Genomic DNA, 54,696 nt, shown 5'->3' on the forward strand with positions numbered 1-54,696 from the left:
GGTGCCTCGCGCGGGGGCGGCAACCCGTCGTCGCGCTCGGGGTCCCGGCCGACCCCGGCCGGGCGGAACACGTCCTCCTCGCGCAACACCCGTTCCGGCAGCGGCAGCAGACCCGGGCCGCGCAACGGGAACGGCCGGCCCGCGTCGCGGAACACGGGGACCGGGCGGCGGCCCGCCAATCCGCGGCTGCTGCGGCAGCGACTGTTCGTCTTCGTCGTCGTGACGCTGCTCGTGGCCCTCGGCATCGCGGTCGTCCAGGGCTGCCAGGGTGCGGCCCGGGGACTCGGCGGTGAGAACGGCGTCGTACGGCATCAGCAGCAGGTGGAGCCGGACGTGCGGCAGCAGCGGTCCGGCGGATAGCCGGCCGGGTCGCTACAGCGGCGGACGACCCGTCGCGACCGCGTAGAAGGCGACGGCCGCCGCGGCGCCCACGTTCAGCGAGTCGACGCCGTGGGACATGGGGATGCGGACCCATTCGTCGGCGGCGACCAGGGCCTGGGTGGACAGGCCGCCGCTCTCCGCGCCGAGCATGAGGGCGACCCGGTCCATGGTGTGCGGGGCCGCCTGGTCGAGGCTGCTGGCCTTCTCGTCGGGGGTGAGGGCGAGGAGCGTGAACCCGGCCTCGCGGACCAGGTCGAGGCCCTTCGGCCAGGTGTGCAGGCGGGCGTACGGCACGGAGAAGACCGCGCCCATCGAGACCTTCACGCTGCGGCGGTAGAGGGGGTCGGCGCAGTCCGGGGAGAGCAGGACGGCGTCCATGCCGAGGGCCGCGGCCGAGCGGAAGATCGCGCCGACGTTCGTGTGGTCGTTGACCGCTTCCATGATCACGACGCGGCGCGTGGAGTGCAGGATCTCCGTCGCGGTCGGGAGCGGCTTGCGCTGCATGGAGGCGAGGGCGCCGCGGTGGACGTGGTAGCCGGTGACCCGCTCGGCCAGCTCCGGGCTGACGGCGTAGACCGGGGCCGGAAGCTCGTCGATGACGTCGCGCATGACGTCGACCCACTTGGACGACAGCAGCATCGAGCGCATCTCGTAGCCGGTTTCCTTGGCCCGTCTGATGACCTTCTCGCCCTCGGCGATGAACAGGCCCTCGGCGGGCTCGCGCCTGCGGCGCAGCTCCACGTCGGTCAGGCCGGTGTAGTCACGCAGGCGCGGGTCGTCGGGATCCTCAACGGTGATGAGATCGGCCACAGAGGTGATACTGCCTTGTCCTGAGTTCGGTGCCAACGGCTCGGCACGGGTCTGTTACCGGCGGTTACGCCGACGTTCGCGGGCCGACGGCGACGACCTCGCCGATGACGATGACCGCCGGAGGCCTGACCTCCTGCGTCCGGACCGTCTCGGCGACCGTCTCCAGGGTGGCGTCGACGCGGCGCTGGGCCGCCGTCGTGCCCTCCTGGACGAGGGCGACCGGGGTGTCGGCAGGCTTGCCGTGCGCGATCAGCGTCTCGGCGATCTTACCGATCTTGTCGACGCCCATCAGGACCACCAGCGTGCCGGTCAGCTTGGCGAGGGACGCCCAGTCGACCAGGGAGCGCTCGTCGTCGGGGGCGACATGGCCGCTGACCACGGTGAACTCATGGGCGACCCCGCGGTGGGTGACCGGGATGCCGGCCGCGCCCGGGACCGAGATGGAGCTGGAGATGCCGGGGACGACGGTGCACGCGATGCCTGCCTCGGCGAGGGCCTGGAGTTCCTCCATGCCCCGGCCGAAGACGTACGGGTCGCCGCCCTTGAGCCGGACGACCGACTTCCCCTGTCTGGCGTGCTCGATCAGCGCGTTGTTGATGGCCTCCTGGGCCATGTAGCGCCCGTACGGGATCTTCGCCGCGTCGATCACCTCGACGTGCGGCGGGAGTTCGGCGAGGAGGTCGCGCGGGCCGAGGCGGTCCGCGATGACGACGTCCGCCTCGGCGAGCAGGCGGCGGCCGCGGACGTGATCAGGTCCGGGTCGCCGGGACCGCCGCCGACGAGGGCGACGCCCGCGGTACGGGTGCGGTGATGGGGGGCGACGAGGGTGCCGTCGCGCAGGCCCTCGACCACGGCGTCCCGGACAGCGGCGGTGTGACGGGGGTCGCGGCCCTTGGCGTCCGTGGTGAGTACGGCGACGGTGACGCCCTCGCTGTGGCCCGTCGCGGGGGTCCAGGCGGTGGCCGCGTCGGCGTTGTCGGAGCGTACGCACCACACGCGGTGGCGCTCCGCCTCGGCGGAGGCGGCGGCGTTGGCGTCGGGGTCACTGGTGGCGATCAGGGCGTACCAGGCGTCGGCGAGGTCGCCGAGGGTGTAGACCCGCCGCTCCCAGGTGATCTCGCCCGCGTCCGCCATCGCCTCCACGGAGGGGGTCGCCTCGGGCGATACGAGGAGGACGTCCGCGCCCGCGGCGATCAGGGCCGGCAGGCGTCGTTGGGCGACCTGGCCGCCGCCGATGACGACCACACGGCGGCCGGTGAGGCGGAGGCCTACGGGGTAGGCGGGGTGTTCGGCCATGAGGGGCGGCTCCTCGAACGAGCGGGGTGGGCGCTGCGGCTCTGGAGCAGCCCTGACGTGCGGATTTTAGAGGTGCGTTCAGCCTACGGCGGGGGGGGGCGGATGCAGGAGCGCATGTCCCCCGACCCCGGAGGCGTTTTCTACTTCTCGGTCACGCCCGCCGAGTCGAACGTGGCCACCTCGTGCATCGCCCGCGCCGTGCTCTGGACCAGCGGGAGGGCCAGCAGGGCGCCGGTGCCCTCGCCCAGGCGCAGGTCGAGGTCGACCAGGGGGCGCAGGCCCAGCTTGTTGAGGGCGGCGACATGGCCCGGTTCGGCGCTGCGGTGGCCCGCGATGCAGGCCGCGAGGACCTCGGGCGCGATCGCGCGGGCGACCAGGGCCGCGGCTCCGGCGCTCACACCGTCCAGGATCACGGGCGTACGCAGGGACGCGCCGCCCAGCAGGAGGCCGACCATCGCCGCGTGCTCGAAGCCGCCGACGGCCGCGAGGACGCCGATGGGGTCGGCCGGGTCCGGCTGGTGGACCTCCAGGGCGCGGCGGACGACCTCGGTCTTGCGGGCGAGGGTCTCGTCGTTGATGCCGGTGCCGCGGCCGGTGACCTCGGCCGGGTCGGCGCCCGTGAAGACCGAGATGAGGGCCGCGGACGCGGTGGTGTTCGCGATGCCCATCTCACCCGTGAGAAGCGCCTTGTTGCCGGCCGCCACCAGGTCGCGGGCCGTCTCGATGCCGACCTCGATGGCCTGCTTGGCCTCCTCGCGGGACATCGCGGGGCCCGTCGTCATGTCGGACGTGCCCGCGCGGACCTTGCGCGGCAGCAGGCCGGGAGTCGCGGGGAGGTCGGCCACGACGCCGACGTCCACGACGCAGACCTCGGCGCCCACCTGGTTCGCGAAGGCGTTGCAGACCGCGCCGCCGCCCAGGAAGTTGGCCACCATCTGCGCGGTGACCTCCTGCGGCCAGGGGGTGACGCCCTGGGCGTGCACCCCGTGGTCGCCGGCGAAGATCGCGACGGCCGCGGGCTCCGGGATCGGCGGCGGGCACTGGCGGGACAGGCCGGACAACTGCGCGGAGATGATCTCCAGCATGCCGAGCGCGCCGGCCGGCTTGGTCATGCGCTTCTGCCGCTCCCAGGCCTCGCCGAGCGCCTTGGCGTCCAGCGGGCGGATGCCGGCGACGGTCTCGGCGAGCAGGTCGTGCGGGTCCTCGCCGGGCAGCGCGCGACGGCCGTACGTCTCCTCGTGGACGACCCACGACAGGGGGCGGCGCTTGGCCCAGCCGGCCTGCATCAGCTCGGGCTCGTCCGGGAACTCGTCGACGTAGCCGACGCAGAGGTAGGCGACGACGTCGAGGTGCTCGGGCAGGCCGAGGGCGCGGACCATCTCGCGCTCGTCGAAGAAGCTGACCCAGCCGACGCCGAGACCCTCGGCGCGGGCGGCGAGCCACAGGTTCTCGACGGCGAGCGCGGAGGAGTACGGCGCCATCTGGGGCTGGGTGTGCCGGCCGAGGGTGTGCCGGCCGCCGCGGGTCGGGTCGGCGGTGACGACGATGTTCACCGGGGTGTCGAGGATGGCCTCGATCTTCAGTTCCTTGAACTGCTTCGCCCGGCCCTTGGGCAGGGACTTCGCGTAGGCGTCCCGCTGCCGCATCGCCAGTTCGTGCATCGCGCGCCTGGTGTCGGCGGAGCGGATCACGACGAAGTCCCAGGGCTGCGAATGGCCGACGGAGGGCGCGGTGTGGGCTGCCTCCAGGACCCGCAGCAGCACCTCGTGCGGGATGGGGTCGCTGCGGAAGCCGTTGCGGATGTCCCGGCGCTCGCGCATGACCTTCAGGACGGCCTCGCGCTCGGCGTCGGCGTACGCGGGGGCGGCCGGGCCGGTGGACTCCCGTACCTCTTCCACGACGGCCGTGCCTTCTTCCTGGTCGGCGGCCCTGGTGTCCAGGTCCTCCGGGTTCTGTGCGACGTTCGGGTCGCTCTGCTCGAACTCACGCTCGCCCGGCGTCCCGGCCCGCGCTTCCGGGGCGGCGGAGTCCGCTTCGCGGGGGGCGGGGATGTCCGCCGACCGGGGCGGCGGGGGCGGCGCGACCGGGGTGGTCCCGGGCGCGGGTCGCGGTGGGGACCGCGGCGAAGGCGTCCGCCGTCGGTTCCGGCTGGGCCGCTTCCTCGGCCGCCGCTGCGGGGACGGGGGCGGCGGGCATGTCCGGCGCGGGCTGGGTGGGGTGGACTCCGGGCGCGGGGTACGGCTCGAACTCGGGCTCGTGCTCGTGCTCGGTGGGCAGGGCGCTTTGTACGGGCTCGGCGGGCTCGGCGGGCGATTCCACCGGCGCCGTTTCCGCGGCGGGCAGTTCCGCCGTCGGCTGCTGGGGGGCTGCCTGCTCGGGCTCCGGCTGGTCGTCCGGCTGGTGGAGGGCCATGGGTTCGGCGGCGGGGGCCTCGGGTTCCGGGGCCGGGACTCCGGCAGCCGGGAACGCCTGTGCGGGCGCGATGATCTCCGGAGCGGGAGCGGGAGCCTCCGGAGCGGGAGCGGGAGCCTCCGGGGCCGGTGCCTCGGCCGCGTCCTCCGACGCCTTGGCTGCGACCTCCGGCTGGGGGGCGGTGACCTCCGGCTGGGGGGCAGTGACCTCCGGCTGGGGGGCACTGACTTCCGGCTCGGGGGCACTGACTTCCGGCTCGGGGGCACTGGCCTCCGGCTGGGGGGCAGTGGCCTCCGGCTCGGGGGCAGTGGCCTCCGGCTCGGGGGCAGTGGCCTCCGGCTCGGGCAGCGCGGGGGCCACTTCGTGTGCGGGCGCGGGCGCCGTCGCTGCCGGAGCGGCGGGCGCCTCGGCCGTGGGCGCCTCGGCCGTGGGCGCCACCCCGTACTCGGGTGCCTGGCCCGGATCGGGAGCGGCCTGCGGGACGACCGGCGGAAGGTCAGCTTCCGGAGCGTGCACGGCTACGGCCTCGGGCGTGGGCACACCGGCGGGCTCCTGCGCCTGTACGGGGTCCGGCGCCGGGGCGGCCCCGGGAGTCTCGGCAGTGACGGGTACGGCGGCTGCCGGAGCCTCCGGGGTCTGCGCCCCCTCGGCGACGGGCGCCTCGGGGATCGCGGTCGGCGCCGGAGCCTCGGGGGCCTGGACCGCCTCCGGGGCGGGCACGTCCGCGGGCATCTCCACGGGCTCCTCGGCCGCCTCGACTGCGGGCGCCGGTACCCCTTCGGCGGCGATCGCGTCCGTGTCGGGGGCGGGCGTGGCATCGGGCGCCGCGGTCTCCCGCACGGGCTCGGGGATCTGTGCCACCGGCTCGGGGCCCGGTCCGGGCACGACACCGGCGGGTTCGGCCGGGACCGCCGGTCCCGTCGCCTCGGCGCCCTCACCGGCGTACGCGGGCTCGGCCGCCTCGGGTGCCAGGGGCGTCTGCGTGAGGATCCCCGGCTGCGGCGCACCCGTGTCCGTGTCCGGGTGGGCCATGACCGCCTGGGCCGCGCCCCTCTGCTCGGGCTGCTGCTGGGCCGCCGGAACAACCGTTTCCGCAGGGGCCGCCCCGGCAGCGACCGGCGCCTCTACGGCCGCCTGGGCGCCCCAGGGTGCCGCGCTCTGCGGAGGCATCTCGCGCAGGTGCTGGGCGTCGAGGTACTCGGTTCCGGACGTGGGCGTGCCCGGGTGCCGTACCGGCGCGCCCGCGGGACCGCGGTCGGCGAGGGAGCGGACCGGGCTCGCGGAGGTGTCGGGGATGGGCGGGCCGAGGTGCAGGGGGCGGCGCGTGCCGCGGGCGGCACCGACGGGTTCGGGAGGCGGACGGCGCTGAGGTCTACGGAACCGCTGTCGCGGCCCGCCGTCTCGTGCGGGCCGGGTTCGTGCACCGCCTCGACCACCGGCTCCGGGGCGGGCGGCGCGACTTCGTTGCCCCAGGCGCTCTGGGCGCCGGGCAGCAGCAACAGGTCTTCGTCCTCGGCGGTGGTCTCGGAGAGGTAGGTGTACGCGCCGGGCGCGGGGACGCCCTGCTGATCCACCATGCCTGTGCTCTCCGGCAGTCCCTCGCCCGGGCCCTGGCCGGTGTCGGTCATGCGTACCCCTCGCCCATCGGTTAGTGCTCCTACGACCAGCTCACCCGGAACGGCGCACCGACCGCCCCGTAGTGAAGAACGAGCGTCCGCGCCCAGCGGCACGAACGACCCGCACGAAAAAGACGACAAAGCCATTCAGTGGCATTGTCGCGGTCGTTGCCGCGTCGCGACAGCTTGATCCGCGACGCTCCGCTGTGGACTGCGCCACGTTGCGCGCCCTCAGGTTCTGCCGTACCACACCCACCCCAAAACGGATGCGTTTTCCGGACATTGACCGACGAAAAGCCGGGCGACCGGATGCGGTACGACGATCGGCCAGCCTACCGCGCGCGGTAGGACAACAGGATCACGGGGAGGGCAAACCGGGTCAGGCCGACCGGTCCGGCAGAACCCCGCTGAGCAGGAACGCCACGCTCCGTTCCGTCTCCGTCCAGACCCGGGTGTCGAGTTCGACGGACTGAACGAGGGCGCACTCGACGCGGTATCCGTGCTCGGTCAGGTCGCGGCCGACGAGTTCGGCGGCGTCGCGGGTCATGGCGTGGGTGACGATCCGCTGCGGGCGGCGGTCGGCGACCGCGGAGACCACGGCCGCTCCCCCGCCGGCGACGCGGACGACGTCCGGTTCGGGCAGGTCCTCCAAAACGTGCGGGGCGGTGCCGCGGACGATCTGGAGCTGCACGCCGAAGCGGCGCGCGGCGGCGTCGGTACGGGCGCACGCCTCCATGGCGCGGTCCACGGCGATGACGGCCGCTCCGGCCCGCGCGGCCTCGGTCGCGAAGGCGCCGCTGCCGCAGCCGATGTCCCAGACGAGGTCGCCGACCCGTGGTCCCAGACGGGCGAGTTGGGCGGCCCGGAGCAGTTCGGCCTCCCCCTCGCCCAGTCCGCCGCCGTACTCACCGGCGGGCAGGGTCCAGCCGCGTGGGCCGGTTCCCGGGTCGCGGCCGGCGATCCAGCCGCCGTCGCTCGACGGCGGCACGCCCGCGGTGCCGCCGATGACGATGACGACGTTGGGGTCGCGCCAGGCGTGGTCGGCGGCCTTCTCGGAGGTGACGACGCTGATCTGTTCGCGGTCGGTGCCGAGTTCCTCGCAGACGACGAAGGTCCGGTGGACGCCCTCCATGAGCAGGCCCAGTTCGGCGGGGCCGGCGCCGGGCGAGGTGAGGACGGCGACCTTGGTGTGGGCCCGGCACACGTTCACCGCGCGGCGCAGGGTGCGTCGGTGGGCGACGGTCACCTCGGCGTCGTCCCAGGGCATGCCGGCCCGGGCGAACGCGGCGGCCACGGAGGAGACGGCCGGGACGACCTCGACCTCCAGGCCGAACTCGGGTGCGCGCAGGGTGCGTACGACGCCGAAGAAGCCGGGGTCGCCGTCGGCGAGGACGACCGCCGAGCCGCGGTGGCCGGCGATGCGGCGGGCGGCGAGGGCGACGCTGCCGAGGCGGATGCGCTCGGCGGCGGGGGGCACCTCGGGCAGCGCCAGGTGGTGGGCGGCACCGGCCACGAGGGTGGCGGCGCCCAGGGCCGAACGGGCGGCGGCGGTCAGCGGCGAGCCGTCCCAGCCGATCACCGTGACGCGGTCGGCCATCGTCGTCAGTCTCCCGTGGGTCTACGCGGCTGGCGGGCTTGGTGAGAGTACCTGGTCGCGCGGGGCCGGGCGGGGGCGGTGCGGTGACCCCGGGGTCAGTTCCAGTCGGCGTACGACGGGTAGCCGCCGCTCTCCGTGAGGTGCTCCCCGGCGCCCTCGATGTCCTCCGGGAGCAGGCTCCACACGATGAAGTCGGTGCGCGCCTCGCTCCAGGTGCCGTCGTCGGCGCGGACGCGGGCTATGCAGGCGCCGCGCAGGACGCCCTCGCTGATACAGCCGATCTTCTGGGCGACCTGCTGCGAGGCGGTGTTGTCGGCGGCCGTGCGCAGCTCGATGCGTTCGAGTTTCTGGTCGGTGAGCAGCCACTGGGCGGTGGCGAGCGCGGCCTCGGAGGCATAGCCCTCGCCGCGGGCCCAGGGGGCGATGATGTACGACAGTTCGGTGGACCGTACGTGCCAGTTGGTCTTGCCGAGCTGGATGACGCCGACGAGCCGCTGGGTGAGGAACTCGGTGACGGCGAGGTCGAGTCCGCGTCCGGACGCGCGTTGGGCGGGGGCGTACTCGGAGATCCAGGTGCGGGCGTCGCGCGCGGTGAAGGGGTGGGGGACGGAGGTCCAGGCCGTGACCTGCTCGTCGTTCATCATCTCGGCCAGGGCGGGTACGTCGTCCTCGTCGAGGGGACGCAGCACCAACCGCTCCGTGCTGATGGAGATGCTGGGGAAGGTGCTCGTCATGCGCCGCTCCGTAACCTTCGAAACCGTCAGGGTCCGACCTGGCTGACCGTCAGGCCCGCTGAGCTGTTCAGCATGCAGCATGGAAGCACCGGGTCGCACCACGGGGTCCGCACCTGCCGAAGGCGCGGACGTGGTGCGCGCGGGGTCAGCCGGAGGTGACCGGGAGGACCGAGCCCTGGTACTTGTCCTCGATGAACTTCTTCACCTCGGCGGAGGTGAGGAGCCGTACGAGCTTGCGGACCCGCGGGTCGTCCTCGTCGCCGCGCCTGACGGCGAGGAGGTTGGCGTAGGGGTTGTCCTTCGCCGACTCCAGGAGGACGGCGTCCTTCGTGGGGCTGAGGCCCGCGTCCTGGGCGTAGTTGTTGTTGATGACCGCGGCGGCCACGTCGTCGAGCGAGCGGGGCAGCTGGGCGGGCTCCAGCTCCTTGAACTCGAGGTTCTTCGGGTTCTCGCTGATGTCCGCGGGGGACGCGTCCGCTCCGGCGTCCGCCTCGAGCGTGATGACGCCCTGGGACGCGAGGAGCTTGAGGGCGCGGCCCTCGTTGGTGGTGTCGGCGGGTACGGCGACGGTGGCTCCGTCGGCGAGGTCGCGGACGTCATCGACCTTCTTGGAGTAGACGCCCATGGGCGGCAGGTAGGCCTTGACGACCGACACCAGGTCGGTGCCCTGTGCCTTGTTGAAGTCGTCCAGGTAGGGCTGGTTCTGGTACAGGTTCGCGTCGAGCGAGCCTTCCTGGAGCGCGGTGTTCGGCAGGACGTAGTCCGTGAACTCCTTGATCTCCAGGTCGAGGCCTGCCTGCGCGGCGAGTTCGTCCTTGATGTACGTCAGGACTTCGCCGGCCGGGACAGCGGTGGCGCCGACGACGAGCGTGTCGTCGGCGCCACCGCCGTCACCGGAGCCGGAGCCCGAGCCGGAGCCCGAACCCGAGCCGCAGGCGGCGAGCACGAGGCTCAGGGCCAGGGCCGACCCGGCGACGAGGGTCTTGCGCATGCTGCTCTCCCCCGTGGGGTCGGCGCCTCAGAAGGACGCGATGACGGAGCCGGCGTACTTGTCCTCGATGAACTTCTTGACCTCGGGGGAGGTGAGGAGCTTCGCGAGCTTCTTCACGCGCGGGTCGTCCTCGTTGCCCTCCTTGACGGCGAGGAAGTTGCCGTACGGGTTGTCCGTGGCGGACTCCAGGACGAGGGCGTCCTTCGAGGGCTTGAGGTCGGCCTCGATGGCGTAGTTGCCGTTGATGACGGCGGCGTCCACGTCGTCCAGGGAGCGCGGGGTCTGCGCCGCCTCCAGCTCCTTGAACTTGAGGTTCTTCGGGTTCTCGCTGATGTCGGCCGGGGTCGCCGAGTTGCCCGCGCCCTTCTTGAGCGTGATGAGGCCGTTCGCGGCGAGCAGCTTCAGGGCGCGCGCCTCGTTGACGGTGTCGTTCGGGACGGCGACGGTCGCGCCGCTCTTGAGGTCGTCGACGCTCTTGAACTTGTGGGAGTAGAGGCCGAGCGGCTCCAGGTGGACCGTGACGACGGGCACGACGTGGGTGCCGTTCTTCTGGTTGAAGTCGTCGAGGTAGGGCTGGTTCTGGAAGTAGTTGGCGTCCACCGAGCCGTCCTCGGTCGCCGTGTTCGGCGTGACGTAGTCGGTGAACTCCTTGACCTCCAGGTCGAGGCCCGCGTCCTCGGCCAGGTTGTCCTTCACGAAGGTGAGGATCTCGGCGTGCGGGACGGGGCTGGCGGCGACGACCAGCGGTCCGCTGGTGTCGGCCGCGGCGGACCCGGAGTCCTTGTCCGAGCCGCATGCGCCGAGCCCGAGGGTGAGGGCTCCGGCGGCGAGGACGGCGGTGGTGATTTTGGCGGTGTTACGCACGAAAAGTGCCTTTCCTGAGGTGATACGTCCCCGCTGTGGGTGTGCGGGGAGAACTGAGGGGGCGGTGGGTGGGGTCCGGTTCAGCTCTTCTTCACGGCGTCGGTGGCGACCGTGCCGGGGAAGATTCCGCTCAGCGGCCGGAAGAGGAGGACCGGGCCGCCCTTGCCGGTGCGCCGGTGCAGGGAGCGGGCCGCGAGGTCACCGCCGAACTGGAGCAGGGAGATGACGACGGCCAGGATGGCGACGGTGGTCCACATCAGGCCCGTCTCGAAGCGCTGGTAGCCGTAGCGGATCGCGATGTCGCCCAGGCCGCCCGCGCCGACGGTGCCCGCCATCGCGGAGTAGCCGATCAGGGCGACGACGGTGGTGGTGGCGCCGGAGATCAGGGACGGCAGCGCCTCGGGGACGAGCACGCTGCGGACGATCTTCCAGGTGCTGCCGCCCATGGACTGCACGGCTTCCACCAGCCCGCCGTCCACCTCGCGGACGGACATCTCCACGAGGCGCGCGAAGAAGGGGATCGCCCCGATGGCCAACGGCACGATGGCGGCCTCGCGGCCGATGGTCGTTCCGGTCACCCAGCGGGTGAAGGTCATCAGCGCGACCATCAGGATGATGAACGGCATCGAGCGGGCGATGTTCACGACCTGCCCGATCACCTTGTTGGCGACGACGTTCTGCAGCAGGCCGCCCCGGTCGGTGAGGACGAGGAGGATGCCGAGCGGAAGGCCGCCGGCGACGGCGATGAGCGTGGACCAGCCGACCATGTAGAAGGTGTCCCAACACGCCTGCTCCAGCAGGGGCTGCATCTCGGACCAGGTCACTTGGCACCATCCTTCACCAGCGGGGACCGCTCGGCGGCGGCGCCCGGCACGTCGATCTGAAGACCCTGTTCGCGCAGGAAGCCGATCGGCACCACGTTGTCCTCGTAGCGGCCGGGCAGTTCGATGCGCATCCGGCGACCTGGAGGCCGCCGACGGTGTCGATGGCCGCGCCCAGGATCGAGATGTCGATGTTGTAGGTGCGCGACAACTGGGAGATGACCGGCTGGGTCGCGGCCTCGCCCTGGAAGGTGACGTCGAGGACGGTCCGGTCGTCGCCGGTCGGCTCGCCGCCCACCGGGAAGAGCGCGGCGGCCAGTTCGGAGCCGGGGGTGGCGAGCAGCTCGCTGACCGTGCCGGACTCGACGACGCGGCCCCGCTCCATCAGCGCGGCGGAGTCGCAGATCGACTTCACCACGCCCATCTCGTGGGTGATGAGCAGGACCGTCAGACCCAGCTGGCGGTTCAGGTCGCGCAGCAGCTGGAGGATCGAGCGGGTGGTCTCCGGGTCGAGCGCGCTGGTCGCCTCGTCGGAGAGCAGCACCTTGGGGTCGCCGGCGAGGGCGCGGGCGATGCCGACGCGCTGCTTCTGACCGCCGGAGAGCTGGGCGGGGTAGGCGCCCGCCTTGTCGGCGAGGCCGACGAGGTCGAGCAGTTCGAGCGCCTTGCGGGAGCGTTCCTTCCCCGACCTGCCGAGGATCTCCAGCGGCAGCTCGACGTTGTCCTGCACGGTCCGCGACGACAGCAGGTTGAAGTGCTGGAAGACCATGCCGATACGGCTGCGCGCCTCGCGGAGTTCCCGGCCCGCACGCGGGCCGCGGCCGGCGATGGCGGTGAGGTCCTGGCCGGCGACGGTGACCGTGCCGGAGGTGGGGCGTTCCAGGAGGTTGATGCAGCGGATCAGCGAGGACTTGCCGGCGCCGGACTGGCCGATGACGCCGTACACCTCGCCTTCGCGGACGTGCAGATCGACGCCGTCGAGGGCGGTGACCTCACGGCCGCGCGAGCGGTCGGCCCGATAGATCTTGGTCAGGCCCGTGGTGGTGATCACGTGGGTTTTCCGTCACTGTCGAGTGCGCGGGCGTGGGTGTGCCCGGCACGGGTGCATTCGGTCAGGACGCGACACGGTTCTCGCGGTGGCGATGGAACCGGGGGGAGAACATGTGCGCGGGCGGCGTCTCGTCACGTACTCGGGGCGTACGGACGTGCCACGGCGTCTCGCTTCGGGGCGCGAGCTCTGGGTGGTGCGGGGGCCCTCTAGAAGGCGCACATTCGACACATACAACGAGCACCGGGCGTCAGGGTCGCCTCGGTCGCAAAGGTGCGGCTGCTCGTCGTGGTCATGCGATCAGTAAAGCAGACCCACGGTCCTGACAACGCCGATCCGTCCACATGGCGGACAGCCGTGGACAGTGCGCGCACGCATACGGAAGACCGTGTTCCTCCGCCGGTGACCAGTGCGGACAAGGCTGACGGGTCTTCATCGCGGGGTGGTGCCGGGTGCACGGGCGGGGTGGGTTGTGGCCAACGCCACGGTCGTCGTCCGAGCGCCTCCCCGCGGCTCGGGCCCGGCCGCGGAGGGTCCATACGGCCGTAATAAGGTCACTGCATGCTTGATGTCCTGACGCTGGTGACCGGTGTCGCCGCACTGCTGCTGGCCGCCTGGTGCGGTTGGGCGGCCTACCGTGACCAGCCGACGAAGGACTGGCACTTCATCGGGATGGCCGTGGTCTCGGTGCTGGCGCTGGTCCAGCTGGTCGTCGGGATCGTGCACGTGGCGCGGGGCGAGGAGCCGGCGCAGGGCACGACGATCTTCGTGGCGTACCTGCTGGGCGCGTTCTCGTGCGTTCCGGCGGCGGGGTTCATGTCCCTGGGCGAGCGGACCCGGTGGGGTTCGGTGACCGTCGCGGCGGGCGGGGTCGTCCTCGCCGTCCTTCAGGTGCGGCTCCATGACATCTGGGGAGGCTGAGGTGACGGCCGTGGAGGAGAAGCCGGCGCGGCTGATCGGCGGGCCCGGCCTGCTGCTGGTCTGGTTCTACGGCGTGATGGTGGTCGGCGCGGTGTCGCGCTCGGCGTATCAGATCGCGACGGAGTTCGACCGGGCGCCGCTCGCGTACTCGCTGTCCGCGGTGGCCGGTCTGGTGTACGGCTTCATCACGTACTCGCTGGTGCGGGGCGGGGAGACGGCACGCAGGGCGGCGCAGGTGTGCTGCGCCGCCGAGCTGGCGGGTGTGCTGGTCGTGGGCACCTGGACCCTGGTGGACCGTGACGCCTTCCCGGACTCGACCGTGTGGTCGGACTACGGGATGGGGTACGTGTTCATCCCCGTGCTGCTGCCCCTGACCGCTCTCTTCTGGTTGCGGAAGGCGCGTGCGCGGCAGGCCGGCTGAGCCCGGCGTCGCTCAGGCCGTGGTGGCGAACTCGTCGGCCGGCTTCTCCAGGACGATCATCGGGACGCCGTCCGAGCCCTGGGACGTGCCCACCGTCCGGTAGCCGACGCGACGGTACAGGCGGAGGTTGCCCTCGCTGCGATGGCCGGTGAAGAGACGGAACTTGGTGGCACCGCGCTCCCCGGCCAGCGCCGACTCGGCCGCCCGCAGCAGCCTCGCGCCGATGCCGTGGCCCTGGAGGCGGGGGTGGACGCAGAGCCTGCCGATGGAGGCCGCGCCGTCCTCGGTGACCGTGCCGCGGACCGAGCCGACGACCTCCTCGCCCAGCCGCGCCACGTAGACGCAGTCGGAGGCCAGCTCCTGCCGGACGGAGTCCAGGGTCTGGACCAGGGGGGCGATGCGGTAGTTGCCGTACAGCGCCGCCTCGCCCTGGAAGCACAGGTACTGAAGCCTGAAGATCTGCTCGGCATCCTGCTCGGTCGCCACCGAGATGGTCACGCTCATGCCCATATGCGCACGCCTCCCGCTCACCTGATCGCCTGTGGTCCTACACTCCTATCCCCGCACTTCGCGGGCCGCAACCTCCGGCGGGAGCAGACGTCGCAGACATCCCAGACATCGGGAGCGTTCCGGTCCGACACTCCCCTGTGAGATACCCAACTCCCCCGCGATCTCGCGGTACGTGAGGTCCTCCGGCGACAGCAGGGCGTCCAGGAGCCGGGAGCACCGGGCGGGCAGCCGGTGGACGGCGTCGCGCAGCGCGCGGTGGCGGGCGGCGGTGAGGACGGTCTGTTCGGGACCCCGGTCGCCGTCCTCGGCCGGGTCGTCGCCGACGTACCCCCGTTCCCGCCGGGCCGTACGGCGGTTGCGGCGGGACTCGGCCCGGACGGCGCGGCGCAGCCAGCCCTGCGGGTCGACGGGCGGGTTGTCGGTGGCGAGGTGTTCCAGGAGGCGCAGCCAGACGGCCTGTTCGAGGTCGGCGGGCTCGGTTCCGGTGGCGTGCGCCTCGGCGTCGGCCTCCGCGGTGAGCAGCGGGCGCAGGGCGGCGAGCATGTCGTACGTCATGTGCGGCACGACGCGGCCGCCCGGCGGTGAGTTGCCCGGGCGGCCGGTTGTCACCCCAACGGGGTCAGGAGCCGTTGACGAAGTCCTCGCGGGCGAGGCGGCCGGTGTCCGGCTGGTCGGTGAACACGCCGTCGATGCCGGTGGCGAAGTACGCCTTGTAGGCGCCGAAGACGTCGCCGTAGGCGTCCGCGTCGGTGCCCCTGCGGAAGTTCGCGGGCAGGAAGGGGTTCTCGTTGCGCAGGGTGTACGGGTGCAGGATCAGGCCGGCCGCGTGGGCGTCCTTGACCAGGGTGGTCGGCGTGGTGAGGTTGCCGGCCGCGTCCTTGGGGACGACCAGGTCGAGGGTGGGGCCGATGCCCTGCGCGTAGCCGGCGATCTCCCGCAGCCCCTTGGCGGTGACCAGGTCGGCGACCGTGCGCGGGTCGCCGGTCTCGACGAAGTCCCAGGGGCGGGTGGTGGCACCGGAGAGCAGGACGACGAGCGGGTTCCCGACCATCTTGTTCAGGCGCTGGATGCTGGTCGGCTCGAAGGACTGGAGGATGACCGGCGCGTTCCTGCCGTCCTTGCCGTGCTTGCGGAGCAGCCTGGCGACGCGCTCCTCCAGGCTCAGGCCGAGCTTGCGGAAGTAGGTGGGGTGCTTCAGCTCGGGGTAGATCCAGACCTGCTTGCCGCGCTTGCGGGTCTGCTCGTCCTGCCACCTGAGGACTTCCTCGAAGGTGGGGATCTCCCAGCGGCCGTTGTACAGGGTGTTGTGGGGGCGGTTGGCGGGGATGCGCTCGGTCGCGCGCAGCGTCTTCAGCTCGGCGAGGGTGAAGTCCTCGGTGAACCAGCCGGTGGTGGAGACGCCGTCGAGGACCTTGGTGGTCCTGCGGCCGGCGAACTCGGGGTGGCTCGCGACGTCCGTGGTGCCGCCGATCTCCGGTTCGTGGCGGCAGACGAGATGGCCGTCCTTGGTGGGGACGAGGTCGCCGGCCTCGACGATGTCGGCGCCGAGGTCGAGGGCGAGCTGATAGGCGCCGAAGGTGTGTTCGGGCCGGTAGCCGCTGGCGCCGCGGTGGCCGATGATCGTCGGCACGGGCAGGCTCTCGATGCCCTTGCCGCCACGCCGGGCCTCGGTGGCTCTCGCCGTGCCGGAGAGGCCCAGGGTCGTTCCGGCGGCGCCGATCGCGCGGCCGCTCCGAGGAACGCCCGCCGTCCGGTTCCGCTCGCCCGGGTGTTCGAGTGCTGCGACTCCTGTGTACCCATGAGGGTCCTCCTGCCATCGGCTCGTCCCGTGCGCGCCGATCGTAGGTGCGTGGACATGACGGCCGGGAGACCTCGATCCGAACACGCGGGTGACGGTGGATGGCGTGTATCGCACGACGATATGACGGGGCGTCCGATTCGGCGGCGCGGAGCGGGGTAGCCGATCGGTACCGGCCGCGGCCGTGCCCGGCCGGCCGCGCGGAGCAGGTGCGGGACGCACGGCCCCTTCGGGTCGCGCCGGCCGCCACCACGTTCCGCCCGTGTGTCGGGCCCGCGACGGACCGGCCGTACGGGTAAACGTAGGTCAATAGTGCGTAAGACCTCGGTGAACCCGATGTGCGCCGCCCCCGGCGGCGCGAGTATCGTCCTCACCTGCACATACTCATACCGCTATCGGAGGGCCCGTTGTCCCGCTTCGCGCTCATCAAGGCAGTGCTCGGACCGGTCATGCGCCTGATGTTCCGACCCCGGGTCGAAGGCGTGGAGCACATCCCGGGCGACGGTCCGGTCATCCTGGCCGGCAACCACCTCACCTTCATCGACTCGATGATCCTTCCGCTGGTCTGCGACCGGCAGGTCTTCTTCATCGGCAAGGACGAGTACGTCACCGGCAAGGGCCTCAAGGGCCGGCTGATGGCCTGGTTCTTCATCGGTGTCGGCATGATCCCCGTCGACCGCGACGGCGGCAAGGGCGGGGTCGCCGCCCTGATGACCGGGCGCCGGATCCTGGAGGAGGGCCGGGTCTTCGGGATCTACCCCGAGGGCACGCGGTCCCCCGACGGGCGGTTGTACCGGGGCCGTACGGGCATCGCCCGTCTCACCCTGATGACCGGCGCGCCCGTGGTGCCCTTCGCGATGATCGGCACGGACAAGATCCAGCCGGGCGGCTCGGGGATGCCCCGCCCCTCGCAGGTGACGGTCCGCTTCGGTGAGGCGATGGAGTTCTCCCGGTACGAGGGGATGGACCGGGACCGGTACGTACTGCGGGCGGTGACGGATTCCGTGATGACCGAGGTCATGCGACTGTCCGGACAGGAGTACGTGGACATGTACGCGACCAAGGCGAAGGCCGCGTAGGTCTCCGGCGGGGACGGTCGGACGGCCGGGGGGCGCGCCGTGGTCGTGCCCCCCGGCCTCGTCACCCTCAGCGTGAGCTGTCCAGTTTCTGGCCCTTCAGCAGTACCCATGCCGCGCCCGCCGTAGCCAGCAGCACCACGGCGCCCGCGCCCGCCGCCAGACCCAGTCCGCTGACGAAGGCCTCTCGTGCCGACGCCAGCATCTCCTGGGCCGTGGCCGCCGGCATGGCCGAAGCCACCTCGACCGCCCCGCCCAGCGACTCGTGCGCGCCCTCGGGTGTGCCCGGCGGGGACGGGAAGTCGCGGTAGACAGCCGTCACGATCGAGCCCAGTACGGCGATGCCGAGGGCCGCGCCCAGTTCGTACGCCGTCTCCGAGACCGCGGACGCCGACCCCGCCTCCTCCTTCGGAACCGAGGACAGGATCACGTCGGCCGTCACGGTGAACGAGAAGCCGGCACCCACGCCGACGGCCAGCAGGGACGCTCCCAGCAGCGGATAGCCGGTGCTCTCGTCGATCACCGTCAGGGCGGCCAGCGCCAGGCCGATCGCCGCGAGGCCGCCCGACACCACCGCCCGGACCGAGAAACGCCGGGCCGCGTGGCCGGCGACCAGACCGGCCGCCACCGCGCCGACCGCGGCGGGCAGTTCGGCGAGACCCGCCTCGAACGGGCGCCTGCCCTGCACGAGTTGCAGGTACTGGGAGAGGAAGAAGACCAGGCCGGACAGGCCGAGGACGGTCAGCAGGTCGGCCAGGACCGCGCCGCTGAAGCCGCGGTTGCGGAACAGACGCATGTCCAGCAGGGGTACCGGCAGGGTCAGCTGACGGCGGACGAAGCCGTACAGCGCCCCCGCGCCCAGCAGGGCGGCACCCGCGGTGGCCCAGGTGAGGCCGTGGGTGGCGGCCTCCTTGACGGCGTAGACGACCGCGATCATGCCGACGAGGGAGAGCAGGACGCTGACCAGGTCCCAGGGGCCGGGGTTCGGGTTGCGGGACTCGGGCAGGGTCCGGATGCCGACGACGACGAGGACGGCCATCACCGGCAGGTTGATGAGGAAGACCGAGCCCCACCAGAAGTGTTCGAGGAGGAAGCCGCCGACGACCGGGCCGACCGCCGTGCCGGCGGAGGCCGTCGCGCCCCAGATGCCCACGGCCAGACTCCGCTCGCGCGGGTCGTGGAAGAGGTGGCGGATCAGGGCGAGGGTGGCGGGCATCAGGGTGGCGCCGGCCACGCCGAGGAGCGCGCGGGCGGCGATCATCATCTCCGGTGTCGTCGCGTAGGCGTTCAGCACGGATATCGCGCCGAAGGCGGTGGCGCCTACGAGCAGGATGCGCTTGCGGCCGATCCGGTCGCCCAGGCTGCCCATCGAGACGAGCAGACCGGCGATGACGAAGGAGTACACGTCGCCGATCCACAGGAGCTGGGTGCCGGAGGGCTTCAGGTCCTCGCTGATGAACGGGGTCGCCAGGCCGAGTACGGTCGCGTCGACGGCCACCAGCAGTACGGCGAACACGAGGACGGAGAGCGCGAGCCAGCGGCCGGGGCGCTTCACTGCCTCGTCCGGGCCCACCGGCTGCAACGTGCTGGTCATGATTCCTCTCTCCTCAGTGCGCCGCCGAGCAGCAGCTCGACGATCATGTGCGTGAAGTCGTTGCGGGCGACGCGGCCCTCCGTGACCGCCCAGGCGCCGGAGGCCAGCAGGCCGTACAGCGCCTCGGTGAGCCAGGCCGGGGTCAGGTCGATGCGGAACTCGCCGTCGGACTGGCCGCGCCGGAACAGGGCCGCGATGCGGTCGTCGATCCTGGCCCAGCCCGCGTTCTGCTCCTCGCCCTCGAACAGCTGGTTCTCGCTGTAGAGGAAGGCCAGCAGGGCGGCGGCGGGTTCGATCTCGCGGACCAGGCGGCGGACGGCCTCGCTCGCCGGGCCGTCGTCGGGGCGGGCCCGCTCCAGGGCCGCCTCGCACTCCTGGATGCCGAGCGCCTCCAGCGCGCGTACGAGCACGTCGCGTCCGGCGAACTGCCGGTGCAGGGTGGCCCTGCTGATGCCGGCGGCTTGGCGACCTCGTCCATGGTCGCGGTGGATTTCCGGGTCAGCAGGGCCGCGGCACTGCGCAGCACATGGTCACGATCGACAGCCATGAGACAACAGTAACCCATGTGAGACATCAACGTCTCATCGAGAGCGTGTTCGTCTCATACGTGGTCGTTCCGTGGTGATCTCTCAGTGCCAGGGCAGCCGGCCGCGCCGCTCCCAGTACGCGCCCGGCTCCTCCGTCAGCGCGGCGAGCCGGGCCAGCCGGTCCTCGTCGAGGTCGCGACGGCCGCGTGCAGATTGGAGGTGAGCTGGGTGACGGTCGCGGCGCCGGAGAGGACGACCCCGGCCCACGGCTGCCGCAGGATCACCGCGAGGGCGACCGCGTCACAGCCGAGCCCGGCGTCCTCGGCCACCGCCCTGAGGGCGTCCGGCGCGTGCGGCTCCGCCAGACGGCCGTTGGCCATGCCCTCCTTGACGATCACCGTGAGTCCGGCGTCGTGGGCCTCGGCGAGAGCCGGACCGGCCGAGGTCTCCAGGACGTTGTACGTCGACTGGACGGTACGGAAGAGGGGGACGCCGTCGACCTCGACGGCGAGGGCGGCGCGGATGGCGTCGGCCTGGGCGGGGCCGCTGGTGGAGAAGCCGACGGTGAGGCCCCCGGCCGTGGCCTCGGCCAGCTTCGCATGGAGTTCCTTGTCGGTGAGGGCCGGACTGTCGGGGGTCACCGAGTGGATCTGGTAGAGGTCGAGACGGTCGCCGAGCAGGGCGGCCGTCTCGGCGCGCTGCCGCTCGTACGTCGCGACGCCGTGGTCCTTGACCTCGTGCCGCTCGGCGTCCGTGGTCCAGTCGGCGGTGTAGGTGTAGCCCCACTTGCTGCCCACGACGATGTCGTCGAGGCCGGGGCGGGCCGCCAGCCAGTCGGCGAGGAACTCCTCGGAACGGCCGTAGGAACGGGCCACGTCGAAGTAACGGACGCCCTGGGCGTAGGCGGCGTCGAGGAGTTCGTGGGTGCGGGCGCGCAGCGCCTCGACGCTGCGGTCCGCTCCGAGGTCGTGGTCCCGGCCGAGGTTGATGTAGCCGGGGCGGCCGACGGCCGCGAGACCGAGTCCGAGGTGGCAGGTGGGGGTGGTCGCGGTGGCCAGTCGCGCGAAGGGCATCGCGGCTCCGTTCGGTCGGCTCGGGTACGGCTTGCGACCAACGTAACCCGCGATGACCTTCACCTCGGGGCAGGCCCGTACGGTGCTTCGGCGAGTGCGGGCACACGGCGGCGGCTCGCGCGGCGGAGCGCCCACATCGCGGAGCCGCACGCCGGTACGGAACCGCGCCCCTCGCGGGGCGCTGCCCTCAGCCCTTCTTCTTGGCGTTCGCCCACTGGTGCTGGACGGCCACGTCCGCCTTCAGCTCCGCGAGCTGGACGGCGACCGCGCTGGGCGCCGTACCGCCGCGGCCGTCACGGGAGGCGAGGGCGCCGGCGACGTTGAGGACGGAGCGCACCTCGGGGGTGAGGTGGGCGGAGATCTTCGCGAACTGGTCGTCGGTCAGTTCGTCCAGCTCCTTGCCCTCGGCCTCGGCGGCCTTCACGCACTCGCCCGCGACCTCGTGCGCCACCCGGAACGGCACACCCCGCTTGACCAGCCACTCGGCGACGTCGGTGGCGAGGGAGAAGCCGGCCGGGGCCAGTTCCTCCATGCGCTCGCGGTGGACGGTGAGGGTGGCGACCATGCCGGTGAAGGCGGGGAGCAGGACCTCCAGCTGGTCGCAGGAGTCGAAGACCGGCTCCTTGTCCTCCTGGAGGTCGCGGTTGTACGCGAGGGGCAGGGCCTTGAGGGTGGCCAGGAGACCGGTCAGGTTGCCGATCAGCCGGCCGCTCTTGCCGCGCGCCAGCTCCGCGATGTCCGGGTTCTTCTTCTGCGGCATGATCGACGAGCCCGTGGAGAACGCGTCGTGCAGCGTCACGAAGGAGAACTCCTTCGTGTTCCAGATGATGATCTCCTCGGCGATCCGGGAGAGGTTCACGCCGATCATCGCGGTGATGAAGGCGAACTCGGCGACGAAGTCACGGGAGGCCGTGCCGTCGATGGAGTTGCCGACGCTGCCGTGCTCGAAGCCGAGGTCCTCGGCGACCGCCTCGGGGTCCAGGCCGAGCGAGGAGCCCGCGAGGGCTCCCGAGCCGTACGGCGAGACGGCCGTGCGCTCGTCCCACTGACGCAGGCGCTCGGCGTCGCGGGTCAGGGGCTGTACGTGCGCGAGGACGTGGTGGGCGAACAGGATCGGCTGGGCGTGCTGGAGGTGCGTGCGGCCGGGCATCGCCACGTCCGGGTGGGCCTCCGCCAGGCCGATCAGGGCGTCCTGGAGGTCGGCGATCAGAGCGCCGATGATCCGGGCGTGGTCGCGCAGGTACATCCGGAACAGGGTGGCCACCTGGTCGTTGCGGGAGCGGCCGGCCCGGAGCTTGCCACCGAGGTCGGGACCGAGGTGCTCCAGCAGGCCCCGCTCCAGTGCGGTGTGGATGTCCTCGTCGGCGATGGTGCCCACGAGGTCGCCCGAGGCCACGTCGGCCGCCAGCCGGTCGAGGCCCCCGAGCATGCCCGTCAACTCGTCGTCGGTGAGCAGCCCCGCCTTGTGCAGCACGCGCGCGTGGGCGCGCGAACCGGCGATGTCGTAGGGCGCGAGCCGCCAGTCGAAGTGGACGGACGCGGACAGTTTCGCCAGGGCCTCGGCGGGACCGTCGGCGAAACGGCCGCCCCAGAGCCGTACGTCACCGCTGTTGCTGCTCACTCGCGTCGCTCCTCGGGAGGGTGTGGGTGCACTCAGACCATCACAGACTGACTTCTGCATGAGTATGCAGTGTTCTGCATGATTCGTCAATCGAGGCCGAGGGCGGCCCGCACGGTCGAGGTCGCGCGGATCTTTTCGCAACGCCCTTGAACAACAGCAACCGCTTTCCCGTAATTACCGCTGAACGCAGGCGCCGCGTTCGTCCCACCCACTCCTGACCCAAGTGAGGCATCCGCATGTCCAGGGCCCTTCCGAAGTACAACAAGCGTCGTGTGGCGGTCATCGGCGGCGCCGCCGCTCTGGCGCTGACCGGCGCGGTCGTCGTGACCTCCGCTCTCGCCGGGGAGACGGCCGGGAAGAACGGCACGAACGCCCGGACGCTCGCCTCCCCGGGCACGGTCAGCTGCCCGGACGTGGCCTCCCGGCTCCCCGCCATCCCCGCCACCGCCAAGGCCGAGGTCGACCGCAACCTCGCCCTGCTCAACACCCAGATCGCCGAAGCCGACAAGCGCCTCGTCGACACCGTCGGCCAGGGCGGCCCCAACTTCGTCAACAACGCGATCCTCGGCCCCCTCAAGGACAAGCGCGTCGCCACCGTCAACCGCATCGCGACCGCCATCGGCCGCACCGCCGCCAAGCCCCAGGGCCTCAAAGCCCTCGCACCCTGCACGTTGAACAAGTGACGTGACAGGCGCGGTGGCCGCCCCGAAGAACGGCGGCCGGGGCGGCCACCGCGACACCGGATCGCACAATCGCTTAGACATTCGAAAGACTTTCCCGAATAATCGTTAGACATGGGAAAGACTTATGAGCGCATCGACGGCAGACTCCGTACGTTCATCGAGGAGCAGCCCCTGTTCTTCACCGCGACCGCGCCGCTGTCCGGCGACGGCACGGTGAACCTCTCCCCCAAGGGCCTCAAGGGCTCGTTCGCCGTTCTCGACGAACGCACCGTGGCGTACCTCGACTTCGCCGGCTCCAACGCCGAGACGATCGCGCATCTGCGGGAGAACGGCCGGATCACGCTGATGTGGTGTGCGTTCCAGGGCCCGCCCAACATCGTGCGGGTGCACGGCCGTGGTGAACCCGTCTTCCGTGACGACCCCCGCTTCACGGACCTCCTCGCCACGCACTTCCCCGGCTTCGACCCGAGCCCGCACGGGCTGCGGGCGATCATCGTCGTGCACGCCGAACTCGTCCGGGACACCTGCGGATACGCGGTGCCCTTCATGACGTACGACGAGGATCGCGATCTGCACGCGAAGCGGTTCGCGCGGGAGGACGACGAGTCGCTCAGCGCGTACTTCGCGAAGAAGGAGCACATCGCGACGAGCATGGACGGACTGCCCGGACTTCCACTGCCCCTGCGCCCGATTTGACGCTCATGGGTCATGTGTAGAGGTTCAGCGGCACCGGCGGGACCCTCTCGCCGCCGCCCGCCGATCCGGCGGACCCCGAAGCGGGCGAGTTCGAGCGGCTGCCCACCAACTGGATCGCCGACTTCCGGCGCCTGTTCGCCTTCCAGGAGGCGGTGGGTACCGGAGCGGGCCGAACTCCAGGTGCCCGCAGAGCAGTTCAACCTCGCCAAGCGCATCGACACCCTGCTGGTCAACCCGCTCGCCAACCTGCCGCTCGGCTCCTTCGGCGGCGCTGGGCCCGGTGACCTGATCGGCGGACCGCGGGCGGCGGTGCCGCGCACGGTCGGCCCACCCGGCCTGCCGGTGGCGTCACCGCCGCTTAGCGTCTGACCATGAGCCCTCGTGCCCTCGCCACCGCCCTCGTCTGTGCGTCCCTGCTTCTGCTCGGGGCGGCTCCGGGCGGCGGAGGGCCGACGCCCCCACCGCCGCCCCCGCGGTCGTCCCCACCGCCGCTTCCCGCGCGGATGGCGGACACGGGCGGCGGCACCCAGCTGATCACCGCCGTGGCCCCGGACACCGGCGCCACGGCGGGCACGCTCACCTGGTGGGACCTGCGGGGCGGCCGGTGGGTGCGGGCCGGTTCCGCGCCGGCACGGTTCGGCGCGAAGGGGCTGGCCGAGGGAGCCGTACGCCGGCAGGGCACGAACACGACGCCGACCGGCCTGTACGACCTCCCGTTCGCGTTCGGCGTCCAGGCGCCGCCGCGCGGGACGACGTACGTGTACCGTCCCGTGCGCGAGGACTCCTGGTGGTGCCAGGACAACGCGTCCCGCTCCTACAACCGGTGGACCGAGCCGCGTCCGGCCGACTGCCGTGCCGCCGAGTCCGAGCACCTGCTCGCCTACCGGACCCAGTACGCGCACGCGCTGGTGATCGGGTTCAACTACCGCCACCCGGTGCGCGGCCGTGGCGCGGGGATCTTCCTGCACGTCAACGGGCGGGGGGCGACCGCCGGTTGTGTGTCGGTACCGGCGGACGCGATGCGGCGCGTCCTGGCCTGGGCCCGTCCGACGCACCGGCCGCACCTGGCGATCGGGACGGACGGCGGGCGGACGGCGATCACCCGGTACTGAAGCCGTACCGGACGGGGCCGGGCTGAACACTTGGCGGCCGCGGCCCGTATCTGTGGGTCAAGGGTCCGTACCCACGGAGGAACAGTGACCACGACGATCGCCGGCGGCCGTGCCGCCCGCCGCCAGACGATGCGCCGCATCCGTCCGCGCCGCTCCCCGGCCGTCCCGCTGCTGCTCGCCGTCTGGGCGGGCGCCGCGGGCGTGCTGTGGCTGTGGTGGAACAACACCCCGTCCATCTCGGACACCAGCGGCAAGATCCTCAACGCCGGGCGGATCACCGGTCTGCTCGCCGGATACCTGATGGCGCTCGTCGTCCTCCAGATGGCCCGGGTGCCCGCGCTGGAACGCCGGGTCGGCTCGGACCGGGTCGCCCGCTGGCACGCGATGACCGGCCGCTACACGCTCAGCCTCACCTTCGCGCACGTGTTCCTCATCATGTGGGGATACGCGCTCCAGGCCGGCAAGTCGCTCGGCGACATCGTGCAGCAGACCGTCGACTCCGTGAACCAGCTGCCCGACATGGGCAAGGCCGCCATCGGCACCGCCCTGCTGGTGGTCATCGGCCTGTCGTCGATCGGCCCGGTGCGCCGCCGGATGCCGTACGACACCTGGTACCACGTGCATCTGATGACGTACGCGGCGGTGTTCCTGACCTTCTGGCACCAGATCACCACCGGCAACGACTTCGCCGTCGAACCCGCCGCGAAGACCGCGTGGTACGCGCTGTACGGGTCGGTCACCGCGCTGGTCGTCTGGTACCGCATCCTCACCCCGATCCGGCTGAACCTGCGCCACCGCATGTATGTCGAAGCGGTCATCGAGGAGACGCCCGGCATCGTGTCGGTGCTGATCGGCGGGCGCAGGCTGCACCGGATCGGCGCGGAGGCCGGGCAGTTCTTCCGGTGGCGGTTCCTGGCGCCGGGCATGCGGTTCAGCTCCCACCCGTACTCACTGTCGGCGGCCCCCCGCCCCGAGCTGCTGCGCATCACCGTCAAGGCGATCGGCGACCACAGCTCCGCGCTGCGCGGCCTCAAGCCGGGCGTGAAGGTGTGGGCCGAGGGTCCGTACGGCGCGATGACGGCCTCCCGGCGGAGCCAGGGCAAGGTGCTGCTGGTGGCCGGCGGCGTCGGCATCACGCCGATGCGGGCGCTGTTCGAGACGCTGCCCGGCGCGGAAGGAGACATCACGCTCCTCTACCGGGCCAACAGCACGCAGGACCTGGCGCTGTGGGACGAGCTGGCGCAGATCGCCGACGAGCGCGGGGCGCGGCTGATGTACGCGGTCAACAGCCCCGACGGGGAACGCCCCGACATCTCGGCGGAGTCCCTGCAGCGCAAGCTGCCGGACATCGAGGAGCACGACGTCTTCATGTGCGGGCCGGCCGGCTTCGCCCAGAACGTGTACGAGGCACTGCGCGGCGCCGGGGTTCCCGCCCGCCGCATCCACCACGAGTCGTTCGAGATGTGAGCGACGGAAATCCACGCGTCCACGGGAAGCAACACGGGAAGCAACGGGAAACAGGAGCGATGAAGAAAAGCCACCCTCTGCGGCGCGTCGTACTCGCCGGCGCGGCCACCGTGTCCGGGATCGTGCTGCTGCTGTCGCTGAAGCCGTCGTCGGACCCGGGCTCCGCCCAGGCCGCCGGCGCGGCGGCACAGGAAGCGGCTCAGGGCGGGGCCGGAGCGGCCGTGTCCGGGGCGATCACCGGTGACGCCTCTCAGACGCAGTACGGGGCCGTCCAGGTCCGCGTGACCGTCAGCAACGGCAAGATCACCAAGGCGGAGACGGTCCAGGCCCCCAAGGGCGGCCAGAGCGACCAGATCACCGCCGACGCCGTGCCCAAACTCAACCAGGCCGCCCTCACCGCGCAGAGCGCCGACATCGACGCCGTCTCGGGCGCCACCTTCACCAGCGAGGGCTACAAGAAGTCCCTCCAGTCGGCGATCGACAAGATGAAGGCGAGCGCGGGGGCCTCGCAGGGGGCGGCCGGCGCGGCCCCGGTGTCGGGCACCTTCGACGGGGACGCCGCGCAGACGCAGTACGGCGCCGTGCAGGTGCGGATCACCGTCAGCAACAACCAGATCACCAAGGCGGAGACGGTCCAGGCCCCCAAGGGCGGCCAGAGCGACCAGATCACCGCCGACGCCGTACCCAAGCTCAACCAGGCCGTCGTCACCAAGCAGAGCCCCGACATCGACGCCGTCTCCGGGGCGACCTACACCAGCACCGGGTACAAGCAGTCCCTCCAGTCGGCGATCGACAAGGCCAACGCCAGTGCGGGGGCGCAGGGTTCGGGGGCGCAGGAGGGCTCGAAGGCCCCGGAGGCACCGAAGGCGCCCGAGGCCTCGAAGACGCCGGAGGGCTCGGGGAACGCGCAGGCGGGCGGCACCTTCACCGGGGAGGCCGTACAGACGCAGTACGGGACCGTGCAGGTCCGGATCACCGTCAGCGGCGGCAAGATCACCAAGGCGGAGACGGTCCAGGCCCCCAAGGGCGGCCAGAGCGACCAGATCACCGCCGACGCCGTGCCCAAGCTCAACCGGGCCGCCGTGGCAGCCGGCAGCGCCGACATCGACGCCGTCTCCGGCGCCACCTACACCAGTGGCGGCTACAAGGAGTCCCTCCAGTCGGCGCTGGACCAGGCCGGTGGCTGACACGGTGGCCGAATCCTCGCATGCTCCCACCGTGTTGCGGCACGCGGAGGAGGTCATGGGGACCGTCTTCTCCTTCGACGTCCGCGGCGGGGAACCCCGTGCGGTACGGGCGGCCCTCGACGAGGCGGTCGCCGGGCTGCACCGGGTGAACGAGGTGTTCAGCACCTACCGGGAGGACAGTCAGGTCTCCCGGCTCGTACGCGGAGAGCTGACCGTCGACGCGTGCGACCCCGAAGTCGCCGAGGTGCTGGAGCTGGGCGCCGAGGCGGAGCGGGCCAGCGAGGGCTGGTTCAGCATGCGCTACGAGGGCGGTCGGCTCGACCCCACCGGGATCGTCAAGGGGTGGGCGGCCGAGCGGGCGGCGCGGGTGATCGCGGCGGCGGGGGTGAGCGGGGTGAGCGTCAACGGGGGCGGGGACGTCCAGCTGCTGGGCGTGCCCGGTCCGGACCGGCCCTGGCGGATCGGGGTGTCGGACCCGCTGCGGCCCGGTGGGCTGGCGGCGGTGGTCTCGGCGGCGGGGGCGGACGAGCTGGCGGTGGCCACGTCGGGGACGGCGGAGCGGGGGGCGCACATCGTCGACCCCCGCACGGGTCGCTCCGCGGTGACCGACCTCGTCGCCGTGACCGTCGTCGCGCCCCGGCTGACATGGGCGGACTGCTGGGCGACGGCCGCGTTCGCGATGGGTTCGCGGGAGGGTCTCCGGTGGCTGGAGTCACTCCCGGACGTGGAGGCGCTGCTGATCACCGCGGGGGACGAGGTGCGGTGCACAGGGGGGTTGGCGCGGCGGCTGGGCTGAGCGTCGGCTTCAGCTGACCGGTGTCCGGGAGGCGCGAGACCCGGCGCTCCCCGGGTGCCGCCTTCGCCCACCCGTGCCGCCCCAGGCGGCACGCATGCCCGCGGGCTGGGCGGGGTGGGATGCCCGCAGACGGCGGCACCTGGGCGATGCCGGTAACTGCAGCACCCCAGGGGCGCGGGGAACTGCGCGACCAGCCCCCACGCACCCGCACCCTTGAAAGAGGCCGATCCCTCCGACCGGCGGAGCCTCACGTGTTCTGGGCGAGGCGCAGCATGTGGTCCGCCAGGGCCTGACCACCCGTCGGTTCGCGGCTGATCAGCAGGAGCGTGTCGTCGCCGGCGATCGTGCCGAGGATGTCGTGCAGTTCGGCCTGGTCGATCGCCGAGGCGAGGAACTGGGCCGCGCCCGGCGGCGTACGCAGGACCACGAGGTTCGCGGAGGCCTCGGCGGAGATCAGCAGCTCCGCCGACAGGCGCCGCATCCGCTCCTCCTTGGCCGACTCCCCCAGCGGGACCCGTGGCGTACGGAATCCGCCCTCGCTGGGCACCGCGTAGATCAGGTCGCCGTCGTTGTTGCGGATCTTCACCGCGTTCAGCTCGTCGAGATCGCGGGAGAGCGTCGCCTGGGTGACGCTCAGTCCGTCGTCGGCGAGCAGTTTCGCCAGTTGGCTCTGCGAGCGCACGGGCTGCCGGTTGAGGATGTCCACGATCCGGCGGTGGCGGGCGGTGCGGGTCTGCGGCACGGCGGGCCCGTTGCCCACCGGCTGCTCGTGGTCCTGCGCCTGGCTCATCGTCGTCTCATTCCCCGGTTCGTCCGTCCCCGTCTGCTGCCTGGAGGATGCCGGGCAGTGCCTCGAGCAGCGCGTCCACCTCGTCGTCGCCGAGGTTCAGCGGTGGCATCAGCCGTACGACGTCGGGGGCGGGCGCGTTGACCAGGAACCCGGCCTCCTGAGCCGCCTGGCGCACCTGGGGCGCGAGCGGCTCGGTGAGCACGATACCCAGGAGGAGACCCGCGCCCCGGACATAATCGATCAACGGGTGGCCGAGACCCTCGATTCCGTTCCGCAGCTTCTCGCTCTGCCGCTTGACGTTCTCCAGCAGCCCCTCGTTCTCGATGGTGTCGAGGACGGCGAGTCCGGCCGCGCAGGCGACGGGGTTGCCGCCGAACGTCGTGCCGTGCTGGCCGGGCCGGAGCAGTTCGGCGGCCCGGCCGAAGGCGACGGTCGCGCCGAGCGGCAGCCCGCCGCCGAGCTGCTTGGCGAGGGTGACCACGTCGGGCAGGACACCCTCGTGGGCCTGGTACTCGAACCAGTGCCCGGTGCGGCCGATGCCGGTCTGCACCTCGTCGAGGACGAGGAGCGCCCCGGTGGCGGCGGTGATCGCGCGGGCGGCCTTGAGGTAGCCGGCGGGCGGGACGACGACGCCGAGTTCGCCCTGGATCGGTTCGATGACGACGAGCGCGGTCTCGTCGTGACGGCGGCGGCCAGCGCCTGCGCGTCACCGAAGGGGACGTGCGTGACGTCGCCGGGCAGCGGCAGGAAGGGTTCGCGCTTGCCGGCCTGTCCGGTGAGCGCGAGGGCGCCCATCGTACGGCCGTGGAAGGCGCCCTCGGTGGCCACGACGTGGGTGCGCCCGGTCAGCCGGCCGATCTTGAACGCGGCCTCGTTGGCCTCGGCGCCGGAGTTGCAGAAGAAGACCCTGCCCTCGCGGCCGAAGTGCTGGAGGAGCCGTTCGGCGAGGGCCACCGTGGGTTCGGCCATGAAGAAGTTGGAGATGTGGCCGAGGGAGCCGATCTGCCGGGTCACGGCCTCGACGATCGCCGGATGGGCGTGGCCGAGGGCGTTGGTCGCGATGCCGCCGACGAAGTCGAGGTAGCTGTTGCCGTCGGCGTCCCACAGCCGGGTGCCCTCGCCGCGGACCAGGGGCAGCAGCGGGGTGCCGTAGTTGTTCATGAGCGCGCCCTGCCAGCGCGTGGTCAGTTCCTCGTTGCCCGTGACGGCGTTGCTGCTCATGACGACTCCCCCTCTTTCTCGTCGGGCACGACCATCGTGCCGATGCCCTCGTCGGTGAAGATCTCCAGCAGGATCGAGTGCTGGACGCGTCCGTCGATGACGCGGGCGGTGGTGACGCCGCCTCGCACGGCGTGCAGACAGCCCTCCATCTTCGGGACCATGCCGGCCGACAACTCCGGCAGCAGCTTCTCCAGTTGGGAAGCGGTGAGGCGGCTGATCACCTCGTCGGAGTTCGGCCAGTCCTCGTAGAGACCCTCGACGTCCGTGAGGACCATGAGGGTTTCGGCGCCCAGAGCAGCAGCGAGTGCCGCAGCCGCCGTATCAGCATTGACGTTGTAGACATGGTGGTCTTCCTGGCTACGGGCGATCGACGAGACGACCGGGATACGCCCGTCGGCGAGCAGTGCCTCGATCGCGCCCGTGTCGATCGCGGTGATCTCGCCCACCCGCCCGATGTCGACCAGCTCTCCGTCGATCGTGGGCCGGTGCTTTACGGCGGTGATGGTGTGCGCGTCCTCGCCGGTCAGCCCGACGGCGAGCGGGCCGTGCTGGTTGAGCAGTCCGACCAGTTCGCGCTGGACCTGCCCGGCCAGCACCATCCGTACGACGTCCATGGCGTCCTCGGTGGTGACGCGCAGGCCGGCCTTGAACTCGCTGACGATGCCGTGCTTGTCGAGGGCGGCGCTGATCTGGGGGCCGCCGCCGTGCACGACGACGGGCTTGAGGCCGGCGTGGTGCAGGAACACGACGTCCTGCGCGAAGGCGGCTTTCAGGTCCTCGTCGATCATGGCGTTGCCGCCGAACTTGATGACGACCGTCTTGCCGTTGTGCCGGGTCAGCCAGGGCAGCGCCTCGATGAGGATCTGGGCCTTGGGCAGCGCGGTGTGCTTGCGGGTGGTGCTCATGACGAGTACGCGCTGTTCTCGTGGACGTAGTCGGCGGTGAGATCGTTGGTCCAGATGGTGGCGGTCTCGGAGCCGGCCGCGAGGTCGGCGACGATGTGCACCTCGCGGTAGCGCATGTCGACCTTGTCGCGGTCCTCGCCGACGCCGCCGTCCTTGCACACCCAGACGCCGTTGATGGCGACGTTGAGCCGGTCGGGCTCGAAGGCGGCCCTGGTGGTACCGATCGCGGAGAGCACGCGGCCCCAGTTGGGGTCCTCGCCGTGGATGGCGCACTTGAGGAGGTTGTTGCGGGCGATGGAGCGGCCCACCTCGACGGCGTCGTCCTCGCTGGCGGCGTTGACGACCTCGACCTTGATGTCCTTGCTGGCGCCCTCGGCGTCGCGGATGAGCTGCTGGCCCAGGTCGTCGCAGACGGTGCGGACGGCCTCGGCGAACTCGGCGTACTCCGGGGTGACCTCGGAGGCGCCGGAGGCGAGCAGCAGCACGGTGTCGTTGGTCGACATGCAGCCGTCGGAGTCGACGCGGTCGAAGGTGACCTTGGTGGCGGCGCGCAGCGCCTTGTCGAGCGCCTCGCTGTCCAGGTCGGCGTCGGTGGTGAGGACGACCAGCATGGTGGCGAGGCCGGGGGCGAGCATGCCCGCGCCCTTCGCCATGCCGCCGACGGTCCAGCCGTTCCTCGTCACGACGGCCGTCTTGTGGACGGTGTCGGTGGTCTTGATGGCGATGGCGGCCTTCTCGCCGCCGTGCTCGCTCAGCGCCTCGGCGGCCTTCTCGACCCCGGGGAGCAGCTTGTCCATCGGCAGGAGGAGGCCGATGAGGCCGGTGGAGGCGACGGCGACCTCGCCGGCGCCCAGGCCGAGGACCTCGGCGACCTTCTCGGCGGTGGCGTGCGTGTCCTGGAAGCCCTTCGGTCCCGTGCAGGCGTTGGCGCCGCCGGAGTTGAGGATCACGGCGGAGAGCGCGCCGCCGCGGAGGACCTGCTCGGACCAGAGCACCGGCGCGGCCTTGACGCGGTTGGAGGTGAAGACGCCCGCGGCGGCGCGGCGCGGCCCGGTGTTGACCACGAGGGCCAGGTCCGGGTTGCCGTTCTCCTTGATCCCGGCGGCGATGCCCGCCGCCGTGAATCCCTTGGCTGCCGTGACGCTCACGGTGCGACTCCGATCGTGGAAAGTCCCAGTGCCTCGGGGAGCCCGAGGGCGATGTTCATGCTCTGGACGGCACCGCCCGCGGTGCCCTTGGTCAGGTTGTCGATGGCGCTGATCGCGATGATGCGGCCCACCGCCTCGTCGAAGGCGACCTGCACCTGAACGGCGTTGGAACCGTGGACGGACGCCGTGGCGGGCCACTGGCCCTCGGGCAGCAGGTGGACGAAGGGCTCGTCGGCGAAGGCCTTCTCGTAGGCGGCGCGCACGGACTCGGCGGTGACACCCGCCCTGGCTGCGGCGCTGCACGTGGCGAGGATGCCGCGGGGCATCGGCGCGAGCGTCGGCGTGAAGGAGACGGAGACCCGCTCCCCCGCCGCCGCACTGAGGTTCTGGATCATCTCGGGCGTGTGCCGGTGGCCGCCGCCGACGCCGTACGGCGACATCGACCCCATGACCTCGCTGCCGAGCAGGTGCGGCTTGGCCGCCTTGCCCGCGCCGGAGGTGCCGGAGGCGGCGACGATCACGGCCTCGGGGCCGGCCAGGCCCGCCGCGTACGCCGGGAACAGGGCCAGGGAGACGGCCGTGGGGTAGCAGCCGGGCACCGCGATGCGCTTGGACCCCTCCAGCGCGACGCGGCCGCCCGGCAGTTCGGGGAGGCCGTAGGGCCAGGTTCCGGCGTGCGGGGAGCCGTAGAAGCGCTCCCAGTCGGCGGGGTCCTCGAGCCGGAAGTCGGCGCCCATGTCGATGACGAGGACGTCCGGGCCGAGCTGTTCGGCGACGGCGGCGGACTGTCCGTGCGGGAGGGCGAGGAAGACCACGTCATGCCGACGGCCCTGTCCCGCCAGCACCTCGGGAGTGGTCTCCTGGAGCACGCGGTCGGCCAGGGGAAGGAGGTGCGGCTGGAGGCTTCCCAGCTTCTGTCCCGCGTTGGAGTTGCCGGTGAGGGCACCGATCTCGACCTCGGGGTGCGCGAGGAGCAGGCGCAGCGCCTCGCCGCCCGCGTACCCGCTCGCTCCGGCCACTGCCACACGTACCGTCATGTCCACCCTCCTCTTGGATGGCATGACTATACGTCGCTATGCACGTTTATACAATCCATCCTCCGTCGCACGACCCGACTCCCGCCGTCGCCGGACGGCGGTGAGGACGCCCAGCAGCGCCACGGCCAGCAACGACATACCCCCCACGACCGTGCCCAATCGCAGACCGGGCGGGTGGAAGGTGCAGGTGAGTCGGGTCGAGGAGCCGTCGAGGGGTATGGCGATCAGTCCGTGGTACTTCCCGGCGGGTACGGCGGGGCCGTCGCCCGTGGCGCAGCGCCAGCCGGCGGTCCGGGGCGCCGCGACGACGGCGGTGCCCGTGGCGCCCTCGGGGAGTTCCGCCCGGATCGTGCCGCCCGACACGCTCACCCGGGTGGCGCCGGTGGCCGTGAGTCGCTCGACGGCGGTGTTCAGCCGGGCGGTGTCCAGACAGCCGACGGCGCCGTCCGGGACGGTGCTCGGCTGCTTCGGGGACAGTTCGACGCGCAGGCGTCCGGAGGCGGGGACGGTGCCCAGCCGCTGCATTGCGGCGATCTTGCTGACGGGGTCGGACCGGAACCGCCCGGTCGGAGCGCCTGCGGGGGCATCGGCGAGCCGCGCCGTGCCCGCGAAGTGCGGCGCCCACAGGTACACCTCGCCGCCGGCCGCGCACCGGGCCGTGACCGTCGGCCGGTCCGCGGTGTTCCCCGCGGGGAGCGCGTCGAGGCGTACGCCCGGCCGGTCGCCCTGGGTCCGGCCGGCCGGCTTGCCGTCGCCGGTCCGCACGGTGAGGCGGGGCACGGTGTAGACGCGGGTGCCCAGCAGGAGTTCCTGGTTGCGGTACGGCGACGGCCCGAAGGCGGAGGGGCCGGCTCCGGTGGGCCGTACGGTCACCAGGGGCGGGACCTCCCGCCGGGTCACGGACACTCCGCTGCCGTCCTGCGGGAACCAGTTCTGGTGCGGGTCCGGCGGGGAGTGCACCCGGGCGCCGACGGAGAAGATCACGTCCGTGGCGGCGTTGTCGAGGCTCTGGAGGCTGCGACCGCCCGAGGTCCAGCCGCCGCCCAGCGCGGTGAGCGTGCGGAACAGCACGTCGGAGGTGTGGCTGCTGTAGTACTGGGCACCCTGGCCGCCGACCGTCAGCGGGTCGTTGCCGACGGTCTGCTCCCGGCCCGGGTCGGTCCGGTACCGGGGCCAGCCGTCGGCCTCCGCCACCGCCTCGGCCTGCTCCTGCCGTCGCTGCCCCCAGGGCGCGTAGTCGTCCATGTGCCCGAGTCACAGTCGGGTGGCCACGGCGGCGGTGGCGGTGGCCTCGACGAGCTGCGTACCGACGAGCAGCACCACGGCGCACACGGCCGGCACGCTACGGCGCCCGGTGCCGGAGCCGCGCCCGGCGCCGAGCCGCGCCCGGCGCCCTTGCGGCCGAGCAGGAACAGCCCGCCCAGCGCACCCGCCGCGGCAAGGAGCAGCACCGGCCACGCCAGGGGACGCACCAGGTCGCTGCCGCTCGCGACGGCGGCGATCAGTACGAGCAGCCCGCCCGCCGCGGCCAAGGCGCGCCGGTCGGGCGGGCCGTACGAGAGCGCGTGCCAGGCCGCGATCACCAGCAGCGCGCACACCACGAAGGTCTGCCGGTACGAGCTGCCCTGCGGGGCGGCGAAGGCGTGCCAGAGCAGTTGGGTCGGGCCCCACTGCATCGACAGCGTCACCACGGCCACCAGCAGCGTCCATCCGGCGCGCTCGCGCGCGGGCGCCGACCGGACGAAGGGCAGCGCGAGGGCGAGCAGCAGGGCGGTGGTGCCCACGAAGAGGGCGGGAGAGCCGAAGCTGTACGTCGTCGGCAGCAGGCGGGCCAGCAGGTCCTGGGGGGAAACCGGTGTGAAACCGGTGAACCTGCCCGGCGAGGCGTGGGCACTGCCGAAGTACACGACGGCCACCAGCGGTGCCGCGAGGCCCATGCCCAGGACGGTGGTCAGGCCCGCCCGGCCCGCCGCCGCGAGGCCCTGGCGGCGCGGGAGTCCGGAGAGCCACAGCCGCAGCAGCAGGACGAGACCGGCGGCGAGGGTGGCCATGTAGGCGGTGTAGAAGTTGGCGGTCCAGGCCGCCGCGACGATCCCCACGCCGAGGAACGGACGCCGTCCGGCCAGGGCCCACCCGCCCACCAGGCACAGTAACGGCAGGGCGATGAGGCCGTCGAGCCACATGAGGTTGTACGTGGCGCTCGACACGGTCCAGCCGCACAGGGCGTACGACGCGCCGAGGAGACCCGCCGCCCACCAGCGGCCGGGCCGCAGGGTCGGCAGCAGCCGGGCCATCGCGGCGGCGGCGCAGGCGAGCTTCAGCACGGTGACGACGTACACCGCGAGGTCGATCCGGTCGCGTGGGAACATGCCGACGAGCAGGGCGAACGGGCTGCTGACGTAGGTGGCGAGATCGGGGAGGAAGCTCGCGCCGTAACCGGACTGCCAGTTGAAGAGGACGCCACCGTCGGCCCGGCCGTGCAGCAGGTCCCACAGGTGCGTGTGGAAGGGCAGGTACTGGTTGCCCAGGTCGTTGACGCTCCGGGTGCGGGGGCCGAAGGGATAGCTGCGGGCGACGACGTCGGAGGCGCAGAACGCCGTGACGGTGAGGAGGGCGGCGAGGAGGGGCGCGGACCGCCTCGGGCCGGGCCGCGGCCGTAGGAGCAGCCGGGCGAGGGTGGTCCGCTGCCGGTCGGACGGTGGCTGTGGCTCGGCGGCCGGGCGCGGTCCGGATGTCGAGGGCCGGTCGCCGCCGGGGGCGGCCGGTGTCCTCGGCTCCGGAGAGGTCGTCGACGTCACAGCGTGCCCCCGTCTGGTCGTCGTGCGCCGGGGAGTCACCCCCGTGCCGGTCGATTCGCCGACTTAGACGGGTGGTCATTCCGCATGGTTGTGCCGCACGGCGAAATTGCGGAGGGAATTCCCGGTGCGTCCGCGCGCCTATCACGTATTCCGTTACCGGAAGGGAAACAGGAAATGGCGCGTACCCTCTCCGGGGGCCAACTACTGTCATAGGAAGAGTGGTTGACCCCCTCGAGAATTGCCTTCGGCTACTTCTGCTTGATCCGCAGGAAAGTGACCGAATTCGCCGGGAAGGTGTAGGTGAACCTGTCGGCCACGCCGGTGAAGGTGGACGTCACCGGCGCCACCGGTGTCGCGGTCTCCGAGTTGACCGCGTCGGGCGCGGCGGTCAGCGTGGTCACGCGGGCCCTGGTGGAGACCTTGGCGCCGCCGAGGTCGACGGCCGTACGGGCATCCACCGACTGGGCGTTGACGACCTTGACGATCAGGTCACCCGTCTTCCTGTCCGTGGTGACGACCTGGCGGAACGGCTCGGCCGGCTTGTCGTCGGTGAAGCGTCCCCACTCCTGGCCGTCGAGGTAGAGGGTGACCTGACGGCCCCGCACCTTGATGTCGATGTCGTAGGCGCGGCCCGTCTCGACCCCGCCGGCCTTGGCGAGCAGTGTCGACTTGCCGCCGTCCACGGCCTGTTCGACGGCGGACTGGGTGTTGTTCCAGCCGCCCAGGTTCCACCAGTAGTAGTTGCCGGTGTCCTTGACACCGAAGGCGACGAGGAAGCCTTCCCTGCCGGACTTCTTGGTGGCCTTCACGAGAAGGTCGTAGTCGTGCCAGGCCGGGTCCCCGGCGGAGACCATGGTGTTCTCGGCGGCTTCGTCGGTCTGCACGTACTGCCCGTCCTGGACGCTCCAGCTGCCCCCGCCGGTGTGGGTCCAGCGGGACGCGTCCCCGGAGAAGTCGTCGCTGAGCAGGGTGTTCCCGTCGGCGCCGGTGACCTTCACGTCGTCGTACGCCGCGCTGGTGGCCCAGGTCGAGAGGCCGACCGCGCCGCTGACAGGGCCGCTCACGGCGGGGGTGGAGGTGGCCGTCGAGGGGACCACCCGGTCGCCGACGTTGGTCATGAACAGCTTCTGGACCTCGTAGTTGGCGGAGTTCCAGGAGGCGTGGTTGTTGAACCACACCATGTCCGGGGTCCACTGCACGTAGTCCTCGTTGGCGAACATCGGTGCGTAGGAGGCGAGCTTGACGACGTCCGCGTTGCGTTCGAGGCCGGTCATGTAGGCGGCCTCGGCGAGGCCGTTCCTGAAGGCGTTGCCCTGGGAGGCGTACTCGCCGAGGAAGACCTTGGGCCCGCCGCGGTCGTAGGAGTCGTAGCGGTCGTTGTTCTGGAGGAACCACTGCGGGCTGTTGTAGTAGTGCTCGTCGACCATGGCGACGTTCTCGTCCCGGTTGAGCTGCCAGGCCGTGTCGAAGGTCGAACCGGAGTCGTCCGGACCGGAGTTGGAGACGACGGTGATGTCCGGGTACTCGGCCTCGATGGCCGTCCGGAACTGCTTGAACCGGGCCATGAACTCGACGGGCAGGTTCTCCTCGTTGCCCACGCCCAGGTGGGTGAGGTGGAAGGGCTCGGGATGGCCCATCCGGGCGCGCTTCCTGCCCCAGGTCGAGGTGACGGGGCCGTTGGCGAACTCGATGAGGTCGAGGGTGTCCTGGATGTGCCGCTGGAGCAGGGCGTCGTCGTCGACGGCCCTGTTCTGGCCGCAGCCGGTCACCAGGGCGGGGACGACGGGCAGGGGCATCGCGCCGACGTCCTCGGCGAAGCGGAAGTACTCGTAGTAGCCGAGGCCGTAACTCTGGTTGTAGCCCCAGAAGTTGGCGTTGGTGGCGCGTTCCTCGACCGGGCCGATGGTGTCCTTCCACTGGTAGGCGCGGGCCCGCTGCCAGCCGGAGGCCTCGCTGTAGTCCTGCATGGAGCCGGTGTTGACCAGGCAGCCGCCGGGGAAGCGCAGGAAGCCGGGCTTCAGGGCGGCGACCTTCTCGGCGAGGTCCTTGCGCAGGCCGTTCGACTGGTGCTTGTAGGTGTCGCGCGGGAACAGGGAGACCATGTCGAGGGCGGCGGCGGCCGACGAGGCGACCGTGAGGCGACCGTCGCTGCTGGTGCGGGTCGCCGTGAAGGTGGCCCGGTACTTGGCCCAGCCGCCCTTCGCCGCCACCGTGCGGGCGGTGGCCAGGGTGCCGTCGGCGTCCTGGAGGCCGACGGTGAGCGTGGTGCCGTTCTCGGCGCGGGCCCACACGGAGAAGTCGTACTTCTTGCCCCGCTCGACGCGGACGCCGGTGTTGTAGCCGGCATTCGTGACGGAGGAGCCGGCGCCGAGGGAGAGGTAGGCGCGGTTGCGCTCGTTGAGGCGGCCGGTGTCGTTCAGGACCTGTGCGGTGCCGTCGACCGTCCAGGAGGTCAGCGGGGTGTAGGTCCGGTTGTCGGCGGTGGAGTACTCGAAGGACCGGTTCTGCACGAGTTCGGCGTAGAGACCGCCGTCGGCGGCCCGGTTGATGTCCTCGAAGAAGACGCCGTACATCGTGTCGTCGATCGCGGCGCCCCTGGCGGCGGGGTCGACGGCGATCGTGTAGTCGGTGGCGTCCTCGGCGTGCGCCGGGGCGGGGAGGAGGGCGGTCGCCGTCAGCAGGGCGGTGGCGGTGAGACCGAGTCTCCAGCGGGCGCCGGTGGCGGTGCGGGTGGTGCTGCGTGACATGGATACTCCGCGGCTCTCAGTACACGATGTTCGAGATATCGGACATTGGTCAGCACTTCGAACGGCAAGATAGGGAGGGGGTCGGAGCGCGTCAATGGTTCGCGCAGCAACGGATGTGACGGAGGGCGGCACCCGATGGGTGAGTTCTGGCCAGTGCCGGACACCTTGGCGTTCCTCGCCGGGACCTGGCGGGTCGAGCGATCGGTGCGGGATCTGGCGAGCGGCGCGGAAGGGCGCTTCGAGGGCACGACGGTTTTCGGCCCGCTGGACGGCGGCGGACTGCTGCACGAGGAGTCCGGCACGTTCGTCTGGCAGGGTGTCCCGCGGCCCGCCGAGCGGACCCTGCGTTTCCTTCCCGGGCGGAGGCCGGGCACGGCGGACGTGACGTTCGCCGACGGGCGGCCCTTCCATGACCTGGATCTGACGAGCGGGCGGCATGTGACCGACCACCCGTGCGTCGCGGACCTCTACCGGGGCGAGTTCACCGTGCGGGACGCGGACCGCTGGCGGACGCTCTGGCGGGTGCGCGGCCCCGCGAAGGACCTGGTGCTCAGCACCGGTTACGTGCGCGAGGTCTGAGCCGCGGCCCCCTCGAAGCGCAGGTTCCACCGCCCGCCGGCGCCGGTGACGGTGGTCCTCGACAGCGGGCGCACGTCGAGGTTCCAGTACGTCGACGGCGGCGCCTTGAGCGCGTAGACGAGCGCGGCCCGGATCACGCTCGGCTCGGCGACCGCGACGATCCGGCAGCCGTCCTCCACGGGCCGGGTGTCGAGCCAGCCGCCCACCCGGGAGATGAACGCCAGCAGTGACTCGCCGCCGTGCGCAGCGGACCGCGGGTCGGCCAGCCAGGCGTCCACCGCCGCCGGTTCCCGGGCCATCGCCTCACCCAGGGTGAACCCGCGCCAGCGCCCCATGTCGCAGTCCCGCAGGGCTAGCTGCACGAGCGGGGCGTAGCCGAGCGCGTCCCCGGTGGCGCGGCTGCGCGGGGTCGGCGAGCAGTAGCGCAGCTCGGCGGCGGCCAGCGGCAGCAGATCGCCCGCCGCCCGCTGCACCTCGTCCCAGCCCGCCTGGTCCAGCGGGTGGTCGTCCTCGAAGCGCTCGGTGACCGACGCGGAGCTGCGCGCCGCGGCGACGAACGTGACCCGGAGTGCCATGCGGTGATGGTCGGACGCGCAAGTGGGCAGGTCAAGAGATGCTGTTTGAAAACTTCTCGAAAATCAGCGCCATCCACTGCTCGGGCTTCTCCAGCGCCTCGAAGCCGATCTTCTCGTACACGCCGTGCGCGTCGTGGGTGGCGAGCAGGAGACGGCGCAGGCCGTGCGGGCGCAGGTGGTCCCGGACGGCCGCGACCAGCGAGGTCCCGATGCCCTTGCCCCGCACCGCCGGATCGACGTAGACGTCGCACAGCCAGGCGAAGGTCGCCAGGTCCGTCACCACGCGCGCGTAGGCGACCTGCTCGCCGGACACCGCCTCGTACACCCCGAAGTTCAGCGACCCGGCGACGGCCCGCTCCTGCTTCTCGCGCTCCCGGCCGAGCGCCCAGTAGGCGTCGGTCGACAGCCAGTGGTGCACCCGTGCGACATCGATCCGGTCGGTGTCGGCTGAGATCTCGTAGCCCTCGGCGAGGGGTGGGACGGAGGTCATGGGGGGACCTTCACAGACGACGTGCCCGGTGTCGAACGGATTCCGTGAGCACCTCGTCGCAGGCCGTCCGCAGCCGTCGTACCCCCTCCGCGATCTCCTCGGCGCCCGCGACGGCCGCGAAGCTCAGGCGGATGTGGGAGGCCGGGGGTTCGGCGCTGAAGTAGGGGCGGCCGGGGGTCACGGCGACGCCCGCGCGCAGGGCCGCGGCCGTGAACGCGGGCTCTCCGCCGGAGCCGAAGGCCTGGGAGGTGCCCCCGGTGCCCTCGGGCAGGCGCAGCCAGAGGTGGTAGCCGCCGGACGGGATGTGCGGCAGGGCGAGTTCGGGCAGGTGCAGGGCCAGGGCGCCGCTCAGGAGGTCTCGCCGGTTCCTCAGCTCGGCCGCGACCGCCCGCAGATGGCGCGGCCAGGCAGGCGAGCCGACCAGTTCGAGCGCCGCCTCCTGGAGGGGGCGCGGCACGAAGAAGGTGTCGACGACCTGGATGGCCCGCAGTCGTTCCAGGACCGGGCCGCGGGCGACGAGGGCACTGACCCGGAAGCTCGGCGAGGTCGCCTTGGTGAGCGAACCGACGTACACGACGACGCCGTCGGGGTCGTCGGCGACGAGCGGGCGGGGCAGCGGCCCGGCGTCCTCGTGCGCGAGCCGCCGCACGAAGTCGTCCTCGACGACGAAGGCGCCCGCCTCGCGGGCGATGCGCAGCACCTCACCGCGCCGGGCCGGGGCCAGGACGGCGCCGGTCGGGTTCTGGAACAGCGGCTGACAGACGAAGACCCGGGCGCCGGTCGCGCGGAAGGCGTCGGCGAGCAGCTCCGGCTTCACCCCGTCGGGGTCGACCGGTACCGGTACCGGACGCAGGCCCGCGGACCGGGCGATCGCCAGCATGCCCGGGTACGTCGGCGACTCGACGAGCACGGGGGCGCCGGGCGGGGCCAGGGCGCGCAGGGCGGTGGTGAGCGCGGTCTGGCCGCCGGAGCTGACGAGCACCTCCGCGGCGGTGACCGCGCCGCCGATGGCCCGCCCGAACCACTCACGCAGTTCCGGTAGGCCTTCGACGGGCGGCCGTCCCCAGGCGCCGGGGCGTCGCCCGGCCCGTGACAGGGCCGCCGACATGGCGCGTTCCGGTTGCAGGGAGGGGTGCAGATAGCCGCCGTTGAACTCGATGACGCCGGGCGGCGGAGCGGCGAGGGTGACGGTGACCCCGGATGCGTCCACCGAGCGGGGCACGAGGTCGGCGCCCTCGGCGCTCAGCGCGACCTCCTGCCAGGAGGTGTCGCCGGCCGACGGGGTCGCCGGGCGGGGGCGGGCCCGGAAGGCCCCGGCGCCGGGCCGGGTGACCACCAGCCCTTCGGCAGCGAGCTGCGCGAGGGCCCGCGAGACGGTCACCGGGCTCACCCGGAACCGCTCGACGAGGGCACGGCTCGACGGCAGCTTTCCACCGGGAGAGTAGCGGTCCAGCTCGCTACGCAGTCGCTCTGCCAGTTCGCCCACACTGCTACGCTCATGCATGAAGACACAGAGTAGCGCTACTACCCTCCCCGCGATAGCGGTCACCGCCCCGCGGCCGAGCGGCTTCGGCACCTTGCAGGCCGCTCTCGGCGTCGGCGCCTTCTCCCTCACCTTCCCCGCCACCGCCTGGGGCCTGGAGGGCTTCGGCCCCTGGGCACTGGTCGCCGTCCGCAGCGTGCTGGCCGGGCTCATCGCGGGCGGCTGCCTGCTCGCCCTGCGGGTGCCGCTGCCCGGCCGGCGGCACTGGGCGGGGCTCGCCGTCGTGGCCGCCGGTGTCGTCGTCGGCTTCCCGCTGCTGAGCACCCTCGCCCTGCAGACGTCCTCCACCGCGCACGCGGCCGTCGTGGTCGGTCTGCTGCCCCTGACGACCGCCCTGCTGTCGGCCCTGCGCGTCGGCTCCCGCCCCTCCCGCACCTTCTGGGCCGCGGCGCTGGCCGGCGCGGGCGCGGTGGTCGCCTTCACCGTGCGGCAGAGCGGCGGCGCCCTCACCACGGCCGACGTGTACCTCTTCGGCGCGCTGCTGGTGTGCGCGGCCGGTTACACCGAGGGCGGCCGGCTGGCCCGGGTGATGCCGGGCTGGCAGGTCATCGGCTGGGCGCTGGTGTTCTGTCTGCCGCTGGCCGTGCCCGCCGCGGCCCTCGCCCTCGCCCACGAGCCGGTCCGGCTGACCGCGCACAGTGTGACCGGGCTGCTGTGGGTGGCGGCGGGTTCGCAGTTCCTCGGACTCGTCGTCTGGTACCGGGGCATGGCCGCCATCGGCATCCCCAAGGCCAGCCAGTTGCAGTTGGCCCAGCCCCTGCTCACACTGGTGTGGTCGGTGCTGCTGCTGGGCGAGCACCTCACGCCCGCCGCTCCGCTGACGGCCGCGGCCGTCCTGGTCTGCATCGCCGTCACCCAGCGGGCGCGCGGTTGAAGGGCGGGCACGCGCCGGTTGGGCCGGTGCGGTGCGCCGTAGACTCGAAGTGACGGACTCCAGGACAGGGGCCACAGGACACGGACCGCTGCTCCCGCACACGGTGAGGAGGTCTCACAGATGCGTGCGACCACGGGCGACCAGCTTGTCCAGCACGGCAGGGTGGTCGGGCAACACGACAAGGTCGGCGAGATCGTCGAAGTGCTGGGACGGGAGGGCAACCCTCCCTACCGGGTCCGCTTCGCGGACGGGCACGAGGGCGTGTGCTCGCCGGGACCGGACACCGAGATCCGCCACAGGGGCGAGGAGACACGGTAGTTCGGCAGGTCAGCGCGGGGGTGTCGCCGGCTGCCCGTAGTGGTCGGCGACGACCCGCGCCATCGCGCCGATCCGGTCCGCGCGCAGGTCCTCGGTCGCGAAGAAGACATGGCCGCGGACCTCGGGATGACCGGCCGCCAGGGTGAGGTGCCGGGACAGCTCGGCCGGGTCCTGCCAGGCCGCGGACTGCGTCGGATCGCCCGCCCTGTACAGCGCCTCCCCCAGGTACAGCCTCGTCCTGCTGCCCCGCGCCACCTCCGCCCACCAGGGCACGAGTGCGGCGTAGTCGGCCGCCGGGAGCCCGATGTTCCAGTACAGCTGTGGCACGACGTAGTCGATCCAGCCCTCGCGCACCCAGGTGCGGGAGTCGGCGTGGACGGCGTCGTACGACTGGAGCGCCTGCGTGTCCGAGCCGCGCGGGTCGGTGGAGGCGTTGCGCCACACCCCGAAGGGGCTGATCCCGAACTGTGTGGCGGGCCGGACCGCCTTGATCCGGGCGGCGGTCTCGCGCACCAGCCGGTCGACGTTGTCGCGCCGCCAGGCGGCCCGGTTGGGGAAGGCGCCGCCGTGGGCGTCGTAGGCGGCGTCGTCGTCGAAGGTCTGGCCGGCCACCGGATAGGGGTAGAAGTAGTCGTCGAAGTGCACGGCGTCGACCGGGTACTTCCGCACCGCGTCGAGCATCGCGTCCTGCACGAACGCCCGGACCTGCGGCAGGCCGGGGTTGTAGTAGAGCTTCCCGCCGTACGGCACCACCCAGTCGGGGTGCCTGCGGGCGGGGTGGGAGGCGACGAGCCTGGTCGGGTCGTCGTGGATGGCGACCCGGTAGGGGTTGAACCAGGCGTGCAACTGGAGCCCGCGGGCGTGCGCCTCCGTGACCGCCGTGCCCAGCGGGTCCCAGCCGGGCGCCTTGCCCTGGGTCCCGGTCAGCACCTCCGACCAGGGCTCGTAGGACGAGGGCCACAGGGCGTCCGCGGTGGGCCGAACCTGGAAGATCACGGTGTTGAGGCGGTCGCGGACCGCCAGGTCCAGCCGTCCGAGCAGTTCCGAGCGCTGCTGGGCGGCGGTCAGTCCGGCGCGCGAGGGCCAGTCCCGGTTGGCGACCGTGGCCAGCCATACGCCCCGCATCTGCGCCACGGCCCGCCCGTGCCCACCGGCGGCGCGTCCGGAGGGGACGCGGGCCGCGCCGGCCGCCGCGTCCGTCGTCGTGAACGCCGACAGCGCGCCCAGCGCGAACGCCCGCCGAGTCAGTCGCCCCATCGCGCACATCCCCACATACGCCGCGGATCCGCTCGGTCACGGATCGTCTCCGCGCCCAGCATGCCCGCACCCCGACGATCGATCATCGATACTTGCTAGTAACGTGCACGATCGGAGCAGGCCCCCGGGACCCGGAAGACCTGCGCAGTGACCGGAGTCAGCCAGTGAAAGGGACCGATGTGACCGACATCGAACGCGTCGGAGTGGTGGGCTGCGGCCAGATGGGGGCGGGCATCGCCGAGGTCTGCGCGCGGGCCGGACTCGACGTCAAGGTCGCCGAGACCACCGGCGAGGCCCTGGAGTTCGGCCGCACCCGGCTGTTCAACTCCCTGGCCAAGGCCGCCGAACGCGGCAAGATCAGCGAGGAGGAGCGGGACGCCACCCAGGCGCGCCTCAGCTTCACCACCGACCTCGGCGAGTTCGCCGACCGCGACCTGGTCATCGAGGCCGTCGTGGAGAACGAGCAGGTCAAGACGGAGATCTTCCAGGTCCTGGACCAGGTCGTGACCCGCCCGGACGCCATCCTGGCCTCCAACACCTCCTCCATCCCGCTGGTGAAGCTGGCGGTCGCCACCTCGCGGCCCGACCAGGTCATCGGCATCCACTTCTTCAACCCGGCCCCCGTGCAGCAGCTCGTCGAGCTGATCCCGGCGCTGACCACGTCCGAGGGGACGATCAGCCGCGCGCAACTGTTCGCCGAGAAGACGGTCGGCAAGCACGCCATCCGCGCCCAGGACCGCTCGGGCTTCGTGGTCAACGCGCTGCTGATCCCGTACCTGCTCTCCGCGATCCGGATGTTCGAGACCGGCATCGCCAGCCGCGAGGACATCGACAACGGCATGGAGCTGGGCTGCGCCCACCCGATGGGCCCGCTGAAGCTGTCCGACCTGATCGGCCTCGACACGGTCGCCTCGGTCGCGCAGAGCATGTACGACGAGTACAAGGAGCCGCTGTACGCCGCTCCCCCGCTGCTCCAGCGCATGGTGGACGCGGGCCGGCTGGGCCGCAAGACCGGCTCGGGCTTCTACACCTACGGCTGAGCGCACCCGGCGCCCCGCACGGGCCCGGCACCGCACCCGGTGCCGGGCCCGTGCGCGCCCCGCGGTCGGTTTCAGCGCGCGGTGTCGTGGCCGAGCCGGAGGTGGTGCAGGAGCAGTAAGGCGCCGCCATGTTGGCGGCCGGGACCTCTCCCCGGGCCACCATGTCGGGCACGAGCTTCAGGGGGACCCATTCCCGGCGGTCGGACTCGAAGTCGTCCACCGGATGCCCGACGTACCGGCCCTCCTGCGACCAGTAGATGTGGTGCCGGGCGTCGGTGAGGCCGTTGGCCGGCTCCACGCTCATCAGGTGGTGCAGGGGACCCGGCCGCCAGCCGGTCTCCTCCTCCAGTTCCCTGGCCGCCGCGACGGCGATGTCCTCGCCGTCCTCGACGACGCCCGCGGCGAGTTCCCACCCCCAGCTGTCGGTGATGAAGCGGTGCCGCCACAGCAGGAGCACCTCGTTGGCCCGGTTCACCACGTGGCCACCGCGACGGGCCGCAGCCGTATGAGGAAGTGGTCGAGATGCCGGCCGTCCGGCAGTCCGACATCCGCGAGGTTGACCCTGAACCAGCGGTTTTCATACACAGTTCGTTCGTTCTGTTTCGTCCACTGCACGGTTCTGCCACCTTCCGTCGAGTAGGTGGCAATATCGCAGCAGGAACCGTGGGGCAGCGGTCGCTACAGCGGTACGCGCAGGGCGCCGTCGATGAGTTCCGCCGCCTCCGCCGTGCCCGCGCAGCCGCTGCGCACCAGGTGTTCGCGGACCGCCCGGAGTCTGTCGCGCACGCGCTGGGACTCCATTCCCCGCGCCTGCTCGGCCATCAGCACGGCGGTGGCCACCGCCTTGTCGGCGTCGCCCCGACGCAGTTCGACGGTGCTGAGCATGGCGAGCCGGTGGACCCGGCCCCGGTCGTGGGCCGGCGTGCCGACAGCGGCCTCGGCATGCTCCGCCGCCGCGGTGAGGTCGCCGAGGCACAACAGGGCCTCCGCCACCTGGACGTTGACCAGGCCGGGCTGGACGTAGCCCGTCTCGTCCGGTTCCGTGCCGCGCCGGATGCGTTCGGCGGCGGCCTCGGCACGCCGGATGCACGCCAGGGCGCTCGTGCCGTCGCCGAGATGGGCGTACGCCTTCGCCTGCATCGCGCACAGATCGGAGGCGAGGGCGGGGGTGACGTCCTTGCCGACGGTACGCAGCGCGGCCTCCGCGAAGGCGACGGCCTGCCGGAACTCCCGCAGGAACAGCGCCTGGTTGACCAGCAGCGCGATCACATACGCCCCGAGCCCCCGGTCCCCGCTGGCCTTCGCGAGCCGCAGCGCCTGGTGGAAGTAGCGCTGGGCGAGCCCGTGCGCGTCGGAGTCGTACGCGCAGATGCCGGCGATCGCCACCAACCCGCCGGTGGCCCGGTGCAGTTGGCGGCCCGTCGCGTCGGTGTAGCCGCCGCGCAGCAGGGGGGCCGCCTCCGCGTTGAGGAAACCGACGATGCGGCTGCGGGTCGCGACACCGCCGGCCTTGCGGTACATCTGCTCGTAGTGGGCCCGGGCGGCGCGCAGGGTCCCGATGTCGGCGGAGGTGACCCGGTGCCGGCCGCCGCGCGAGACGTCGACGTCCTCGGGCGGGTTCTCCCACTCCCAGACGGGCATCACGGCGGGCGTGCCGGTGACCGCGGGGGCGCCCAGGACGTGCGGGCGCTGCTGTTCGTCGGAGCGCCACAGGGCGGTGGCCCGCTCGACGAAACCGGACAGCGAGGTGCCGTGCGGGGCCGAGGGTTCGCCGGGCACGCCGAGGCCGATGTCGTCGAGGGTGACGGGCCGGCGCAGCCGGCGGGCGAGCACCTCGCAGATCAGGTCGGGCACCTGTCCGCGCGGACGCTGGCCCTTCAGCCAGCGGGCGACGGCCGTGTGCTCGTAGCGCAGCGCGAGCCCGCGGGCACGGCCCGCCTGGTTCACGTGCGCGGCGAGGCCCGCGTGCGAGATGCCCGCCTCGTCCAGTACCGCGTCGAGCAGGGTGTTGGGCTGCATGAGGTGCCCCCCGGATGGTTCGGTGCCGACGGCGCCACTCACGGTAGCCGGTGCGTCTTCACACGGGGTGTGAACGGAGTACGCGAATCCACAGCGTGCGCGCGCTGTCGCGGAGCGTGCCGGGCCGGTTGACTGAGATGCCTCGCAAGAGGTCGCCGGGCCGTCGGCTCCCCCTCATCAAACGGCGGCCCGGCAGTTCACGCGTCGTCGTCATGTCGTCGTCACGTCGTGGTCGTGTCGGGTCATCGGGAGGTTGTCGCCCGGGGGCGCGTCGTGGCTGGTCGCGGGGTGTGCGCGTTCGTTGCGAAGGACCAGTAGCGCGGCGTCGTCCGTCGGGCTGCCCGCCGTGTGGCGCAGGAGGGCGCCGAAGACCGTGCGCAGGATCTGCTCGGGTGGGACCGGGTCGTCGTAAACCGCCTTGGCCAGGGTCTCCGCCAGCGGGAAGTAGCGGCCCCTCGTGTCCCGCACGTCCTCCGCGCCGTCCGTGTAGAGGACCAGGGACTCACCCCTGCCGAGGTGGCCGCAGGGTGTCGCCGGCAGCTCGGGCGGGAGCGGGAACGGGCCGAGCGGCGGCAGCGGTTCCGAGCGGGCCAGCGGCCCGGCCTCCGTCCCCCGGAGCAGATACGGCCAGGGATGCCCGCAGTTCAGGGCCCGTACGCCGCCCTCCGCGTCGATCTCCAGCAGCAGGACGGTGACGAACTCCTCGGCGACCGGGGTGTCGGGCGGACGGCCGCTCGCGGGATGTTCCTCGCGGTGGCGCTCCCGCAGATGCCGGGCGAGGGCGCGCTCCAGCCGGCGCAGGACGCCGTCCAGCTCCGGCTCGTCGTGCACGGCCTCGCGGAAGCTGCCGAGGAGCGCGGCGACGGTCCCGAGCGCGGGGAGCCCGTGCCCGCGTACGTCGCCCATGACGACCCGCACACCGTGCTCGGTGGCGATGACCTCGTACAGGTCCCCGCCGATGGAGGCGCCGCGGTCCGCGGAGAGCTGTGCCGCGGCCACGTTCAGCCCCTCGACGCGCGGCGGCGGTGGCCGCAGCAGCACGCTCTGGGCGGCCCCGGCGACCCGGCGGGCCTGTCTCAGCTCGCGCAGCAGCGTCTGCCGTACATGCTGGATCAGTCCGGTGCCGACGACGAAGAAGACGGCGCTGGTGACGAGCCTGGCGCCGAGCCCGTCCTGCTGGGCCAGCGGGCAGGTCATCTTGTAGGTGACCGCCGTGGCGCCCCACGCCGTGGGCAACCCCAGCGAGAGGGCCCGGCGCAACGGCCGCCTGATGCCGAACATGTCGGATGGCCCCCCATCTAGGCCCGTACAACGCAGACAGACCGGCCCTGTAAGGCCGGTCTGATTCTGTCGACGTCGTGGCCCGGAGCACCGGATCACCGGGGGGAACTCACCCGAACGGGTGAGATGCCCCTGGGGGGTGCCGGGGCTGCGGCCCCCGCACCCCCCAGGGGGGCCGCGGACGAGCCGCACCCGGCACACGGACTCAGCCGCGCAGCACCGCGCCCGTCCGCTCGCCCGCGAGGGCGACCGCCGCGTCCCGGGCGGCCGACGCCTCGTCGACCGTCAGCGTCCGGTCCCCCGCACGGAAGCGCAGCGCGTACGCGAGCGACTTCCGCCCGTCCCCCAGCTGCTCCGCGTTCTCGTACACGTCGAACAGCCGGATTCCCTCGAGGAGGGCACCGGCGCCCTCGCGCAGCGCGGCCTCGACGTCGGAGTGCGGGACGTACTTGTCGACGACGAGTGCGACGTCCTGCGTGGCGACGGGGAACGTGGAGATGCCCGGCGCTCGGGGCGTGTCGTCGCCGACCTGCTCCAGGACGTCCAGGTCCAGCTCCATGGCCGAGGTACGCGCGGGCAGACCGAGGGCCTTCAGCACGCGCGGGTGCAGCTCTCCGGCATGGCCGACGACCCGCTCGGTGCCGTCGGCGACGACGACCAGCTCGGCGCAGCGGCCCGGATGCCAGGGCCCGTACTGGCCCTTGCGGACGATCAGTTCGGCGCCCGCCTCACCGGCGACCGTCCGCGCCGCCTCGACGGCGTCGGCCCAGTCGGCCGGGCGGCCCTTGCCCCACCAGCCGGCCTGCTCGCGGGCGCCGCGAGGACGGCGGCGACATGGCGCGGCTGCTCGGGAAGCACGGCGTCGATCGCCGCGATCTCCTCGTCGGTCGGTCGCCGGTCGGCCGGCGGCTGCGCGGCGACGCGCTGCTCCTCGCGGGGGAGGAAGACCAGACCGGTCTCGAAGAGGGCCAGGTCGTGCGAGCCGCGGCCGTCGTTGCGCCGCAGGGCGGCGAGCAGGCCCGGCAGCAGCGACGTACGGAGCGCGGGCTCCTCGTCGTTGAGCGGGTTGGTCAGCCTGACGACGCGGCGGGCCGGGTCGTCGGCGTCGAGGCCGAGCTGGTCGAAGACCTGCTCGCCGACGAACGGGTAGTTCGGCGCCTCGACGTAGCCGGCACCGGCCAGCGCGCGGCCGACGCGGCGGTGCAGCCGCTGGCGGTGCGTGAGGCCGCGGCCCGACGGGGGCTTGGGCAGTGTGGACGGCAGGTTCTCGTAACCCTCCAGGCGGATGACCTCCTCGGCGAGGTCGTTGCCCTCGCCGAGGTCGGGACGCCAGGACGGCACGGTGACGATCAGCTCGTCCTGCCCGTACACGTCGCAGCCGATCTCCTGGAGCCGTCGTACGACGGTCTCCCGGCCGTACACGACACCCGCCACCTTGTCGGGGTGGTCGGCGGGGACGGCGATGGTGTGCGGCGCGGACGGGGCGATGACCTCGGTGACCCCGGCCTCTGCGGTACCGCCGGCGAGCAGCACCAGCAGGTCGACCGTGCGCTGCGCCGCCGCCGACGACGCCTGCGGGTCGACACCGCGCTCGAAGCGCTTGGACGCCTCCGAGGACAGCTTGTGGCGGCGGGCCGTCCGGGCGACGGAGACCGCGTCGAAGTGGGCTGCCTCGATGACGACGTCGGTCGTCCCCTCGGATTCCGCGTGGTCGGCGATCTCGGTGTTGGCGCCGCCCATGACACCGGCGAGGCCGATCGGGCCGCGCTCGTCGGTGATGACCAGGTCCTCGGCGTGCAGCGTGCGCTCGACGCCGTCGAGGGTGACGAGCTTCTCGCCCTCGGCCGCGCGGCGGACGCCGATGGTGCCCTGGACGAGGGTGCGGTCGTAGGCGTGCAGGGGCTGGCCGACCTCCATCATCACGTAGTTCGTGACGTCGACGGCGAGCGAGATCGGGCGCATGCCGACCTTCTGGAGCCGTCGCTGGAGCCAGATCGGGGAGCGGGCCTCGGGGCTCAGACCGGTGACGGTGCGCGCGGTGAAGCGGTCGCAGCCGACCGGGTCGGAGACCTGCACCGGGTAGCCGAAGGCGTTCGGTGCGGGCACGTCGAGCAGGGCCGGGTCGCGCAGCGGCAGGCCGTAGGCGATGGCCGTCTCGCGGGCCACGCCGCGGATGGACAGGCAGTCGCCGCGGTTGGCGGTGACGGCGATGTCCAGGACCTCGTCGACCAGTTCGAGCAGCTCGATGGCGTCCCGGCCGACCTCGGTCTCCGGCGGCAGCACGATGATGCCGTGGCTGCCGTCGTCGCCCATGCCCAGCTCGTCGCCGGAGCAGATCATGCCGTGGGACGTCCGGCCGTAGGTCTTGCGGGCGGCGATCGCGAAGTTGCCGGGGAGGACCGCGCCCGGAAGCACGACCACGACCTTGTCGCCGACGGCGAAGTTGCGGGCGCCGCAGACGATCTCCTGCGGCTCACCGGTGCCGTTGGCCCGGCCGACGTCGACGGTGCAGAAGCGGATCGGCTTCTTGAAGCCCTCCAGCTCCTCGATGGTCAGCACCTGGCCGACGACGAGGGGGCCCTTGAGGTCGTGGCCGAGCTGCTCGACGGTCTCGACCTCGAGGCCGGCCGAGATGAGCCTGGCCTGGACGTCACGGCCGGTCTCGGTGGCCGGCAGGTCGACGTACTCCCGCAGCCAGGAAAGCGGGACCCGCATCAGATCTCCATCCCGAACGGCCGGGTGAACCGGACGTCACCCTCGACCATGTCTCGCATGTCTTCGACGTTGTGGCGGAACATCAGCATCCGCTCGATGCCGAACCCGAAGGCGAACCCGCTGTACTTCTCCGGGTCGACGCCGCAGGCGGTCAGCACCTTGGGGTTGACCATGCCGCAGCCGCCCAGCTCGATCCAGCCCTCGCTGGAGCAGGTGCGGCAGGGCCGGTCGGGGTTGCCGACGGACTCGCCGCGGCAGACGTAGCACACCATGTCCATCTCGGCGGACGGCTCGGTGAAGGGGAAGAAGTTCGGGCGCAGCCGGGTCTTCATGCCCTCGCCGAACAGCGACTGGACCATGTGGTCCAGGGTGCCCTTGAGGTCGGCCATGGTCAGGCCCTCGTCCACGGCGAGCAGCTCGACCTGGTGGAAGACGGGCGTGTGCGTGGCGTCCAGCTCGTCGGTGCGGTAGACGCGGCCGGGGCAGATCACGTACACCGGCAGCTCACGGCTGAGCAGCGAGCGGATCTGCACGGGCGAGGTGTGGGTGCGCAGCACGACACCGGACTCGGTGCCGCCGCCGGGGCCCTTCACGAAGAACGTGTCGGCCTCGCCGCGGGCCGGGTGGTCCGGGCCGATGTTCAGGGCGTCGAAGTTGAACCACTCGGCCTCGACCTGCGGGCCCTCGGCGACCTCGTAGCCCATGGCGACGAAGACGTCCTCGATGCGCTCCGAGAGCGTGGTGAGCGGGTGGCGGGCGCCGGCCGGCACGCGGTCGTAGGGCAGTGTGACGTCCACCGCCTCCTCGACCAGGACGCGCGCGTCGCGGTCGGCCTCCAGTTCCTCCTGCCGGGCGGCGAGGCCCTTGTTCACCGCGCCGCGGGCCTGGCCGACGAGCTTGCCGGCGGCGGCCTTCGCGTGCGGGGGCAGTGCGCCGATCTCGCGGTTGGCGAGGGCCAGCGGGGAGGCGCCGCCGGTGTGGGCGACCTTGGCCTCCTGGAGTGCGTCGAGGGAGTCCGCGGCGGCGAAGGCGGCGAGCGCCTCGTCCCGCATGCGCTCGATCTCTTCCGGTTTCAAGGCCTCGACCTCTACAGGGTCGTACGACTTATTCGGTGCCGACATCTCTTCCCGTGCTTCCGATTGGCTGGCTGAAGGTCCCCGTCACCGACTCACTCGGAGGGCCGTCCATGGGACACAAAGGTGCCAAAGGCCGAGTCTAACGGGGTACGGACGAACGGATGCGCCCGCGGGGCTAGGCCAGATAGGCCGGGACCGCCACGGGCAACGTAAATCGGAACTCGGCGCCGCCGCCGGGGGCGCGGCCGACCGTGATGACACCGCCGTGGGCTTCGACGATGCCCTTGACGATGTACAGCCCGAGGCCCGTCCCGCCGCGCTTGCTGCCCCGCCAGAAGCGGGTGAAGACGCGGTTCATGGACTCCTCCGGGATGCCGGTGCCCTCGTCGCTCACGATGACCGACGTGCCGGTGTCCTCCCCTTCGCGGGGGGACCGGGCGGGCGTGACGTCAATGGTGACGGTTCCCTCGCCGTGGCGCACCGCATTTTCGATGAGGTTGCTGAGCACCTGGTCGACCTTGTCCGGGTCGGCCCACAGGGCGGGCAGCGGCTGCTGGATCCGCAGCAGGAACCGGTCGGCGGGCTGGCCTGCGGCGACGTAGGCCTGGATGTGCCGGCCGACGGCGGCGCCCATGTCGACGGGCTGGCGACGCAGCTCCAGCCGGCCCGAGTCGATCCGGGAGATGTCGAGCAGCTCGGCGATGAGCCGGGTGACGCGGTCGGCGTCGGCGTCGACCGTCTCCAGCATCAGCCGCTTCTGGTCGTCGGTGAAGCGCGTCCACTTGGCGAGGAGCGTGGCGGTGAAGCCCTTCACGGAGGTGAGGGGGGAGCGCAGCTCGTGGGCGACGGTGGCGATCAGCTCGGCGTGGCTGCGCTCGGTGCGGCGGCGGGCCTCGGTGTCGCGGAGGGAGACGACGACGCGGCGGACGGGGCCGGTGGGCCCGCTGCGGACGTACCGGGCGGAGGCGAGGACCTCGCGCCCGCCGGGCAGCAGCAGGTTCCGCTCGGGCTGGCCCACCCGGATGGCGAGGCCGCTGTACGGGTCGGTCAGCTGCCACCAGCGCCGGCCTTCGAGGTCCTCCAGCGGCAGGGCCTTGTCGAGCCGCTGCCCGAGTGCTTCGGCGGCGGGGACGGCGGTGATGCGCTCGGCGGCGGCGTTGAAGCAGACGACGTACCCGTGCTCGTCGGCGACGACCAGCCCGTCGGGCAGGTCGTCGGGGTCGATACCGGGTCCGGCGAGGTCACCGGCCGGTCGGGCCCCGGGCGGGCGCTCCGGTCCACTGGCTCCCGGCGCCCTGCTCGTGCCGACACTCATCCCCGTGTCCCACCTCCCAGACGAGGACCCCCGAGCTGGTCACCCTACTAGCTCTCGGTGACGGAGCGGCACCCTCCGGAGGCGCGCTGTGCACGGGCCGACGCGTAGAGACATACGGCCGCGGCGGTCGCGAGGTTCAGACTCTCGGCCTTCCCGTGTATCGGGACGCGCACGACGGCGTCCGCGAGGGCCCTGGTCTCCTCCGGCAGCCCCCAGGCCTCGTTGCCGAAGACCCAGGCCGTGGGGCCGCCCATGGTGCCCTCGTCCAGCTCGTCGTCGAGGTCGTCCTCGCCCGCGCCGTCGGCGGCGAGGATGCGCACGCCGGCGTCCCTGAGGCCTGCGACGGCCCGCTCGACGGGCACGCCGACGGCGACCGGCAGGTGGAAGAGCGAGCCGACCGAGGCGCGTACGGCCTTGGGGTTGTACAGGTCGACGGAGGCGTCGGTGAGGACGACGGCGTCGGCGCCGGCCGCGTCGGCGCAGCGCAGGACGGTGCCGGCGTTGCCGGGGTCGCGGACGTGCGCGAGGACCGCGACGAGCTTCGGACGGGCGGCGAGGATGTCGTCGAAGGGGGTGTCGATGAACCGGCACACGCCCACGAGGCCCTGCGGGGTGACGGTGGTGGAGATGTCCTCGATGACCTGCCCGTCGGCGAGGTGGACGCGGGCGCCGGCCTCCCGGGCCTCGCCGATGATGTCGGCGTGGCGCTCCGCGGCCTCGGGGGTGGCGAAGAGTTCCACGAGGGTGTCCGGGTGCGCGGCCGCCTCCCGTACGGCCTGCGGGCCTTCCGCGAGGACAGCCGCTCCTTCCCCCGGAAGTTCCGCCGCGCGAGGCGCCTGGCGGCGGAGACGCGGGGCGAGCGGGGGAGATGAGGTCGGGGTGGCGGGCATCTTCACCTTCGGTGGGTCGGCGGAAC

Annotated in this window: 36 protein-coding genes and 13 pseudogenes; 15 read left to right on the forward strand and 34 right to left on the reverse strand. The window is 72.3% G+C overall.

The annotated features are described in order from the left end of the window. A pseudogene (locus BM536_RS43000) lies at positions 1–360 on the forward strand (serine/threonine protein kinase); the annotation flags it as partial. Between the two features lie 12 nt (positions 361–372). Here the strand turns inward: BM536_RS43000 and BM536_RS19835 are convergent. From BM536_RS19835 to BM536_RS19875, 9 genes and pseudogenes are all read right to left on the reverse strand, one after another. Beyond that, a complete protein-coding gene (locus tag BM536_RS19835) occupies positions 373–1,191 on the reverse strand; it encodes a TrmH family RNA methyltransferase (protein WP_073499937.1) in 819 nt (272 codons plus the stop codon). A 64-nt stretch (positions 1,192–1,255) separates the two neighbouring features. Next, positions 1,256–2,487 (reverse strand): annotated as a pseudogene (gene cobA, locus BM536_RS19840) (uroporphyrinogen-III C-methyltransferase). Positions 2,488–2,627: 140 nt separating this feature from the next. After that, positions 2,628–6,527: pseudogene (gene cobT / locus BM536_RS19845) on the reverse strand (nicotinate-nucleotide--dimethylbenzimidazole phosphoribosyltransferase). A 367-nt stretch (positions 6,528–6,894) separates the two neighbouring features. Further along, positions 6,895–8,112, reverse strand: coding sequence for a precorrin-6y C5,15-methyltransferase (decarboxylating) subunit CbiE (gene cbiE / locus BM536_RS19850; protein WP_073492189.1), 1,218 nt, complete (start codon positions 8,110–8,112; stop codon positions 6,895–6,897). Between the two features lie 95 nt (positions 8,113–8,207). Beyond that, entirely contained in the window at positions 8,208–8,846 is a 639-nt protein-coding gene (locus tag BM536_RS19855; protein ID WP_073492188.1) for a GNAT family N-acetyltransferase, read from the reverse strand. Positions 8,847–8,991: 145 nt separating this feature from the next. Further along, a complete protein-coding gene (locus BM536_RS19860; protein WP_094103278.1) occupies positions 8,992–9,837 on the reverse strand; it encodes a MetQ/NlpA family ABC transporter substrate-binding protein in 846 nt (281 codons plus the stop codon). A gap of 27 nt (positions 9,838–9,864) precedes the next feature. After that, on the reverse strand, positions 9,865–10,701 hold the full coding sequence (locus BM536_RS19865) for a MetQ/NlpA family ABC transporter substrate-binding protein (protein ID WP_073492186.1): 837 nt from the start codon (positions 10,699–10,701) through the stop codon (positions 9,865–9,867). Positions 10,702–10,781: 80 nt separating this feature from the next. Then, a complete protein-coding gene (locus BM536_RS19870) occupies positions 10,782–11,525 on the reverse strand; it encodes a methionine ABC transporter permease (protein ID WP_073492185.1) in 744 nt (247 codons plus the stop codon). After that, positions 11,522–12,573, reverse strand: a pseudogene (locus BM536_RS19875) (methionine ABC transporter ATP-binding protein). The gene BM536_RS19870 and the pseudogene BM536_RS19875 overlap by 4 nt, the downstream one beginning before the upstream one ends. A 558-nt stretch (positions 12,574–13,131) precedes the next feature. Here BM536_RS19875 and BM536_RS19880 point away from each other — a divergent pair. Next, positions 13,132–13,491 (forward strand): hypothetical protein, encoded by a 360-nt coding sequence (locus BM536_RS19880; RefSeq protein WP_073492184.1) that lies wholly within the window; start codon positions 13,132–13,134, stop codon positions 13,489–13,491. Next, positions 13,472–13,912, forward strand: a complete 441-nt coding sequence (locus tag BM536_RS19885; protein WP_211362913.1) for a hypothetical protein — start codon at positions 13,472–13,474, stop codon at positions 13,910–13,912. Before BM536_RS19880 ends, BM536_RS19885 begins: the two co-directional genes overlap by 20 nt. A 12-nt stretch (positions 13,913–13,924) precedes the next feature. Here BM536_RS19885 and BM536_RS19890 read toward each other — a convergent pair whose 3' ends face one another. From BM536_RS19890 to BM536_RS19900, 3 genes and pseudogenes are all read right to left on the reverse strand, one after another. Further along, positions 13,925–14,422 carry a GNAT family N-acetyltransferase gene (locus tag BM536_RS19890; RefSeq protein WP_073492182.1) on the reverse strand — a complete coding sequence of 166 codons (498 nt, stop codon included), beginning with the start codon at positions 14,420–14,422 and terminating at the stop codon, positions 13,925–13,927. A gap of 45 nt (positions 14,423–14,467) precedes the next feature. Next, on the reverse strand, positions 14,468–14,977 hold the full coding sequence (locus tag BM536_RS19895) for an RNA polymerase sigma factor (protein WP_094103494.1): 510 nt from the start codon (positions 14,975–14,977) through the stop codon (positions 14,468–14,470). Positions 14,978–15,041: 64 nt separating this feature from the next. Next, positions 15,042–16,222 (reverse strand): annotated as a pseudogene (locus BM536_RS19900) (glycerophosphodiester phosphodiesterase). Between the two features lie 405 nt (positions 16,223–16,627). Between BM536_RS19900 and BM536_RS19905 the strand changes: the two are divergent. After that, positions 16,628–17,299 carry a lysophospholipid acyltransferase family protein gene (locus tag BM536_RS19905; protein WP_073492181.1) on the forward strand — a complete coding sequence of 224 codons (672 nt, stop codon included), beginning with the start codon at positions 16,628–16,630 and terminating at the stop codon, positions 17,297–17,299. A gap of 67 nt (positions 17,300–17,366) precedes the next feature. On the opposite strand, the gene BM536_RS19910 is transcribed toward BM536_RS19905, so the two are convergent. The 4 genes and pseudogenes from BM536_RS19910 to argH all read right to left on the reverse strand — a co-directional run bounded on the left by BM536_RS19910 (position 17,367) and on the right by argH (position 22,111). Beyond that, complete coding sequence (locus BM536_RS19910; RefSeq protein ID WP_094103279.1) at positions 17,367–18,890, reverse strand: MFS transporter; 1,524 nt, start codon at positions 18,888–18,890, stop codon at positions 17,367–17,369. After that, positions 18,887–19,437: pseudogene (locus BM536_RS19915) on the reverse strand (TetR/AcrR family transcriptional regulator). The gene BM536_RS19910 and the pseudogene BM536_RS19915 overlap by 4 nt, the downstream one beginning before the upstream one ends. A gap of 82 nt (positions 19,438–19,519) precedes the next feature. Further along, positions 19,520–20,490: pseudogene (locus BM536_RS19920) on the reverse strand (aldo/keto reductase). A gap of 187 nt (positions 20,491–20,677) precedes the next feature. Then, positions 20,678–22,111, reverse strand: a complete 1,434-nt coding sequence (argH, locus tag BM536_RS19925) for an argininosuccinate lyase (protein WP_073492179.1) — start codon at positions 22,109–22,111, stop codon at positions 20,678–20,680. A 236-nt stretch (positions 22,112–22,347) separates the two neighbouring features. Here argH and BM536_RS19930 point away from each other — a divergent pair. The 7 genes and pseudogenes from BM536_RS19930 to BM536_RS19960 form a co-directional block, all read left to right on the forward strand. Further along, a pseudogene (locus BM536_RS19930) lies at positions 22,348–22,788 on the forward strand (hypothetical protein); the annotation flags it as partial. Between the two features lie 117 nt (positions 22,789–22,905). Further along, entirely contained in the window at positions 22,906–23,490 is a 585-nt protein-coding gene (locus BM536_RS19935) for a pyridoxamine 5'-phosphate oxidase family protein (RefSeq protein ID WP_073492178.1), read from the forward strand. A gap of 180 nt (positions 23,491–23,670) precedes the next feature. Continuing rightward, complete coding sequence (locus tag BM536_RS41785) at positions 23,671–23,859, forward strand: hypothetical protein (RefSeq protein ID WP_073492177.1); 189 nt, start codon at positions 23,671–23,673, stop codon at positions 23,857–23,859. Between the two features lie 2 nt (positions 23,860–23,861). Continuing rightward, positions 23,862–24,602 (forward strand): L,D-transpeptidase family protein, encoded by a 741-nt coding sequence (locus tag BM536_RS19945; RefSeq protein ID WP_094103280.1) that lies wholly within the window; start codon positions 23,862–23,864, stop codon positions 24,600–24,602. An 84-nt stretch (positions 24,603–24,686) separates the two neighbouring features. Further along, on the forward strand, positions 24,687–26,069 hold the full coding sequence (locus BM536_RS19950) for a ferredoxin reductase family protein (RefSeq protein WP_073492176.1): 1,383 nt from the start codon (positions 24,687–24,689) through the stop codon (positions 26,067–26,069). A gap of 59 nt (positions 26,070–26,128) precedes the next feature. Then, complete coding sequence (locus tag BM536_RS19955; RefSeq protein ID WP_073492175.1) at positions 26,129–27,256, forward strand: FMN-binding protein; 1,128 nt, start codon at positions 26,129–26,131, stop codon at positions 27,254–27,256. Beyond that, positions 27,249–28,052, forward strand: coding sequence for an FAD:protein FMN transferase (locus BM536_RS19960; RefSeq protein WP_245873658.1), 804 nt, complete (start codon positions 27,249–27,251; stop codon positions 28,050–28,052). Before BM536_RS19955 ends, BM536_RS19960 begins: the two co-directional genes overlap by 8 nt. Before the next feature lie 247 nt (positions 28,053–28,299). On the opposite strand, the gene BM536_RS19965 is transcribed toward BM536_RS19960, so the two are convergent. From BM536_RS19965 to BM536_RS19995, 7 genes and pseudogenes are all read right to left on the reverse strand, one after another. Then, positions 28,300–28,842, reverse strand: a complete 543-nt coding sequence (locus BM536_RS19965) for an arginine repressor (RefSeq protein WP_073492174.1) — start codon at positions 28,840–28,842, stop codon at positions 28,300–28,302. Positions 28,843–28,849: 7 nt separating this feature from the next. Further along, positions 28,850–30,063: pseudogene (locus BM536_RS19970) on the reverse strand (acetylornithine transaminase). Next, complete coding sequence (gene argB, locus BM536_RS19975) at positions 30,060–30,968, reverse strand: acetylglutamate kinase (RefSeq protein WP_073492173.1); 909 nt, start codon at positions 30,966–30,968, stop codon at positions 30,060–30,062. The pseudogene BM536_RS19970 and the gene argB overlap by 4 nt, the downstream one beginning before the upstream one ends. Beyond that, on the reverse strand, positions 30,965–32,116 hold the full coding sequence (gene argJ, locus BM536_RS19980; protein WP_073492172.1) for a bifunctional glutamate N-acetyltransferase/amino-acid acetyltransferase ArgJ: 1,152 nt from the start codon (positions 32,114–32,116) through the stop codon (positions 30,965–30,967). The genes argB and argJ overlap by 4 nt, the downstream gene beginning before the upstream one ends. Further along, a complete protein-coding gene (argC, locus tag BM536_RS19985; RefSeq protein ID WP_073492171.1) occupies positions 32,113–33,153 on the reverse strand; it encodes an N-acetyl-gamma-glutamyl-phosphate reductase in 1,041 nt (346 codons plus the stop codon). The genes argJ and argC overlap by 4 nt, the downstream gene beginning before the upstream one ends. Before the next feature lie 36 nt (positions 33,154–33,189). Further along, positions 33,190–35,819 (reverse strand): annotated as a pseudogene (locus tag BM536_RS19990) (YfhO family protein). 380 nt (positions 35,820–36,199) lie between these two features. After that, complete coding sequence (locus BM536_RS19995) at positions 36,200–38,698, reverse strand: alpha-L-arabinofuranosidase C-terminal domain-containing protein (RefSeq protein ID WP_073492170.1); 2,499 nt, start codon at positions 38,696–38,698, stop codon at positions 36,200–36,202. Between the two features lie 135 nt (positions 38,699–38,833). Between BM536_RS19995 and BM536_RS20000 the strand changes: the two genes are divergently transcribed. Beyond that, positions 38,834–39,277, forward strand: a complete 444-nt coding sequence (locus BM536_RS20000; RefSeq protein ID WP_073492169.1) for a DUF6314 family protein — start codon at positions 38,834–38,836, stop codon at positions 39,275–39,277. Here the strand turns inward: BM536_RS20000 and BM536_RS20005 are convergent. The 3 genes from BM536_RS20005 to BM536_RS20015 are packed head-to-tail and all read right to left on the reverse strand — an operon-like array spanning position 39,259 to position 41,846. Continuing rightward, on the reverse strand, positions 39,259–39,852 hold the full coding sequence (locus tag BM536_RS20005; RefSeq protein WP_073492168.1) for a histidine phosphatase family protein: 594 nt from the start codon (positions 39,850–39,852) through the stop codon (positions 39,259–39,261). The two genes, BM536_RS20000 and BM536_RS20005, sit on opposite strands and share 19 nt — an antisense overlap. A 31-nt stretch (positions 39,853–39,883) precedes the next feature. Further along, the gene (locus BM536_RS20010; protein WP_073492167.1) at positions 39,884–40,342 is read right to left on the reverse strand and encodes a GNAT family N-acetyltransferase; all 459 of its coding nucleotides are present in this window, start codon (positions 40,340–40,342) and stop codon (positions 39,884–39,886) included. A 10-nt stretch (positions 40,343–40,352) separates the two neighbouring features. Further along, on the reverse strand, positions 40,353–41,846 hold the full coding sequence (locus BM536_RS20015; protein ID WP_094103281.1) for an aminotransferase-like domain-containing protein: 1,494 nt from the start codon (positions 41,844–41,846) through the stop codon (positions 40,353–40,355). Between BM536_RS20015 and BM536_RS20020 the strand changes: the two genes are divergently transcribed. Beyond that, entirely contained in the window at positions 41,845–42,759 is a 915-nt protein-coding gene (locus tag BM536_RS20020) for a DMT family transporter (RefSeq protein WP_094103282.1), read from the forward strand. The genes BM536_RS20015 and BM536_RS20020 overlap by 2 nt on opposite strands. Before the next feature lie 120 nt (positions 42,760–42,879). Beyond that, positions 42,880–43,077: a DUF1918 domain-containing protein gene (locus tag BM536_RS20025; RefSeq protein ID WP_073492165.1), complete on the forward strand. Its 198-nt coding sequence runs from the start codon at positions 42,880–42,882 to the stop codon at positions 43,075–43,077. Between the two features lie 9 nt (positions 43,078–43,086). On the opposite strand, the gene BM536_RS20030 is transcribed toward BM536_RS20025, so the two are convergent. Continuing rightward, complete coding sequence (locus BM536_RS20030) at positions 43,087–44,334, reverse strand: glycoside hydrolase family 10-like protein (protein ID WP_094103283.1); 1,248 nt, start codon at positions 44,332–44,334, stop codon at positions 43,087–43,089. A gap of 179 nt (positions 44,335–44,513) precedes the next feature. On the opposite strand from BM536_RS20030, the gene BM536_RS20035 reads away from it, so the two are divergent. Next, complete coding sequence (locus BM536_RS20035) at positions 44,514–45,374, forward strand: 3-hydroxybutyryl-CoA dehydrogenase (protein ID WP_073492164.1); 861 nt, start codon at positions 44,514–44,516, stop codon at positions 45,372–45,374. Positions 45,375–45,445: 71 nt separating this feature from the next. Here the strand turns inward: BM536_RS20035 and BM536_RS20040 are convergent. The 7 genes and pseudogenes from BM536_RS20040 to BM536_RS20070 all read right to left on the reverse strand — a co-directional run bounded on the left by BM536_RS20040 (position 45,446) and on the right by BM536_RS20070 (position 54,579). Continuing rightward, positions 45,446–45,989: pseudogene (locus tag BM536_RS20040) on the reverse strand (NUDIX hydrolase). 63 nt (positions 45,990–46,052) lie between these two features. After that, positions 46,053–47,393, reverse strand: coding sequence for an NsdA family TPR-like regulatory protein (locus BM536_RS20045; RefSeq protein ID WP_094103284.1), 1,341 nt, complete (start codon positions 47,391–47,393; stop codon positions 46,053–46,055). Positions 47,394–47,603: 210 nt separating this feature from the next. Beyond that, positions 47,604–48,674 (reverse strand): PP2C family protein-serine/threonine phosphatase, encoded by a 1,071-nt coding sequence (locus tag BM536_RS20050; protein ID WP_073492163.1) that lies wholly within the window; start codon positions 48,672–48,674, stop codon positions 47,604–47,606. 205 nt (positions 48,675–48,879) lie between these two features. Continuing rightward, positions 48,880–51,389: pseudogene (gene pheT / locus BM536_RS20055) on the reverse strand (phenylalanine--tRNA ligase subunit beta). Continuing rightward, a complete protein-coding gene (gene pheS / locus BM536_RS20060; RefSeq protein ID WP_073492162.1) occupies positions 51,389–52,510 on the reverse strand; it encodes a phenylalanine--tRNA ligase subunit alpha in 1,122 nt (373 codons plus the stop codon). Before pheS ends, pheT begins: the two are co-directional and overlap by 1 nt. 130 nt (positions 52,511–52,640) lie before the next feature. After that, entirely contained in the window at positions 52,641–53,780 is a 1,140-nt protein-coding gene (locus BM536_RS20065; RefSeq protein ID WP_094103285.1) for a sensor histidine kinase, read from the reverse strand. 47 nt (positions 53,781–53,827) lie between these two features. After that, a pseudogene (locus tag BM536_RS20070) lies at positions 53,828–54,579 on the reverse strand (TrmH family RNA methyltransferase). Positions 54,580–54,696 lie beyond the last annotated feature (117 nt).

Origin of the sequence: Streptomyces phaeoluteigriseus (assembly GCF_001896135.2) — a bacterium.
GTDB classification, from domain to species: Bacteria; Actinomycetota; Actinomycetes; order Streptomycetales; family Streptomycetaceae; genus Streptomyces; species Streptomyces phaeoluteigriseus.

Bases quoted from the DNA above. Each gene is read 5' to 3' on its own strand.
- cbiE (WP_073492189.1), bottom strand. From the start codon at position 8,112: ATGGCCGACCGCGTCACGGTGATCGGCTGGGACGGCTCGCCGCTGACC.
- BM536_RS19855 (WP_073492188.1), bottom strand. From the start codon at position 8,846: ATGACGAGCACCTTCCCCAGCATCTCCATCAGCACGGAGCGGTTGGTG.
- BM536_RS19860 (WP_094103278.1), bottom strand. From the start codon at position 9,837: ATGCGCAAGACCCTCGTCGCCGGGTCGGCCCTGGCCCTGAGCCTCGTG.
- BM536_RS19880 (WP_073492184.1), top strand. From the start codon at position 13,132: ATGCTTGATGTCCTGACGCTGGTGACCGGTGTCGCCGCACTGCTGCTG.
- BM536_RS19885 (WP_211362913.1), top strand. From the start codon at position 13,472: ATGACATCTGGGGAGGCTGAGGTGACGGCCGTGGAGGAGAAGCCGGCG.
- BM536_RS19890 (WP_073492182.1), bottom strand. From the start codon at position 14,422: ATGGGCATGAGCGTGACCATCTCGGTGGCGACCGAGCAGGATGCCGAG.
- BM536_RS19895 (WP_094103494.1), bottom strand. From the start codon at position 14,977: ATGACGTACGACATGCTCGCCGCCCTGCGCCCGCTGCTCACCGCGGAG.
- BM536_RS19910 (WP_094103279.1), bottom strand. From the start codon at position 18,890: ATGACCAGCACGTTGCAGCCGGTGGGCCCGGACGAGGCAGTGAAGCGC.
- BM536_RS19935 (WP_073492178.1), top strand. From the start codon at position 22,906: ATGGGAAAGACTTATGAGCGCATCGACGGCAGACTCCGTACGTTCATC.
- BM536_RS19945 (WP_094103280.1), top strand. From the start codon at position 23,862: ATGAGCCCTCGTGCCCTCGCCACCGCCCTCGTCTGTGCGTCCCTGCTT.
- BM536_RS19955 (WP_073492175.1), top strand. From the start codon at position 26,129: ATGAAGAAAAGCCACCCTCTGCGGCGCGTCGTACTCGCCGGCGCGGCC.
- BM536_RS19965 (WP_073492174.1), bottom strand. From the start codon at position 28,842: ATGAGCCAGGCGCAGGACCACGAGCAGCCGGTGGGCAACGGGCCCGCC.
- argB (WP_073492173.1), bottom strand. From the start codon at position 30,968: ATGAGCACCACCCGCAAGCACACCGCGCTGCCCAAGGCCCAGATCCTC.
- argC (WP_073492171.1), bottom strand. From the start codon at position 33,153: ATGACGGTACGTGTGGCAGTGGCCGGAGCGAGCGGGTACGCGGGCGGC.
- BM536_RS19995 (WP_073492170.1), bottom strand. From the start codon at position 38,698: ATGTCACGCAGCACCACCCGCACCGCCACCGGCGCCCGCTGGAGACTC.
- BM536_RS20000 (WP_073492169.1), top strand. From the start codon at position 38,834: ATGGGTGAGTTCTGGCCAGTGCCGGACACCTTGGCGTTCCTCGCCGGG.
- BM536_RS20005 (WP_073492168.1), bottom strand. From the start codon at position 39,852: ATGGCACTCCGGGTCACGTTCGTCGCCGCGGCGCGCAGCTCCGCGTCG.
- BM536_RS20010 (WP_073492167.1), bottom strand. From the start codon at position 40,342: ATGACCTCCGTCCCACCCCTCGCCGAGGGCTACGAGATCTCAGCCGAC.
- BM536_RS20020 (WP_094103282.1), top strand. From the start codon at position 41,845: ATGAAGACACAGAGTAGCGCTACTACCCTCCCCGCGATAGCGGTCACC.
- BM536_RS20015 (WP_094103281.1), bottom strand. From the start codon at position 41,846: ATGCATGAGCGTAGCAGTGTGGGCGAACTGGCAGAGCGACTGCGTAGC.
- BM536_RS20025 (WP_073492165.1), top strand. From the start codon at position 42,880: ATGCGTGCGACCACGGGCGACCAGCTTGTCCAGCACGGCAGGGTGGTC.
- BM536_RS20030 (WP_094103283.1), bottom strand. From the start codon at position 44,334: ATGGGGCGACTGACTCGGCGGGCGTTCGCGCTGGGCGCGCTGTCGGCG.
- BM536_RS20045 (WP_094103284.1), bottom strand. From the start codon at position 47,393: ATGCAGCCCAACACCCTGCTCGACGCGGTACTGGACGAGGCGGGCATC.
- BM536_RS20050 (WP_073492163.1), bottom strand. From the start codon at position 48,674: ATGTTCGGCATCAGGCGGCCGTTGCGCCGGGCCCTCTCGCTGGGGTTG.
- pheS (WP_073492162.1), bottom strand. From the start codon at position 52,510: ATGTCGGCACCGAATAAGTCGTACGACCCTGTAGAGGTCGAGGCCTTG.
- BM536_RS20065 (WP_094103285.1), bottom strand. From the start codon at position 53,780: ATGAGTGTCGGCACGAGCAGGGCGCCGGGAGCCAGTGGACCGGAGCGC.